Annotated in this window: 48 protein-coding genes (1 of these 48 cut by a window edge); 17 read left to right on the top strand and 31 right to left on the bottom strand. The window is 63.1% G+C overall.

All coding sequences use genetic code 11. The features are described from left to right. The 5 genes from ACLRDN_RS22150 to ACLRDN_RS22130 form a co-directional block, all read left to right on the top strand. Positions 1-161, top strand: the 3' end of a protein-coding gene (locus ACLRDN_RS22150) for a multifunctional CCA addition/repair protein (RefSeq protein ID WP_413458024.1). Its footprint begins 1,072 nt before the window's first position; only the last 161 of its 1,233 coding nucleotides appear in the window; its start codon lies beyond the left edge, outside the window; the stop codon is at positions 159-161. Between the two features lie 12 nt (positions 162-173). Next, positions 174-911 carry a GNAT family N-acetyltransferase gene (locus tag ACLRDN_RS22145; protein WP_413458023.1) on the top strand — a complete coding sequence of 246 codons (738 nt, stop codon included), beginning with the start codon at positions 174-176 and terminating at the stop codon, positions 909-911. An 80-nt stretch (positions 912-991) separates the two neighbouring features. Continuing rightward, positions 992-1,873 carry a phenylalanine 4-monooxygenase gene (phhA, locus tag ACLRDN_RS22140; protein ID WP_329802429.1) on the top strand — a complete coding sequence of 294 codons (882 nt, stop codon included), beginning with the start codon at positions 992-994 and terminating at the stop codon, positions 1,871-1,873. A 244-nt stretch (positions 1,874-2,117) separates the two neighbouring features. Then, the gene (locus tag ACLRDN_RS22135) at positions 2,118-3,122 is read left to right on the top strand and encodes a cytochrome-c peroxidase (protein ID WP_413458022.1); all 1,005 of its coding nucleotides are present in this window, start codon (positions 2,118-2,120) and stop codon (positions 3,120-3,122) included. A 528-nt stretch (positions 3,123-3,650) separates the two neighbouring features. After that, positions 3,651-7,247 (top strand): indolepyruvate ferredoxin oxidoreductase family protein, encoded by a 3,597-nt coding sequence (locus ACLRDN_RS22130; protein WP_413458021.1) that lies wholly within the window; start codon positions 3,651-3,653, stop codon positions 7,245-7,247. A gap of 34 nt (positions 7,248-7,281) precedes the next feature. On the opposite strand, the gene prmC is transcribed toward ACLRDN_RS22130, so the two are convergent. From prmC to ACLRDN_RS22055, 15 genes are all read right to left on the bottom strand, one after another. After that, positions 7,282-8,115: a peptide chain release factor N(5)-glutamine methyltransferase gene (gene prmC, locus ACLRDN_RS22125; RefSeq protein WP_413458020.1), complete on the bottom strand. Its 834-nt coding sequence runs from the start codon at positions 8,113-8,115 to the stop codon at positions 7,282-7,284. Continuing rightward, on the bottom strand, positions 8,115-8,609 hold the full coding sequence (locus ACLRDN_RS22120; protein ID WP_413458019.1) for a disulfide bond formation protein B: 495 nt from the start codon (positions 8,607-8,609) through the stop codon (positions 8,115-8,117). The genes prmC and ACLRDN_RS22120 overlap by 1 nt, the downstream gene beginning before the upstream one ends. Positions 8,610-8,793: 184 nt before the next feature. After that, the gene (gene prfA / locus ACLRDN_RS22115) at positions 8,794-9,873 is read right to left on the bottom strand and encodes a peptide chain release factor 1 (protein ID WP_413458018.1); all 1,080 of its coding nucleotides are present in this window, start codon (positions 9,871-9,873) and stop codon (positions 8,794-8,796) included. Positions 9,874-9,977: 104 nt separating this feature from the next. Next, complete coding sequence (gene hemA, locus ACLRDN_RS22110; protein WP_413458017.1) at positions 9,978-11,270, bottom strand: glutamyl-tRNA reductase; 1,293 nt, start codon at positions 11,268-11,270, stop codon at positions 9,978-9,980. 251 nt (positions 11,271-11,521) lie between these two features. Then, complete coding sequence (locus ACLRDN_RS22105; RefSeq protein ID WP_413458016.1) at positions 11,522-12,223, bottom strand: winged helix-turn-helix domain-containing protein; 702 nt, start codon at positions 12,221-12,223, stop codon at positions 11,522-11,524. A gap of 123 nt (positions 12,224-12,346) precedes the next feature. Then, positions 12,347-12,616 (bottom strand): cell division topological specificity factor MinE, encoded by a 270-nt coding sequence (gene minE, locus ACLRDN_RS22100; protein WP_006465131.1) that lies wholly within the window; start codon positions 12,614-12,616, stop codon positions 12,347-12,349. A 1-nt stretch (position 12,617) separates the two neighbouring features. Continuing rightward, the gene (gene minD, locus ACLRDN_RS22095; protein ID WP_413458015.1) at positions 12,618-13,433 is read right to left on the bottom strand and encodes a septum site-determining protein MinD; all 816 of its coding nucleotides are present in this window, start codon (positions 13,431-13,433) and stop codon (positions 12,618-12,620) included. Positions 13,434-13,505: 72 nt separating this feature from the next. Beyond that, a complete protein-coding gene (gene minC / locus ACLRDN_RS22090; RefSeq protein WP_413458014.1) occupies positions 13,506-14,294 on the bottom strand; it encodes a septum site-determining protein MinC in 789 nt (262 codons plus the stop codon). Between the two features lie 312 nt (positions 14,295-14,606). Continuing rightward, complete coding sequence (locus ACLRDN_RS22085; protein WP_413458013.1) at positions 14,607-15,746, bottom strand: BMP family ABC transporter substrate-binding protein; 1,140 nt, start codon at positions 15,744-15,746, stop codon at positions 14,607-14,609. Positions 15,747-15,844: 98 nt separating this feature from the next. Next, positions 15,845-16,765 (bottom strand): ABC transporter permease, encoded by a 921-nt coding sequence (locus ACLRDN_RS22080; protein ID WP_034332726.1) that lies wholly within the window; start codon positions 16,763-16,765, stop codon positions 15,845-15,847. A 16-nt stretch (positions 16,766-16,781) separates the two neighbouring features. After that, the gene (locus tag ACLRDN_RS22075; protein WP_413458012.1) at positions 16,782-17,876 is read right to left on the bottom strand and encodes an ABC transporter permease; all 1,095 of its coding nucleotides are present in this window, start codon (positions 17,874-17,876) and stop codon (positions 16,782-16,784) included. Further along, entirely contained in the window at positions 17,869-19,419 is a 1,551-nt protein-coding gene (locus ACLRDN_RS22070; RefSeq protein ID WP_039783683.1) for an ABC transporter ATP-binding protein, read from the bottom strand. The genes ACLRDN_RS22075 and ACLRDN_RS22070 overlap by 8 nt, the downstream gene beginning before the upstream one ends. A 179-nt stretch (positions 19,420-19,598) precedes the next feature. Next, entirely contained in the window at positions 19,599-20,378 is a 780-nt protein-coding gene (locus tag ACLRDN_RS22065; protein ID WP_134223561.1) for an ABC transporter permease, read from the bottom strand. Between the two features lie 28 nt (positions 20,379-20,406). Continuing rightward, on the bottom strand, positions 20,407-21,192 hold the full coding sequence (locus ACLRDN_RS22060; protein ID WP_088755050.1) for an ABC transporter ATP-binding protein: 786 nt from the start codon (positions 21,190-21,192) through the stop codon (positions 20,407-20,409). 44 nt (positions 21,193-21,236) lie between these two features. Continuing rightward, positions 21,237-22,277, bottom strand: a complete 1,041-nt coding sequence (locus ACLRDN_RS22055; protein ID WP_413458011.1) for an ABC transporter substrate-binding protein — start codon at positions 22,275-22,277, stop codon at positions 21,237-21,239. A gap of 716 nt (positions 22,278-22,993) precedes the next feature. Here ACLRDN_RS22055 and ACLRDN_RS22050 point away from each other — a divergent pair. Together ACLRDN_RS22050 and ACLRDN_RS22045 are read left to right on the top strand one after the other, a co-directional pair. Then, positions 22,994-23,818, top strand: coding sequence for an outer envelope protein (locus ACLRDN_RS22050; RefSeq protein ID WP_413458010.1), 825 nt, complete (start codon positions 22,994-22,996; stop codon positions 23,816-23,818). Positions 23,819-24,086: 268 nt separating this feature from the next. Continuing rightward, positions 24,087-25,340, top strand: a complete 1,254-nt coding sequence (locus ACLRDN_RS22045) for a urate hydroxylase PuuD (RefSeq protein ID WP_413458009.1) — start codon at positions 24,087-24,089, stop codon at positions 25,338-25,340. A 959-nt stretch (positions 25,341-26,299) separates the two neighbouring features. On the opposite strand, the gene puuE is transcribed toward ACLRDN_RS22045, so the two are convergent. The 5 genes from puuE to ACLRDN_RS22020 all read right to left on the bottom strand — a co-directional run bounded on the left by puuE (position 26,300) and on the right by ACLRDN_RS22020 (position 31,987). Then, complete coding sequence (puuE, locus tag ACLRDN_RS22040) at positions 26,300-27,232, bottom strand: allantoinase PuuE (RefSeq protein WP_413458008.1); 933 nt, start codon at positions 27,230-27,232, stop codon at positions 26,300-26,302. A gap of 64 nt (positions 27,233-27,296) precedes the next feature. Beyond that, complete coding sequence (locus tag ACLRDN_RS22035; RefSeq protein WP_413458007.1) at positions 27,297-28,031, bottom strand: aspartate/glutamate racemase family protein; 735 nt, start codon at positions 28,029-28,031, stop codon at positions 27,297-27,299. Positions 28,032-28,070: 39 nt separating this feature from the next. Continuing rightward, positions 28,071-29,522 carry an NCS1 family nucleobase:cation symporter-1 gene (locus ACLRDN_RS22030; protein ID WP_413458006.1) on the bottom strand — a complete coding sequence of 484 codons (1,452 nt, stop codon included), beginning with the start codon at positions 29,520-29,522 and terminating at the stop codon, positions 28,071-28,073. A gap of 223 nt (positions 29,523-29,745) precedes the next feature. Continuing rightward, positions 29,746-30,486 carry a GntR family transcriptional regulator gene (locus ACLRDN_RS22025; RefSeq protein WP_034334381.1) on the bottom strand — a complete coding sequence of 247 codons (741 nt, stop codon included), beginning with the start codon at positions 30,484-30,486 and terminating at the stop codon, positions 29,746-29,748. 442 nt (positions 30,487-30,928) lie between these two features. Beyond that, positions 30,929-31,987 carry an adenosine deaminase gene (locus ACLRDN_RS22020; protein WP_413458005.1) on the bottom strand — a complete coding sequence of 353 codons (1,059 nt, stop codon included), beginning with the start codon at positions 31,985-31,987 and terminating at the stop codon, positions 30,929-30,931. A 301-nt stretch (positions 31,988-32,288) separates the two neighbouring features. Here ACLRDN_RS22020 and ACLRDN_RS22015 point away from each other — a divergent pair, with 301 nt between their 5' ends. After that, complete coding sequence (locus tag ACLRDN_RS22015) at positions 32,289-32,834, top strand: hypothetical protein (RefSeq protein ID WP_413458004.1); 546 nt, start codon at positions 32,289-32,291, stop codon at positions 32,832-32,834. A gap of 68 nt (positions 32,835-32,902) precedes the next feature. Here the strand turns inward: ACLRDN_RS22015 and ACLRDN_RS22010 are convergent, their stop codons facing one another. From ACLRDN_RS22010 to ACLRDN_RS21980, 7 genes are all read right to left on the bottom strand, one after another. Next, positions 32,903-33,274: a helix-turn-helix domain-containing protein gene (locus ACLRDN_RS22010; protein WP_413458003.1), complete on the bottom strand. Its 372-nt coding sequence runs from the start codon at positions 33,272-33,274 to the stop codon at positions 32,903-32,905. An 11-nt stretch (positions 33,275-33,285) separates the two neighbouring features. Continuing rightward, on the bottom strand, positions 33,286-33,585 hold the full coding sequence (locus ACLRDN_RS22005; RefSeq protein ID WP_288065706.1) for a type II toxin-antitoxin system HigB family toxin: 300 nt from the start codon (positions 33,583-33,585) through the stop codon (positions 33,286-33,288). Positions 33,586-33,838: 253 nt separating this feature from the next. Continuing rightward, a complete protein-coding gene (locus tag ACLRDN_RS22000) occupies positions 33,839-34,573 on the bottom strand; it encodes an amino acid ABC transporter ATP-binding protein (protein ID WP_088755038.1) in 735 nt (244 codons plus the stop codon). Then, on the bottom strand, positions 34,554-35,210 hold the full coding sequence (locus ACLRDN_RS21995; RefSeq protein WP_413458002.1) for an amino acid ABC transporter permease: 657 nt from the start codon (positions 35,208-35,210) through the stop codon (positions 34,554-34,556). The genes ACLRDN_RS22000 and ACLRDN_RS21995 overlap by 20 nt, the downstream gene beginning before the upstream one ends. Beyond that, positions 35,207-35,878, bottom strand: a complete 672-nt coding sequence (locus ACLRDN_RS21990; RefSeq protein WP_034334375.1) for an amino acid ABC transporter permease — start codon at positions 35,876-35,878, stop codon at positions 35,207-35,209. The genes ACLRDN_RS21995 and ACLRDN_RS21990 overlap by 4 nt, the downstream gene beginning before the upstream one ends. 226 nt (positions 35,879-36,104) lie before the next feature. Then, on the bottom strand, positions 36,105-36,887 hold the full coding sequence (locus ACLRDN_RS21985; RefSeq protein ID WP_413458001.1) for a transporter substrate-binding domain-containing protein: 783 nt from the start codon (positions 36,885-36,887) through the stop codon (positions 36,105-36,107). A 60-nt stretch (positions 36,888-36,947) separates the two neighbouring features. Then, a complete protein-coding gene (locus ACLRDN_RS21980; RefSeq protein ID WP_413458000.1) occupies positions 36,948-37,694 on the bottom strand; it encodes a GntR family transcriptional regulator in 747 nt (248 codons plus the stop codon). A 543-nt stretch (positions 37,695-38,237) separates the two neighbouring features. On the opposite strand from ACLRDN_RS21980, the gene ACLRDN_RS21975 reads away from it, so the two are divergent. The 7 genes from ACLRDN_RS21975 (at position 38,238) to pelG (ending at position 51,585) form a co-directional block, all read left to right on the top strand. Continuing rightward, positions 38,238-41,222 carry a bifunctional glycoside hydrolase 114/ polysaccharide deacetylase family protein gene (locus tag ACLRDN_RS21975; RefSeq protein ID WP_413457999.1) on the top strand — a complete coding sequence of 995 codons (2,985 nt, stop codon included), beginning with the start codon at positions 38,238-38,240 and terminating at the stop codon, positions 41,220-41,222. Further along, complete coding sequence (locus ACLRDN_RS21970) at positions 41,152-45,246, top strand: tetratricopeptide repeat protein (protein ID WP_413457998.1); 4,095 nt, start codon at positions 41,152-41,154, stop codon at positions 45,244-45,246. The genes ACLRDN_RS21975 and ACLRDN_RS21970 overlap by 71 nt, the downstream gene beginning before the upstream one ends. Positions 45,247-45,386: 140 nt before the next feature. Then, positions 45,387-46,025, top strand: a complete 639-nt coding sequence (locus tag ACLRDN_RS21965) for a penicillin-binding protein activator LpoB (protein ID WP_413457997.1) — start codon at positions 45,387-45,389, stop codon at positions 46,023-46,025. A gap of 11 nt (positions 46,026-46,036) precedes the next feature. Then, complete coding sequence (locus ACLRDN_RS21960) at positions 46,037-47,527, top strand: PelD GGDEF domain-containing protein (protein ID WP_413457996.1); 1,491 nt, start codon at positions 46,037-46,039, stop codon at positions 47,525-47,527. Beyond that, positions 47,517-48,581: a tetratricopeptide repeat protein gene (locus tag ACLRDN_RS21955; protein ID WP_413457995.1), complete on the top strand. Its 1,065-nt coding sequence runs from the start codon at positions 47,517-47,519 to the stop codon at positions 48,579-48,581. Before ACLRDN_RS21960 ends, ACLRDN_RS21955 begins: the two co-directional genes overlap by 11 nt. Then, on the top strand, positions 48,578-50,203 hold the full coding sequence (gene pelF, locus ACLRDN_RS21950; RefSeq protein ID WP_413457994.1) for a GT4 family glycosyltransferase PelF: 1,626 nt from the start codon (positions 48,578-48,580) through the stop codon (positions 50,201-50,203). Before ACLRDN_RS21955 ends, pelF begins: the two co-directional genes overlap by 4 nt. An 11-nt stretch (positions 50,204-50,214) precedes the next feature. Further along, complete coding sequence (gene pelG / locus ACLRDN_RS21945) at positions 50,215-51,585, top strand: exopolysaccharide Pel transporter PelG (RefSeq protein ID WP_413457993.1); 1,371 nt, start codon at positions 50,215-50,217, stop codon at positions 51,583-51,585. 28 nt (positions 51,586-51,613) lie between these two features. On the opposite strand, the gene ACLRDN_RS21940 is transcribed toward pelG, so the two are convergent. Continuing rightward, entirely contained in the window at positions 51,614-53,170 is a 1,557-nt protein-coding gene (locus tag ACLRDN_RS21940; RefSeq protein ID WP_413457992.1) for a CHAD domain-containing protein, read from the bottom strand. Beyond that, positions 53,155-54,036 carry an AraC family transcriptional regulator gene (locus ACLRDN_RS21935; protein ID WP_413457991.1) on the bottom strand — a complete coding sequence of 294 codons (882 nt, stop codon included), beginning with the start codon at positions 54,034-54,036 and terminating at the stop codon, positions 53,155-53,157. The genes ACLRDN_RS21940 and ACLRDN_RS21935 overlap by 16 nt, the downstream gene beginning before the upstream one ends. Positions 54,037-54,159: 123 nt before the next feature. Between ACLRDN_RS21935 and ACLRDN_RS21930 the strand changes: the two genes are divergently transcribed. Together ACLRDN_RS21930 and ACLRDN_RS21925 are read left to right on the top strand one after the other, a co-directional pair. Beyond that, the gene (locus tag ACLRDN_RS21930) at positions 54,160-55,359 is read left to right on the top strand and encodes an MFS transporter (RefSeq protein WP_413460434.1); all 1,200 of its coding nucleotides are present in this window, start codon (positions 54,160-54,162) and stop codon (positions 55,357-55,359) included. A 120-nt stretch (positions 55,360-55,479) separates the two neighbouring features. Beyond that, positions 55,480-56,142, top strand: coding sequence for a ceramidase domain-containing protein (locus ACLRDN_RS21925; RefSeq protein ID WP_413457990.1), 663 nt, complete (start codon positions 55,480-55,482; stop codon positions 56,140-56,142). A gap of 16 nt (positions 56,143-56,158) precedes the next feature. On the opposite strand, the gene ACLRDN_RS21920 is transcribed toward ACLRDN_RS21925, so the two are convergent. Continuing rightward, the gene (locus tag ACLRDN_RS21920; protein ID WP_413457989.1) at positions 56,159-56,644 is read right to left on the bottom strand and encodes a type II CAAX prenyl endopeptidase Rce1 family protein; all 486 of its coding nucleotides are present in this window, start codon (positions 56,642-56,644) and stop codon (positions 56,159-56,161) included. A gap of 33 nt (positions 56,645-56,677) precedes the next feature. Then, positions 56,678-57,619: a 5'-nucleotidase gene (locus tag ACLRDN_RS21915; RefSeq protein ID WP_413457988.1), complete on the bottom strand. Its 942-nt coding sequence runs from the start codon at positions 57,617-57,619 to the stop codon at positions 56,678-56,680. Between the last annotated feature and the right edge of the window lie 52 nt (positions 57,620-57,671).

Genomic DNA, 57,671 nt, shown 5'->3' with positions numbered 1-57,671 from the left:
CGGCTTATCTGGAAGGCGCACTGCAGGCTGCACAAGCCATCGATGCCGGTGCCATCGCGCAGCAGCAGGCACAGCCGCAACGCATTCCCGAGGCCATCCTGGCGGCACGCACGGCGCAAGTGGCGGCTTATGTCGAGCAGCATCGTCCGGCGCAGTCCTGAGGGAAGGTCACGATGAGCCATCCCCTGTCCCGTCTCCAGCAGCGCTTGCGTGGCAAGCAATCCGGCCTGCCGCCTGCACAGCCGGAGAAGCAGGACAAGCCCAACGTCTTCGTCAAGGAGCTCTCGCCGCGGGCGCGCCGCCACCTGCTGCGCCACTTCCTCGCGCTGGAAGAAAAGGATCGCCTGCTGCGCTTCGGTTCCAAGCTCTCCGATGAGATGGTGACGCGCTACGTGGAGGGCATCAACTTCGAGCGCGATACCGTCTTCGGCGTCTATGACCGCCGCTTGCGATTGCTTGGTGTGGGCCACCTGGCCTTCGCGCCCAAGGAGAGCACGCGCATCAGCGGTGCCACCATCAAGCCGGTGGTGGCCGAGTTCGGGGTGTCGGTGACGGCCGCCGCGCGCGGGCTCGGGGTGGGCACGCGCCTGTTCATGCGCGCTTCCGTGCACTGTCGCAATGCCGATGTCGATACGCTGTACATGCACTGCCTTTCGTCCAACAAGGTCATGATGCACATCGCCAAGAAGGCCGGCATGGAAATCCACCGCGACTATGGCGAAGCCGATGCCTACCTCAAGATCAAGCCTGCCAACTCGGCCACGGTGTTCCAGGAAGCGCTGGAAGAGCAAGTTGCAATGTTGGACTATATCGTCAAGGCCAACTTCAAGGCACTGCTGAAATGGGGCGCGCGCGTGACCGGCATCGGTGCCAAAAAGAAGGACGACGGCACGCCGCCGCCTGCTGCCTGACGCGCTGCTTGCGCGAACGCACATGACCATCCCGTGCCGGGAGCGCATAATATGCGCCTCACTTTGATAACGGGTATGCCATGAGCACCAATCCCAACACCGATGATTTCTTCGCCACAGTCGCCACCAAGTCCGATAGCGGAGCCTTGCGCGGCGACTACAGCCAGGCCGACGCCAACTACGTCGTGGCCCAGAACTGGGAGGGCTACACGCCCGCCCAGCACGCGCTGTGGCGTCGTCTCTATGAGCGCCAGGCGAAGTTGATTCCCGGCCGCGCCTGTGATGTCTTCATCGACAGCCTCAAGGCGCTCGATGTCTCGCAAGGCATCCCGCGCTTTGACCGTACCACCGAAGCGCTCTTCAAGGCCACCGGCTGGCAGCTGGTGGCCGTGCCGGGCCTGGTGCCGGACCACACCTTCTTCGAGCACCTGGCCAATCGCCGCTTCCCGGTCACGGTGTGGCTACGTGAAGAGCACGAGTTCGATTACATCGTCGAGCCTGATCTGTTCCATGACTTCTTCGGCCATGTGCCGCTGCTGTTCAATCCGATCTTTGCCAACCACCTGCAGGAATACGGAAAGGGTGGCCTGAAGGCGCTCAAGCTCGACGGGCTGGCTTATCTGGCGCGCCTGTACTGGTACACCATCGAGTTCGGGCTGATCCAGAGCAAGGAGGGTTTGCGCATCTATGGTGCCGGCATCCTCTCCTCGGGCGGCGAGGTCGAGTACTGCCTCTCCAGCGACCAGCCGCGTCGCGTACCGTTTGAGGTGGAGCGCATCATGCGCACGCTCTACAAGATCGATACCTATCAGGAGACCTATTTCGTGATCAAGGATTTCGAACAGCTCTTCAACGATACGGCGCCGGACTTCACGCCGCTCTACGAGCGGCTCAAGCAGCAGGAGGCCTTGCCGGCCAATACGCTGCTGGCGGGCGAGTCCAATCTTCCTCCCAACCGCTGATGCCGCCCGGCCGCTTCGGGCCGGCGACATGAGAAACCAGGCTGGCCGTCCGTGTTGTCACGGACGGCTTTTTTGTATTGGCGGATCGGGCGGGCTTTTATCCTCGAACGCGGGCGGGATTGAAGTAATGCGAAAAATCCGGTCAGCTTGCTGACCGCAGACCTTCCCGGTGATACAGGTCAAAGGGCCGCCGAGGTGCACAAGGACAATGCAGGCATCCCCACCCTTGAGGAAGGAGCACGCCATGCATCACCGATTCACCCTGTCCGTCTTGCTTGCTGCCGGCATCTCGCTGGCCGCGCCCGTCCTTGCCACAGGCAAGGAACCTATCACTCCCATCCAGCCCGCCCGGGTCGGCAACCCGGCCATGGTCGCACTGGGCAAAAAGCTGTTCTTCGATCCGCGCTTGTCCAGGTCCGGGTTCATTTCCTGTAACGCATGCCATAACCTGTCCATGGGAGGGACCGACAACCTCAAGACCTCCATCGGCCACAACTGGCATGAGGGACCGATCAATGCACCCACGGTGCTCAACGCCAGGCTCAACATTGCGCAATTCTGGGACGGCCGCGCGGCCGACCTGAAGGCGCAGGCCGGCGGGCCCATCGCCAATCCCGGGGAGATGGCCTTCTCGCACGCCCTGGCGGTGGATGTTCTGCAATCGATACCGGCTTATGTGGCCGCTTTCAAGCAGGTCTTCGGCAACGACAAGCTGGGCATCGATGAAATCACGCAAGCCATTGCCGCCTTCGAAGAGACCCTGGTCACGCCCAATTCGCGCTTCGACAAATGGCTCAAGGGCGACCGCAAGGCGCTCACGCGCAGCGAGCGGGAGGGCTACCAGCTCTTCAAGTCGGCCGGTTGCGTGGCCTGTCACAACGGCGCGGCCGTCGGTGGCAGTTCATTCCAGAAGATGGGCCTGGTCGAGCCCTATGTCACCACCAATGCAGCGCAGGGCAGGGCGGGCGTCACGGGCAAGGATGCCGATCGTTTCACCTTCAAGGTGCCGACCTTGCGCAATGTCGAACTGACCTATCCCTATTTCCACGATGGCGCGGCGGCTTCCTTGTCAGAAGCGGTCGATACCATGGCCCGCATCCAGCTTGGCCGGCAATTCAGTGCCGAGGACAATGCCAAGGTAGTGGCTTTCCTGAAGACGCTCACCGGTGACCAGCCCCGCATCGTGCTCCCGATATTGCCGCCCTCCTCGGAGCGTACCCCCCAGCCACGTCCCTTCGGGACGAACTGAGCGCACATAAAAAAAGCGGATCCGACAGGGGAGGCCGGATCCGCGAGCTAGTGGTGCTTTCAACACTAGAGGGGAGGAACCTTGCACAGTAACGGATACCAATCAATCGCTGTTCAAGTGGAGTCTATTAAACGTCAGCGGCCGAGCTGGTCCAACGGCTTTTACGGGCTGTTACATTCACGTCTTGCTTGTAACACTTGGGGCATCCACAGCCCTTTTTTTTCAGCCGGAAATGTTGTTGTTTTTCGCTTTCCGGCATTTTCTTCTCTGCATGGCCACTAACGCCGCAGGACCTGCGGAAACAGTTTCCTGCAAGGCAAAAAAGCCCGGAAACCCTGCTGCGGCGCGCGTAGCGGGCCGGTCACCCTTGTGCTAACTTGACACTACAACTTGAAGACACCCGGTTCACAAGACTGAGGTGTTCCCGATTCCCGACAGATCGGCGTAGCCGCACAGCGACACCTGTGCAGGGCGTCGCTGACGGGAGCATGTGCAAGGCAAAAACAAGATTTTTGGCACGGAGACCACATGAACGCACCCCTACCCGCCGGGCAACGCCTGCTGCTGGACGATGTATCCCTGGACGACAAATTTGCACTGGAGCGCGGCCGCGTCTTCATGACCGGCATCCAGGCGCTGATCCGCCTGCCGATGCTGCAGCGGCAATACGATGAACGCGCAGGCCTGAACACCGCCGGCTTCATCACCGGCTATCGCGGGTCCCCCCTGGGCTCGGTCGACCAGACCGCCGAGAAGGCACGCAAATACCTGGAAGCCAAACAGGTCAAATTCCATCCTGGAATGAATGAAGACCTGGCCGCCACCAGTGTGTGGGGCACGCAGCAGGTCAATCTCTTCAAGGGTGCGCAATACGATGGCGTTTTCTCGCTATGGTATGGCAAAGGCCCGGGGGTGGACCGCTGTGGCGACGTCTTCAAGCACGCCAACATGGCCGGCACCTCCAAGCACGGCGGCGTGCTGGTCATCGCGGGCGATGACCATGCCGCCAAGTCCTCTACCGCCGCACACCAGAGCGAGCACATCCTCAAGGCCTGCGGCATACCGGTGCTCTATCCGTCGTCGGTGCAGGAGTATCTCGACTACGGCCTGCATGGCTGGGCCATGAGCCGCTACACCGGCTTGTGGGTGGCGATGAAATGCGTGACCGACCTGGTCGAATCGGGCATGTCGGTGATGATTGATCCGGAGCGCGTGAAGATAGAATTACCGGACTTCGAACTGCCGCCCGATGGCCTCAACATCCGCATGCCCGACACGGTGCTGGGGCAGGAAGCGCGCATGATCAATTACAAGTGGTACGCCGCCCTGGCCTACGCACGCGCGAACAAGTTGAACCGCATCATCTGGGACAGCCCGCGTGCGCGCATCGGCATCATCACTGCCGGCAAGTCCTATCTCGATACGCGCCAGGCGCTGGAAGACCTGGGCATCGATGAACAGGTCGCCAACGACATCGGCATCCGTCTCTACAAGGTCGGCATGACCTGGCCGCTGGAAGCCGAGGGCGTGCGTGAATTCGCGCAGGGTCTGGACGAGATCCTGGTGGTCGAAGAGAAGCGGCAGATTCTTGAATACCAGTTAAAGGAAGAACTCTACAACTGGCGCGACGATGTTCGACCCCGCGTGGTCGGCAAATTCGATGACACCGGAGAATGGAGCGGTTCGCAGCGCGAAGGCCATGGCAACTGGCTGCTGCCGGCCACCTATGAACTCAATCCGGCGCAGATCGCACGCGCGATTGCCACGCGCATCTCGCGCTACTTCGCCGGCCATCCGGTGGAGCAGCGCGTGCGCACCCGCGTGGCCTATCTCGAAGCCAAGGAAGCGGCCCTCAACATCAGCAGCAAGCCCGATCCCGACAAGGACCGCGTGCCGCATTTCTGCTCCGGCTGTCCGCACAATACCTCGACCAAACTGCCCGATGGCAGCCGTGGTCTGGCCGGTATCGGCTGCCACTACATGGTCACCTGGATGGACCGCGAGACCAGCCTCTTCACCCACATGGGCGGCGAGGGCGTGACCTGGGTCGGCCAGGCACCGTTCACGACGGAGAAACACGTTTTCGCCAACCTCGGTGACGGCACCTACTTCCATTCCGGCCTGCTGGCGGTGCGCGCCTCGGTCGCGGCGAAGGTCAATATCACGTACAAGATCCTGTACAACGATGCGGTGGCCATGACCGGTGGCCAGGAGTTCGATGGCCCGCTCGATCCGGCCATGATCTCGCGCCAGCTGGCCGCTGAGAACGTGCGGCCCATCATCGTGGTCACCGATGAGCCGGACAAGTATCCGGTCGGCACCCCATGGGCCGAGGGCGTGACCATCCGCCATCGCAGCGAACTCGATGCCGTGCAGCGCGAACTGCGTGAACAGCCGGGCGTGTCGGCCATGATCTATGACCAGACCTGCGCGTCGGAGAAACGTCGTCGCCGGAAACGCAATGCCTATCCCGACCCGGCCAAGCGCGCCGTCATCAACGAGGCGGTGTGCGAAGGCTGCGGCGATTGCAGCGTGCAGTCCAATTGCCTGTCGGTGGAGCCGCTGGAAACCGAGTTCGGCCGCAAGCGCCAGATCAACCAGTCGTCCTGCAACAAGGATTATTCCTGCGTGAACGGTTTCTGCCCCAGCTTCGTGACGGTCGAAGGCGGCCAGCTGAAGAAGCCCGTGCGCGCCAAGACGCAATCGGGTCCGGCCTTGCCGACCCTGCCCGAGCCGGTGCTGCCGGGGCTGGCCCAGCCCTACGGCATCGTGGTCACCGGCGTAGGCGGCACGGGCGTGATTACCATCGGCCAGATCATCGCCATGGCGGCGCACGTTGAAGGCCGCGCCTGCTCGGTGCTGGACATGAGCGGACTGGCCCAGAAGGGCGGACCGGTGATGTCGCACGTACGCGTGGCCGAGGACCCGGCGCACATCCAGTCCACCCGCGTGGGCACCGGCATGGCTGACCTGGTCATCGGCTGCGACGTCATCGTCACTGCGGGCCGCGATGCTCTCTCTCGCATGGGCGAGGGGCGAACCCATGCAGCGGTCAATTCGACGCAGATGCCTACTGCCGCGTTCGTCCGCAATCCGGACTGGCAATTCCCCACTGCCTCCAGCGAAGGCGAGATTGCCAAGGCCTGCGGCCGGGACAATCTTTCACTGATCGATGCCGGCCGCATCGCCACCGCGCTCATGGGCGACGCGATCGCGACCAACATGTTCATGCTCGGCTATGCCTGGCAAAAGGGATGGGTGCCGTTGTCGGAAGCGGCCCTGTTGCGCGCCATCGAACTCAACGCGCTGCAGGTGGAGTTCAACAAGCAGGCCTTCGCCTGGGGCCGCATGGCCGCACATGATGTGGACTTCGTGCTGGCTGCCGCAGGCCGCAACGGCATGACGGCCCAGGTGATCGAATTCAAGCGCACGCCGACCCTGGATGAACTGGTGGAGCGCCGCGTGGCCTTCCTCACCGATTACCAGAACGCCGCCTATGCGCGCAGCTATCGCGATGCCGTGGAAGAAGTGCGGGCGCGTGAGAGCACGCTGGGTGAGGCGGGACGCGGCCTCAAACTGAGCCGTGCGGTGGCCACCTATCTCTTCAAGCTCATGGCCTACAAGGATGAGTACGAAGTCGCGCGCCTCTACACCGAGCCGGCCTTCCGCGCCAAGATCGCCGGCATGTTCGAGGGGGATTACAAGCTGCGCTTCCACCTCGCACCGCCGCTGCTGGCCAAGCGCGACGACAAGGGACACCTGCGCAAGCAGGCCTTCGGCAGCTGGATGATGCCGGCCTTCGGCGTGCTGGCCAGGCTGCGCTTCCTGCGGGGTACGGCCTTCGATCCTTTCGGCTACACCGAGGAACGCAAACAGGAGCGGGCGCTCATCAGCGAGTACCGTGCCACCCTGTCACGCCTGCTGGCAAAGCTCACGCCCGAGAACCTGGAACAGGTCGTCGCCGTGGCGCGCATTCCGGAAGAGATTCGCGGCTATGGCCACGTGAAGGAGCGCCATCTGAAAGCGGCCATGCAAAAGCAGGCCGCCTTGCTGGCGCAACTGGAGCAGGGCGTCTCAACCGGTCAGCCGCACTCGCCGCAAGGAGGCGGCAAGCGGGCGGCCTGAGAACGCAGGAAGAAAATCAGGAGCGGTCAGCGGATCAGGCCAGGCGGCCGCCGCTGACCCGTTCGATACCGGCCAGGTCGCGCCAGCTCTGGACTTCCTTGAAGCCGGTGCCGGAGAGCAGCCCGCGCACCGCAGCAGCCTGGTCATAGCCATGTTCCATCAGCAGCCAGCCACCCGGCAGCAGATGGGCGGGTGCGCCGTCGATGATGCTGCGCAGGTCGGTCAGGCCATCACCGTGATCGGTGAGCGCATCGACCGGTTCGAAACGCAGGTCGCCTTGGGAGAGATGCACATCCCCTGCGACGATATAAGGCGGGTTGGAGGCGATCACCGCAAAGCGCTGATCCTGGGGCAGGGCGGCGTACCAGTCGCTTTCCAGCAGCGTCACGCGGACCTGGTTGACTGTGGCGTTTTCGCGTGCGATGGCCAGGGCGGCTGCGCTGGCGTCCAGTGCCGTCACCACCGCATCGGGCCGCGTATGGGCGATGGCGATGGCAATCGCCCCCGAACCGGTCCCCATGTCCAGCAGTGCCGCGTCTTGCGGCAATCTTTCCATGGCCAGTTCCACCAGCAGCTCGGTATCGGGCCGGGGGATCAATACATCGGGCGTGACGCGCAAATCCAGTCCATAGAATTCGCGCCGGCCGATGATGTAGGCAATCGGCTCGCCGCGCAGGCGACGGGCATAGAGGGCTGTAAGCGCCTCCGATTCGGCGGCATCGAGCCGCCGTTCGGATTGCGTGATCAGTTGTACGCGCGTCATGCGCAGCGCGTGGCACAGCAGGATGCGGTTCTCCAGCGGGTCCAGCGGCGCCGTCTTCAATACGGTGGCCAGCGTGCAGCCGGCATAGCTGGAGAGCGGCTCCATCACTTCCAGATGGTGGTGCGCGGTGCGCGCTTGAACAGTTGCACGGCCAGCACCAGGGCCAGCACGCCGAACCAGATCAGCGACCAGGTCGGGATCTGCAGGCCGAACACCGGCGGCCAGGGAGCCGAGCAAAAGCCGTCGGCAGTAAACACCTGCGGCCACAGCTTGGCCGTGGGCAGCTGGTTGAGCGCCGTTTCCAGCGGATCGGTGGTGCAGGAGACGCCCGGATGCGCCTTCACGTACAGATGCCAGATGGCGGTACCCGCGCCACCGAGCGCAGCCAGGAGGCCCAGGCCGGCACTGCCGCGGCGGGCCGCTTCGGGCATCATTGCGCCGATCAGGGCGAAGGCGCCGACCAGCACGAACATGTAGCGCTGGATGACGCACAGCGGGCAGGGCTGCATTTCTTCGACGATCTGCAGGTACATGGCAACGCCCAGCAGGGCAGCGCAGACCAGCGCCACCAGCAGGAAAACCGCTTTGGATGATTTCATGGTTGAGGGTTCAGTGATTCATTAATGGGGGACAGCGTCGGGGCAGTTCGATGGGCAGGAGCGCCCGAATGACCGGGCGGCTTTTTTGCCATGACGCGATTGTAGAGAAGTCCGGGCTTGCGTGCATGCTGACCACGCAGGCAAAGGCACGCGGAACCCATGCTCCGGCCAGGTTGCGGCGGCCTCAGTCGTCGCCCAGCTGGGCCAGCAGTTCGGCCTGGTGCTCGGTGATGAGGGCGCTGGTCAGTTCGTCCAGGTCGCCATCCATGATGAAATCGAGCTTGTAGAGCGTCAGGTTGATGCGGTGGTCGGTCATGCGCCCCTGCGGGAAGTTGTAGGTGCGGATGCGCTCGCTGCGGTCGCCCGAGCCGATGAGCGACTTGCGGGTGGCGGCTTCCTTGGATTGCTGCTCGCGCAATTGCACGTCCTTGATCCGGGCGGCCAGTACTTTCATGGCCTGCGCCTTGTTCTTGTGCTGGCTGCGGTCGTCCTGGCATTCCACCACGATGCCGGTCGGCAAATGGGTGATGCGCACGGCCGAATCGGTCTTGTTGATGTGCTGGCCACCGGCCCCGGAGGCGCGGTAGGTATCAATGCGCAGGTCGGCCGGGTTGATGTCCACATCCTCGACCTCATCGGCTTCGGGCATCACGGCCACCGTGCAGGCGGAGGTGTGGATGCGGCCCTGCGTCTCGGTGGCCGGCACGCGCTGCACGCGGTGGCCGCCGGATTCGAACTTCAGGCGCGAATAGGCCCCGAAGCCGGCGATGCGGGCAATCACTTCCTTGTAGCCGCCCAGTTCCGATTCCGAGGCCGAAACGATCTCCACCTGCCAGCGCTGGCGTTCGGCATAACGGGTGTACATGCGCAGCAGGTCGCCGGCGAACAGGGCCGATTCGTCACCTCCGGTGCCGGCGCGGATTTCCAGGAAGATGTTTCGTTCATCATTGGGGTCCTTGGGCAGCAGCATCTTCTGCAGATCCAGCTCCAGCGCCTCCATGCGGGCCTTGGCGCCCTCGATTTCTTCCTGGGCGAAAGCCTTCATATCGGGGTCCGACAGCAGCTCGCCGGCGGTGCGGATATCTTCACTGGCCTGCACATAGTCGTGGTACAGCGCCACCAGCGGACCCAGTTCGGCGTGTTCGCGGGTCATCTTGCGGAAGTTGTCCATGCTGGCGGTGGCATCTTCCTGGGCCAGCAGGCTGTTGAGCTCTTCCAGCCGTTCGGCGAGCTGGTCGAGTTTGGCGAGCATTGAGGGTTTCATGAGGTCGGGAAGTCAGTATCGGTCAGCAATGAGGGGGCGGCGGCAGCCGTCGGCGACGGCGCGAGGATGCCAGCCGCAGGCAGCGGCCAGCGGGGCGGGAGGCGCTAACGCTTGGCGCGGAACAGTTGCGGCAGCAGCGAAGCCAGCTGGCTGCGCTGTTCGCCCTGGGCGTGATGCAGGGCCTGTTGCGGGCCGTGCAGGAACTTGGCGGTCAGGCCCTTGGAGAGGGCGTCCAGCACCGCTTCCACATCCTCGCCCTTGGCCAGCATGCGGCGTGCGCGTTCCAGTTCGGCCAGGCGCAGGGCCTCGCCGGTTTCATGCAGGTCCTGGATCAGCGGCACCATGGCGCGGCTGTCGATCCAGTGCATGAAGGATTGCACCCGGGTTTCGATGATGGCTTCGGCCTGGGCGACCGCCGCCTGGCGGTTTTCGACGCCGCTTTGCACCACCGAGGCCAGGTCGTCCACGGTGTAGAGGAAAACGTCATCCAGCCGCCCGACTTCAGCCTCGATATCACGCGGTACGGCCAGGTCGACCATGAAGATGGGCTTGTGGCGGCGTGCCTTGACGGCCCGTTCCACCAGCCCCAGGCCGATGATGGGCAGCTGCGAGGCGGTACAGGAGACCACGATGTCGAAGCTGGCCAGTTGCGCCGGCAGGTCGGCCAGGCGGATGGCACGGCCGCTGAAGCGATGGGCCAGGGCTTCACCGCGCTCCATGGTGCGGTTGGCCACCGTCAGGGTCTTGGGATTCTGGGCCGCGAAGTGCGTGGCGCACAGTTCGATCATCTCGCCGGCGCCGATGAAGAGCACATTCTGGCCGGAGATCGAATCGAAGATGCGCTGCGACAGGCGCACGGCGGCGGCGGCCATCGAGACGCTGTGCGCGCCGATTTCGGTGGTGCTGCGCACTTCCTTGGCCACCGCAAAGGTGCGCTGGAACAGCTGGTGCAGATAGGTGCCCAGGCCGCCGGCCGCATCAGCCTGGCGGACCGCATCCTTCATCTGGCCCAGGATCTGCGGTTCGCCCAGGACCATCGAGTCCAGCCCGGAGGCCACGCGGAAGGCATGGCGCACGGCATTGTCCTGCGGCAGCGAATACAGGTAGGGACGCAGGTCGGCGTAGGGAATGTGGTGATACTCGGCCAGGAACTGCGCGGTACGGTCGATGGCGAACTCCACCCCGTCTTGCCCGGCGGCCGCAGCGGCATACAGCTCGGTGCGGTTGCAGGTGGAGAGGATGGCGGCTTCGCCTGAGGCCACGATCTTGTCATTGCCGCCAAACCACGTACGCGCGGACGCCACTGCCTGACCGATCTGGTCAGCAGGGAAAGCCACTTTCTCGCGCAGCGAGACCGGCGCGGTAGTGTGGTTGAGTCCGACGGCGAGCAAATGCATGGAAGAATCGACTTTAAGGCAGCAGTGCCGATGAGCTGGGAAATTGCACTTCTATGGCTGTGAACCTGAATGAAAAGCGTACGAAACAATGCAATTCATACAAAATCAGACAGATTCGGCCCCGGTTTTGGGAATAATTATACTCTTTGCCCACTGTCGGGTTGGGACGCCCCCTGATAATCGGTATATGTCCCTGACATGGATCAGGCTTGGCGCAGATGGCCGGGGCGCCGCTGCAACACTGCCCGGCGCTATTCCAGCCGTTCCAGCTGGTAGCCATAGCCGTAGACGGTGGCCAGCTGGTAGCCATTGCCCGGATGCAGCTTGAGCTTGGTGCGGATGCGCGAGACGTGGGTATCGATGGTGCGGGTCGGCGTGTCCGGTTCGGCCCCCCAGATGCGTTCCTGCAGGAAGGCGCGCGACAGCGGGCGTCCCAGGTGCTGCATGAACAGCAGCGCCAGTTCGACTTCCTTGCGGGTGAGCGTGGCATCGAGGCCCGGCCGCTCGGGATGGGTGATGCGCAGGCGCGCCAGGTCGACCATGAAGCCGCCGGCTTCCACCACGCTGGGCGGGGCTTCATAGGGCTGTGCGGCCAGCAGCAGCAGGTCCAGCCGCAGGGCCAGTTCCTGGCGGTCCACCGGCTTGACCAGGAAGTCATCGGCGCCGGCCATGCGCAGGTTGCGCAGCCAGTGCTGGTGGGTGGGGGTGCACAGCAGCAGGACCACCGGCCGCGCCTTGGAGGCCGCCGGCGGACGGTGCTGCTGGACCAGCATGGTGACCGCATGCTGATGCCGCTGCAGGTCGTCCAGATCCAGCACGACCAGGTTGGCGCGGTCGGCACAGGCCGCAGCAAAGCCCTCCACACCGCTGTAGACCTGGCATTCATGGCGATCAGCCAGTTGCGTGACCAGGGTCACGGTATCGGCGTCTTTGGAAAGGATCCCGATTTTCATTGCATCAGTTCAGGGCAGCAGTAAAAGGCAGTCAACGCGCGGCTCCCCGGGCTGGTGGACCGTATTGGCAAAAAGGGCAGCCTCGGCTGCCCTTTTTCTTCATGCCGGGTGTGGCCTGCGCGCTCAGGCCGCCGGTACGTCGCTGTCAGGCAGCACCACGTTCACATCCAGCACTTCCAGGTTGCCCTGGCGGTCCAGCGAGATCTTGATGTCGTCGGCATTGACCTTGGTGTACTTGGAAATGACCTCGATGAGTTCCTTGTGCAGGGCCGGCAGGAAGTCCGGGCCCTGGCGGCCGTTGGAACGCTCGCGGGCGATGATGATCTGCAGCCGCTCCTTCGCCGCCACCGCACTTTTGGGCTTGCTGGGGAACAGGAAAGAAAGCAGGGACATGTCACTTACCTCCGAAGATGCGCTGCAGGAAGCCCGGCTTTTCGTAGGTAGTGAAACGCAGCTCGACGGTCTCGCCGAGGAAGCGCGATACCACGTCCTGGTAGGCCTGGGCCACGTCGCTGTCCCTCATGTGGATGGCGGGGGAGCCCTGGTTGGAGGCCTGCAGCACGGTTTCCGATTCGGGGATGATGCCGATCAGGGGAATGCGCAGGATTTCCTGCACATCGGTATAGGACAGCATCTCGCCGTCTTCCACGCGCTTGGGCGAGTAGCGGGTGATGAGCAGGTGTTCCTTGACCGGCTCGCCGCCCGAGGAGGCACGGCGCGACTTGGCCTGGATGATGCCGAGGATGCGGTCCGAGTCACGCACCGACGACACTTCCGGGTTGGAGACCACGATGGCTTCGTCGGCGAAGGTCAGCGCCATCACCGCGCCGTGCTCGATGCCGGCCGGGGAGTCGCAGATGATGTACTCGAAGTCCATCTTGGAGAGGTCGTTCAAGACCCGCTCCACGCCTTCTTCGGAGAGGGCGTCCTTGTCGCGGGTTTGCGAGGCCGGCAGGATGAACAGGTTGTCGCAGTGCTTGTCCTTGATCAGGGCCTGGTTCAGGGTGGCTTCCTTGTTGATCACGTTGATCAGGTCGTAGACCACGCGGCGTTCGCAGCCCATGATCAGGTCCAGGTTGCGCAGACCGACGTCGAAGTCGATCACGGCCGTCTTGTGGCCGCGCATGGCCAGGCCCGATGCGAAACTGGCGCTGGACGTCGTTTTGCCGACGCCGCCCTTACCCGAAGTCACAACGATGATTTTTGCCACGAAAAACTCCTTAAGAAGAACAGTACGCCGGCGGTTCCGGCTGGATTCGTTTAAATGATTTACGCCGCAGCCTTACGATGCCGCCATCGGCAGCACGTCGATGCGTTCGCCCTGCAGGCGCACTTGCACCTGCTTGCCGGCGAGCTCGGGCGCATGACCGTTCTCGAAGGTCCGATAGACCCCCGCAATGGAAACCAGTTCCGCTTCCAGTGAAGCGGCGAAGATGCGCGCGCTCGTATTGCCCGAGGCACCGGCCAGGGCACGGCCGCGCAGCGGTGCGTAGACGTGGATGCAGCCATCGGCAATGAGCTCGGCGCCGTTGTTGACTACGGCCAGCACCACCAGGTCGGCGCCGCGCGCATAGATGCGCTGGCCGGCGCGCACCGGGGTGTCGATGACCACGGTGTTGGCCACCGGAGCCGGGGCGGGCTGGGGCGCGGGCGCGGCCGCAGCTGCGGGGGCGGCTGCCGGTGCCGGGGCCGGCTCGGCTTCCTGGGCGGCCGCCTCTTGCGCACGTGCATTGGCGGTGCCGGCGCCGGCCACGGCCGAGTTGTCGATGGCCAGGCCCTGGGCAACGATGCCGCTGTGCAACTCTTCGGGCGCATTGCGCACGGCCACCGTATTCAAGCGGAAGCGCTTGAACAGGGCCACCACGGCGCTCCAGTCGATGGCCGCAGCGGCGGCTGCATCCAGGGTGCCGATGTCCAGCACCGCGAATTCGTCTTCGAAGAAATCGGCGACGCCGCCAGTCATTTCCTTCAGGGCTTTTTCCAGCGAAGTCGGATCGGTTTCATGCAGGATTGCCGAAATGGCAACTACAGTGGAAATTTTGATTTCGATCGGTTTGCGCGCTTTTTGCATAAATCCTGTAGTTCAATGCGGCGGAAAGTGAAGGAAAATGCAGGCTTTCCACCCGGTTTGGCTGTGCATTATACAGGCTGGATGCGGCTGCGAAAGCGGTGGAGCGGGGGTTTTCGGCGAGCCGATAGTAAGGCGGCCAAGACTGTTCGGAGATTCGGCAAAAGTTGCAGCCGTGAAGATTTCTGAGAGAAAAGTGACCCGGCGAAAGCGCACTTTGCCAAAAAAAACCGCCAGCACCTCGCGATGCCAGCGGTCTTCATCAAGTCCGCCCCGGCCGCCTGACAGCAGCGCCGGGGGGGGCAAGCCGAAAAATCAGCCCGGTACCTTGCCGTCCACGCCCTCGACGTAGAACTTGATGCCGTGCAGGAAGCCGTCATCAGCCACGGCGTCCTTGCCCAGCACTTCCTTGCCGGCGTTGTCCTTGATCGGACCCTTCCAGATCGGGGCCGTGCCGTCGACGATGCCCTTCTTGCGCTCTTCCACCAGCGTCTTCACGTCGGCCGGCAGTTCAGGATTGAAGGCGGCCAGGTCGATGCCGGTTTCCTTCAGGCCGATCCAGCTGGTGCTGCTCTTCCAGGAGCCATCCAGCACGGCTTGCACGCGTGCGGTGTAATACACGCCCCAGTTGATCATCGAGGCAGCCAGGTGGGCCTTGGGGCCGAAGCTGGTCATGTCGCTGTCCCAGCCGAAGGCATACACGCCCTTTTCCTGCGCGGTCTGCACCACGGCTGCGGAGTCGGTGTTTTGCATCAGCACGTCCACGCCCTGGCCGATCAGGGTGGTGGCGGCTTCACGTTCCTTGCCCGGATCGAACCACTTGTTGACCCACACCACGGCGGTGGTGGCCTTCGGATTGACCGAGCGCGCACCCAGGGTGAAGGAGTCGATGTTGCGGATCACTTCGGGAATTGGCACCGAGGCCACCACGCCCAGCTTGCCGGACTTGCTCATCTTGCCCGCGACCACGCCAGCCAGGTAAGCGCCTTCATAGGTGCGCACGTCGTATTGCGCCAGGTTGTCGGCAGTCTTGAAGCCGGTGGCGTGTTCGAACTTCACCTCCGGGAATTCCTTGGCGACCTTGAGCATGGCTTCCATGTAGCCGAAGGTGGTGCCGAAGATCAGCTTGTTGCCGTCGGTAGCCAGCTGGCGGAAGACGCGCTCGGCATCCGCTGCGGATTCAGGAATGTTTTCCACGAAGGTGGTCTTGACCTTGTCGCCGAATTTTTCTTCGACAGCCTTGCGGCCCTTGTCATGCGCGAAGGTCCAGCCGGCGTCGCCCACCGGGCCGATGTAGACGAAGGCGACCTTCAGCGGATCAGCCGCCGGTGCAGCAGCAGCCGGCGCAGCAGCGGGCGCGGCGGCAGCGGGTTCTTCCTTCTTGCCGCAACCGATCAGGGTTGCTGCCGCCAGGGTGGCGAGCATCGTCAAGGATGCCCTGCGCGAAATCTTCATTGTGTTCTCCCTCAAGGTCAGTGGATAAATGCAAGTGCTGCTACAAAAACGGAATAAATGAGCTAAATGATTTAAACGATATAAACGATATAAATAGTTCAGGAGGCGCCCGGGCGGAACGGCTTGCCCAGCGAGGCCGGCATGTTCAGGCGGATCCAGTCGGGGTTGCGCGAGATCAGCGCCAGCACCACGATGGTGGCCAGGTACGGGGCCATCGACAGGATCTGCGAGGGCACCGTCACGCCCATGCCCTGCAGGTAGAACTGGGCGATGGTGACGCCGCCGAACAGCAGCGAACCCAGCAAGACCCGTGCCGGACGCCAGGTGGCGAACGCGGTCAGGGCCAGTGCGATCCAGCCGCGTCCGGCCACCAGGCCTTCGACCCACATCGGGGTATAGACCAGCGACATGTAGGCCCCCGCCAGGCCGCAGCAGGCGCCGCCGAACAGCAGCGCCAGGTAGCGGATGCCACGCACCGAATAGCCCAGCGCATGCGCCGATTCCGGCGACTCGCCCACGGCACGCAAGACCAGCCCGGCCCGCGTGCGATACAAGAACCAGATGCTGGCCAGGCACAGCGCGAAAGCCACATAGCTCATCCAGTGCTGGTGGAACAGCGCCTTGCCCAGGAAGGGGATATCGCCCAGCAGCGGGATCGAATTCGGTTGCGCCGGCAACGCCAGTCCGACGAAGCGCTGGCCGACAAAGGCCGACAGGCCCGCGCCGAAGATCGACAGCGCCAGGCCGGTGGCGACCTGGTTGGTGGCCAGGCGCAGCGCCAGCCAGGCGAAGAGCGTGGCCATGAGCATGCCGCAGACGGCGCCGGCAACAAAGCCGAGCAGCGGGCTCTTGGTGGCATAGCCGACCGCAAAGCCGGCGATGGCCGCCACCAGCATCATGCCTTCGGCGCCCAGGTTGAGCACGCCGGAGCGTTCATTGATCAACAGCCCGATGGCTGCCAGCAGCAGGGGCGTGCCGGCATTGATGGAGGCTGCGATGAGAGGGGCGAGTTGTTCCATGTCCTGTCCTGATTCCTTAGACTTTCTTTTTCCACGCCAGGCGGTAATCGATGAGCGTATCGCAGGCCAGCAGCAGGAACAGCAGCATGCCCTGGAACACGCCCGTGATGGCCGAGGGCAGGCCCAGGCGCGACTGCGCCAGCTCGCCGCCCAGGTACAGCAGCGACATGATCAGTCCGCCCAGGATCGCGCCCACCGGATGCAGGCGGCCGATGAAGGCCACGATGATGGCGGCGAAACCATAGCCCGGCGACACCGACGGCAACAGCTGACCGATCGGACCGGCGATCTCGAAGGCCCCTGCCAGTCCCGCAAAGGCCCCCGAGATCAGCAGCGACACCCACAAGGCCGAGCGTGCCGAGAAGCCCGCATAGCGCGCCGCATGCGGCGCCACGCCACCAACCATGAGCGAGAAGCCGCGCAGGCTGCGCATCATGAAGATCGCCATCAGGATGGCCGCCACGATGGCCACCGCAAAGCCGATATGCAGGCGCGTGCCCGACATCAGCATGGGCAGCATGAATTCGCCGGAGAACACCTTCGATTGCGGGAAGTTCATGCCATTGGGATCCTTCAGCGGACCATTGACGGCCCACATCAGCAGCAGCTGCGCCACATAGGTCAGCATCAGCGAGACCAGGATTTCATTGGCATTGAACTGGTCGCGCAGGTAAGCCGTGATGGCCGCCCACAAGGCCCCGCCGATGACCCCGGCCACGATCATGAGCACCAGCCCCATGCCGCCGGAAATGCCGTGCCCCGGCACATCCAGCCACACCAGCATGGCCCCCGAGCAGAGCGCACCGACCGTGAACTGGCCTTCGGCACCGATGTTCCAGATGCTGGCGCGGAAGCACACCGCCAGCCCCAGCGCGCACAGGATCAGCGGTACGGACTTGAGCAGCAGCTCGCTGATGGCGCGCTTGCCATTGAAGGGATCGATCAGGAACACCTTCAGTCCGGCCAGCGGATCCTTGCCCAGTGCCAGGAACAGCAGCGCACCGAGGAACAAGGTGGCGACGATGGCGATCACCGGCGACAGATAGGTCATGGTTTTGGATGGCGCACCGCGCAGTTCCAGACGCAGCGGGAAGCTCATGCGTTCAGCCATGGTTCACCTCCGCAGCAGCGGCGGCCGGTTCGTCCCACAGGCCGCTCATCCACACGCCCACCTGTTCGCGCGTGGCCTGTTCGATGGGGATGGAGGGCGACAGGCGCCCCTTGGCGATGACATGCAGGCGATCACATAATGCGAATAATTCGTCAAGTTCTTCCGAGATCACCAGCACTGCACAACCTTCCTGTTTCAGTTTCAAGATTTCGCCGTGGATCTGGGCGGCGGCACCGACGTCCACCCCCCAGGTCGGCTGGGCCACCACGAAGACGGCGGGTTTGCGTTCCATTTCGCGGCCGACGATGAATTTCTGCAGGTTGCCGCCCGAGAGGCTCTTGGCCGGCGCATCCGGTCCTGCTGCCTTGACCTTGAAGCGTTCAATGATGGAGGCCGCAGCACGGCGCGTAAAACCGAAGTCGATCATGCCGCGCTTCACGTAGGGCGCTTTCTGATGCGACAGCAGCATGTTGGCCGTGAGCGACAGCGTAGGCACGGCACCGCGTCCCAGGCGTTCTTCCGGCACCAGGCCCAGGCCGGCCGCGCGGCGCGGATTGGGCGAGAGGTCGCCCACGGCCTTGCCGGCCAGCATGATCATGTTGGGCGCAGCGCGCTGGTCTTCGCCCGAGAGCGCCGCCAGCAGCTCCTGTTGGCCGTTGCCCGAGACCCCGGCGATGCCGACGATTTCACCGGCGCGCACTTCGCATTCGATGTCCTTCAGTTCGGTGGCAAACAGATGCGCCTTGGGCAGCGAGAGACGATTGACGTGCAGCTTGCGTTCATTGCGCAGCGAATCGGGATTGCGTTCGCGCTGCAGGCGCACCAGTTCGTCGCCGATCATCATGCGTGAAAGGCTGGCGCTGCTCTCATTGCGCGGATCGCAATTGCCGGTCACGCGGCCACCGCGCATGACGGTAGCGCTGTGGCACAGCGCGCGGATTTCGTCGAGCTTGTGGCTGATGTAGAGGATGCTGCAACCCTCGTCGGCCAGGCGGCGCAGGGTGACGAAGAGTTTTTCCACGGCCTGGGGCGTGAGCACCGAGGTCGGCTCGTCCAGGATCAGCAGTTGCGGTTCGGTCAGCAGCGCGCGCACGATTTCCACGCGCTGGCGTTCACCGACCGACAAGGTATGCACATGGCGCTGCGGTTCCAGCTCCAGGCCGTATTTTTCGCCGGTGCGGGTGATGCGTTCGGCCAGTTCCTTGAGGTCGGTCTTGGCATCCAGGCCCAGGGCGATGTTCTCGGTCACGGTCAGCGTATCGAACAGTGAGAAATGCTGGAACACCATCGCAATGCCCAGCTTGCGCGCCACCTGTGGATTGGCGATCTGCACGGTCTCACCGTTCCAGCGCAGTTCGCCGGCATCCGGCTTGACGGCGCCGAAAATGATTTTCATCAGCGTGGACTTGCCCGCGCCGTTCTCCCCGAGCACGGCGTGGATCTCGCCGGGCGCCACCGCCAGGCTGACATCGTCATTGGCCAGCACGCCCGGGTAGGCCTTGCGCACATGGCTGATTTCAAGACGGAGTGGAACTGCGCTCACGTGATTTCCCTGTGGTGATGAATGTGGTCATGTCGAAATGCAACGCGGTCCGCGTGCCTGCGGCCGCCGCGAGCGCCCCTGCGGCTCGCACGCGCGACATCATAGACAAATTGCGCCGCGCCGCATACCGCTTTTGCCGGGTTTTGCGCCCCTGTTGCGGCGTTACGGCCCGATTTACCTCATTTTCCCCGATGCGCCCAGCCGGTGGTGCGTTTCTCGATGATGGCAAACAGCTCGTACATGGCCATGGCCATGGCCCCGATCACCACCAGCCCGGCAAAGGCCAGCGGCATCTTCATCGACGATCCGGCCGAGACCAGCAGGTAGCCGATGCCCTGGTTGGAGGCATTCATTTCCGACACGGTCGAGCCCACGAAAGCCAGCGTGATGGCCACCTTCAGGGAGGCAAAGAAATACGGCATCGAACGCGGCAGGCCGACCTTGAGCAGGATGTCCATGCGGCGCGCGCCCAGCACGCGCAGGACGTCTTCCAGCTCCGGTTCCAGCGTGGCCAGGCCGGTGGCGATGTTGACCATGATGGGGAAGAAGGAGATCAGGAAAGCCGTCAGGATGGCCGGCCCTGCGCCGATGCCGAACCAGACCACCAGCACCGGCACGAAGGCCGCCTTGGGCAAGGCATTGAAGGCCGTCATGAGCGGGTAGGCGGCGGCATAGAGCATGGGTGAAGATCCGATCACGAAGCCCAGCGTCACACCGACCGCCACGGCGATGGCGAAGCCCACCATGGTGACCCAAAAGGTCGAGAGGGCATGTTCGGTGATCGGGCCGGCGTAATCCACCATGGCCTGCAGGATGGAAGCGGGGCTGGGGAAAATGAAGTCGGAGACCTGCCACACGCTGCAGATGAATTGCCACACGCCCAGGATGGCGAGCAGCAGGATCCAGGGCGCCAGCGTGGTGGCGGCGCGGTTGAGTTTGCCGTTGAACGGAGTTTTCATGAGTTTCCTTGGCCGGGCCTGGTCGTGGTCAGGTATTGCGCACGTGGCCGATGTGCTCGCGCAGTTCATGCACCAGCGCGTTGAAGCCGTCGGTATAAGTGGTTTCCAGCGGGCAGGGACGCGGCAGCGGGTTTTCCCGCCGCACCACGATACGGCCCGGGCGCTTGCTCATCACGTAAATGGTGTCGGCCAGGAAGGCCGCCTCGCGCAGGTCGTGCGTGACCAGGATGACGTTGAAGCGGCGCTCGGCCCACAGGTCGCGCAGCACGCACCACAGTTCTTCGCGGGTGAAGGCATCGAGTGCGCCGAAGGGTTCGTCCAGCAACAGCATCTTGGGTTCGTGGATCAGCGCGCGGCAGATCGAGGCGCGTTGCTGCATGCCACCCGAGAGTTGCCACGGGAATTTGTCGGCATAGCCATCCAGCCCCACAGTCTTGAGCAGCTTGAGCGCACGTTCGGTGTACTCGGCCTTCTTCTGCTTGAAGTCGCGCCGGTAGGGTTCGACGATCTCCAGCGGCAGCAGCACGTTTTCCAGCGTGGTGCGCCAGGGCAACAGGGTCGGGGCCTGGAAGGCCATGCCCACGAACTTGAGCGGGCCCGTGACCGTCTGGCCGTTGATGACGACGCTGCCGCGATTGGGCTGTTTCAAGCCCGTGGCCAGCTTCATGAAGGTGGACTTGCCGCAGCCGGACGGCCCGACGATGGCGATGAACTCGCCTGCACGGGTCTGCAGGTCGATGTCTTCCACCGCAAATTCGGCGGCGCCATCATAGGCCAGGTAGACGTGGCGGAAATCGACGAAGGGTTCGCTCATGAATGCTTCAGTCAAGGAGTAATTTAGTAAACGATATAAATGATTTACTTGGGGAACACGTCCAGCTCGGCCTTGCCCGGCAGGAAGCTGCCATTCCAGATCTTGTCGGCGTTGACGCGGGTCTTGGTGCCATAGGCGTCCGAGACTTGCGAGGCCATGAGCGTGAGGCGCGGACCGAAGACCTGGCCATAGCCTTCCGACTTGGCGTGGGGTGTGGCGATGGCGCTGGCGATGGCCAGTTTCAGGCGGCGCAGTTCCAGCTTTTCATCGATGAGGCCATCGCGTTCCTTCAGGACCTTGATGGCGGCTTCCGGGTTGGCCATCACGTCGCGGCTGGCCTTGGCGAAGGCGCGCAGGAAGCCCTTGATGGCTTCCGGCTTCTGCTTGACCATGGTCTCGGAGGCGATGATGGTATTGCCGTACAGGCGCACGCCGTAGTCCGGATACATCATGACGTTGATGTCTTCATCCTTGATGCCGCGCGCATTCAGGTTCAGGAGCGAGGTGAAATAGAAGCCGGTGATGGCATCCACATCGCCGCGCGCCAGCATGGTTTCGCGCAGCGGCGGGTCCATGCTGGTCCATTGCGCCTTGGTGGCATCGAGGCCATTGGCCTTGGCGAAGATGGGATAAGCGCGGCGGCCGGCGTCGAACACCGGTGCGCCCAGCTTCTTGCCGGCCAGGTCCGCCGGTTTCTTGATGCCGGATTTCTTGAGCGAGAACACTGCGGCCGGCGTGTCGTTGTAGACCATCATCACGGCCACCGGCTTGCCCGGGGCATCGGGATTGTTGGCGGTGAATTCCATGAGGGCGGCCATGTCGGCAAAGCCCATGTCATAGGTGCCGGAGGCCACGCGGTTGACCGCATTGCCGGAGCCGTTGCCGGCGTCGATGGTGACATCCAGTTTTTCCTGCGCGAAGTAGCCCTTGGACTTGGCCACCAGGAACAGGGCGGCCGGTCCTTCGAAGCGCCAGTCCAGCTGGAACTTGACCTTGGTTTCCTGCGCCAGCGCCAGCGAGGAGCTGGCCGCCAGTACCAGGCCGAGAACGGTGGTGCCGAGTTTGAAGAGCTTGCTGGAATGCACGATGGACTTCCTTCCTTGTTCGTTTCAATGTCAGATCCCGGAGCTTCAATAGCATTTAATGTGCCAAGCCCGCCTGCGGTTCGCGTCTGCCCGGCTTTCGCGGGCGCGGCAGAGGGCAGGCCGTCGGCAAGGGCGCCGCAGATGATCGACAGCCGCTTTTCTTTTTGTCGACAATCAAAAAATTCATTTGCGACAATTTGGTGCTTGTCTGCACCTAAGTAGAAAAAAATGCACTAAAAAAATTTGGCTTACAGGGCTGTAAGGCAGATGGCATGCGCCTCCCGGGCGATTTTGTCGGATCGCGCATCGTTGCCACGATTGTCGACAATGCGAGTCGCCATGCAACTAACTCCCTGCTGAGGGCTTGGGAAAGTGCGCGGACTCGGCTAGGATTGCGCCCCGGCGCGCGGGGCGCAGCGCTCGATGCAGCGATGTGCGGCTCGCTTTGGGGATCATCGATCAGCTACTTCAGGTGGACGCGATCGCGTGTGCAAAGGGCCGGCTTGGGGGCTGGCACGGGCTTTGCGTAAACGCTGCCGTCGGTGCGGGTGTCGGCAATGCTGTCAGCAATTTGCCAGACCTTATTTGACGAGGGCAAGCACACGAGGAGTACCGGTGTCGATGCTGTGGCGGGGAGAGTGCAGGGCGCCGCAGGATGCGAACCGGTCTCCGGTTCAACAGCCATTTTTTTAGACAAGCAATACAGGGAGAAACTTATGAAGAAGGGTATCAAGGGGAAGTACTGGATGATGGCAGCCGTGGTGGCTTCGGCGGCATGTAGCCTGTCGGCGCAGGCGGCTGACTGGGCCGACAACTCGATCGGCTACCGTTACGGCACGAAGTTTGCCGAGCCCTTCAACACGCAGGACATTACCAAGAACATCGTCAACTTCCAGCACGCCAGCGGCTACAAGTACGGTACCAACTTCCTGAACGTGGACCTGCTGATGTCGGACCGCAAGGATGACAATGCCCAGGAAGCCTATATCACCTATCGCCACACCCTGGACATCGGCAAGATCAGCGGCAAGGACCTGTCCTTCGGCCCGGCGCGCGGCGTGGGCTTTACGCTGGGCTTTGACTGGAACACCAAGAACGACAACAGCTACGCTTCCAAGAAGCGCATGCTGGTGGTCGGTCCGACCCTGATGATGGATGTGCCCGGTTTCCTGAACGTGAGCGTGCTGGCGCTGTTTGAAAGCAATCAGCCCAAGGGCATCACCAGCCGTTACACCTACGATACGCACCCGATGCTGAACCTGGCCTGGGGTATCCCGCTGGGTTCGACCGGCCTGGCTTTCGAAGGCTACATGAACTACATCGCTGCCAAGGGCAAGAACGAGTTCGGCGGTTCGACCGGTCCCGAAGTCAACTTCGACGGCCAGGTCATGTATGACGTGGGCACGGCGCTGGGCCTGGGCAAGAACACCTTCCGCGTGGGTCTGGAATACCAATACTGGCGCAACAAGTTCGGCAACCCGCACACCGTGCCGGGCTCGCTGGCCAAGACCCCGATGGTGCGCGCCGAGTATCACTTCTAAGTCCGGTTGATCCGGCTGCTTGCAGCATCATGGCGATGCCGGGTCTTCGGATCCGGCATTTTTATTGGGCGCACGCCCCAGGCCGGGAATTGGCTACACTGTGGCTGGCCGGTGGCGCTCAGGGTGCTATGTTGTTTGCCATATGTGGGCTATAGGTTTTCAGGCATGAGGTATCGGCCAGGCTGATATCTAATTGCTGGGTTTTGAACAGGATGGGGCTTGCGCTGTGCGGCCTTCGTCATCAACAGGGATTTGAGAGCGGAGCATCATGGAAGCATACCTACTTGACTGGCTGAACCTGCTGCTGCGCTGGCTGCACGTGATCACGGCGATTGCCTGGATCGGTTCTTCCTTCTATTTCGTCTGGCTGGACAACAGCCTGGTGGCGCCGACCGATCCCGAGCTCAAGGAGAAGGGCGTCGGGGGCGAGCTGTGGGCGGTGCATGGCGGCGGTTTCTACAATCCGCAAAAGTATCTTCTTGCACCCAAGGTGTTGCCGGAGCATCTGCACTGGTTTTATTGGGAGTCTTACAGTACCTGGCTGTCGGGCTTTGCCTTGTTTTCGCTGCTGTATCTCTTCAATGCGAACGTCTTTTTGGTGGATCGCAATGTGTTCGACATGTCGGCGTCGATGGCGGGCGGAACGGCCATCGCCTTCCTGGTCTTCAACTGGCTGATCTATGACGCCATCTGCAGCACCATCGGGGATCGGCCGGGGGCGGATCGGCTGGTCAATATTCTGGTCGGGTTGCAGGTGATCGTTTCGGTTTGGGCAGCCTGCCATTTGTTCTCGGGGCGGGCGGCGTTCCTCATCAGCGGGGCATCCCTTGCCACCATCATGAGCGCGAACGTGCTGGTGTGGATCATTCCGGGGCAGCGCAAGATGGTCGCTTCCATGCGCGCCGGCCAGGCGCCCGATCCGATTCATGGCAAGCGCGGCAAGCAGCGCAGCGTTCACAATACCTACTTCACCTTGCCGGTGCTCTTTGCCATGCTGTCCAATCACTACAGCATGACTTACAGCGCGCCGCATAACTGGATTGTCTTGTTGTGCATCATGGCTGCCGGTGCCTTGATCCGGCAGTTCTTCGTGTTACGGCACAAGGGGGTTTATAACTGGTGGTATCCGGGGATTGCTGTTGCACTGCTGCTGGCGGTGATCTTGTGGATGAGTCCTGCCATGCAGTCCAAGCCGGTGGCTGCTGTTGCTCCTTCTTCCTCTGCTGAGGCTGCTTCTGCTGCTCCTGCTGGCGAAGCTGTGGCTGCAGGGTCGTTTGCCCAAGTCCAGCAAGTCATCCAGGCACGATGCATCCAGTGCCATGCCGCCAAACCTACCCTCATGCCTGTACCCGGCAAAGGCGTGCTGCTCGATTCGCCTGAACATATCTCCCAGCACGCTCAGCAGATCTATCAACAGGCTGTCGTGCAGAAGGCCATGCCTTTAGGGAACATGACCCAGATCACCGACGATGAACGCGCCATCATCGGGAAGTGGTTCGAAAGCGGCGCTCCCGTTAAATGATGATTTGATTGCTTGGTGGCTTGGTAGACTGCTTTTCTGGGTTTGTGGTTTGGGGCAGTCTGCACGGAATTTCTTCCTGCGCTCTAGCTTAATTGTGTTCTCTCTCCGGTCGGGAGAACGCGCCGGGGGCGGCCCGGCAGCCGCTCACTTTTCTTGTCTCGCCAAGAAAAGTAAGCAAAAGAAGGCGACCCCAAAGAGCCAGCCCTCCTTCGGAGGGTCCCCGTCGCAGCGAAGCGAAAAGTGGGAAGGATAGAGTCGCTTCGCTCCCACTATCCTTCTGATCCACTTTTCGCTCCGCTGCGACGGCTGGCTCTATGGGGACGGCAACCCCCACGGGCTCGCCTCCGGCCTCGCGGGGTCTCCGACTCGCCTTCGGCTTTGCGTTGGCTCGCCTGCGGCATCGACCGGTCGATCGTTTTCACTCCCGCTCTGGGTTTTGGTTTTTTCCTTTTTGTTTTTTTCTAAATAATTTCCGTCCGTTCGTCCTGAGTAGTCGCGCAGCGACGAATAAGGCTAGAGAACGCCAAGGCAAAGCCGAAGGCGAGTCGGAGATGTTGCGAGGCCGAAGGCGAGCCGTTTCGGCCGTCCGCATCTGCGCCGCCGCTTCAGCACCCAATAAAACGGATCAGAAAAATAACCGGAGCGAAGCGACTTTATTTTTCCCGTTTTATTGGGTGCTGAAGCGGGGACCCTCCGAAGGAGGGCGGCGCAGTTGCGGTCGCCTTCTTTTGCTTACTTTTCTTGGCGAGACAAGAAAAGTGAGCGGCTGCCGGCAGAAGCAGTGCTTCTGCCCCCCGGCGCGTTCTCCCGACCGGAGAGAGATAAGAATTAAGCTAGAGCGCGGGAAGAAATTCCGTGCAGACTACCCCAAACCGCAAAACCAACACCGAAAAAAATACCGCCCGAAGACCTCAAAGCCTCCGAGCGGCATTCAACAATTCATTCCAAAACAGAATAAATCAACGCTCCGAAAATGGATGCGTCTTCTTCCAGTGTTCAGCGATATCGATGCGCCGGCAGATCCAGACCTTGTCGTGTGACTGCACGTAATCCAGGAAGCGCTGCAGGGCGCGGAATCGTCCAGGCCGTCCAAGCAAGCGGCAATGCATCCCGATGGACAGCATCTTCGGCGCCTCTTCCCCTTCTTCGTAGAGCACGTCGAAACTATCCTTGAGGTACTGGTAGAAGTGCTCGCTGGTATTGAACCCTTGAGGCGTAGCAAACCGCATGTCATTGGAATCGAGCGTATAAGGCACCACCAGATGCGGTGCCTTTACTCCACCGCTGGTCTCGACTTCAGTCCAGAACGGCAGATCATCCCCGTAGTAATCGGAGTCATAGGCAAAGCCCCCATGCTCCACGACCAGCTGCCGCGTGTTGGGCGAATCCCGTCCCGTGTACCAGCCCAGCGGCGCGCTCCCGGTGAGCTCACGGAAGATCTGCACCGCCTCCTGCATATGCGAGCGCTCGGTCTCGATATCCATGTTCTGATAATGAATCCACTTCAAGCCATGGCAAGCGATCTCATGCCCCAGCTCCTGGAACGCCTGCGTGACCTCCGGCGAACGCTGCAAGGCCGTAGCCACGCCGAAGATGGTCATCGGCAGACCACGCTTCTCGAACTCGCGCAGGATGCGCCACACCCCCACCCGCGACCCATATTCGTAAATCGATTCCATCGACATGTGCCGCGCCGGATAAGCCGCCGCCCCCACGATCTCGGAGAGGAATTGCTCCGATGCAGGATCGCCATGCAAGACGCAATTCTCGCCGCCTTCTTCATAATTCAGCACGAATTGCAAAGCCACCCGCGCCTGGCCGGGCCAGCGCGCGTGCGGCGGGTTGCGGCCGTAACCGGCCAGGTCGCGAGGGTAAGTTTGTTGCTGTGACATAAGTTCTTCGTTTGGCTGTCAAGAAAGGAAATCGCAGCGCCCGACCACAGCGCCGCAGGGAAAATCACACACGTGCAAAACCGCTGAGCAATCCATGATAAGCCTTGGGCAAGGGCCGCGCCCACTCACCACCCTTGGCCGTGCCCAGCCCCAGCGCCACCAGCGACTCCGCCAGCTTGACCGCTGCGGTCACGCCGTCGATCACCGGTGCACCAATGTCACGGCCAATGGCCGCACACAGGTCGGCCATGCCGGCACACCCCAGCACGATGGCCTCGGCCCCGTCTTCAGCCAGCGCACGCCGGCACTCGTCGGTAATGCGCGCCCGCGCATCGGAAGCCGGATTCTCCAGCTCCAGCACCGCAATCTCGCAAGCACGCACGTTACGGCAAAAACGCTGCATGCCGTAACGCTCGGCCAGATGCCAGGCCATGCCGCTGGTGCGCGCCAGCGTGGTCACCACCGAGAAGGAGGGGGCGACCAGGCTGGCCATGTGCATCGCCGCTTCGGCAATCCCGATCACCGGTCCCCGCGCCAGCTCGCGCGCGGCCGACAAACCAGGATCACCAAAACAGGCAATCACGTAGGCGTCCACACCTTCGCGCTCGCCCTGCTCGATTTCCTGCAGCAGGCCCGGCACGGCCAGCGCCTCGTCATAGTGGCTCTCGATGGAGGCCGGCCCCATCTGCGGACTCACGCCCGTGATCTCGGTGCCGGGCGCCGCGACCTGACGCGCGCAGGAGGTCATGGCCTCGGTCATGCTCAGGGTGGTGTTGGGATTGATCAGCTTGATGCGCATGCTTGTTCCTTGATGCAATGAAGTCCAGGTCGGCGACGCTCAACGCTTGCGCGCAAACATCAGGTAGAACCCCGCGCCCAGCGCCGCACCGATGAACCACGAGAAGTCCGCTGCTTTGCGCAGCTGCGGCAGCATCACGCAGGCCACACAGATGGCAGCCGCCAAGACCAGCGCCTTGACCGCATCACGATTGACGCCATTGGTGTACCAGTAGCGGCCTTCAGGACGCATGGTGTAGAGATCCTCGACCTTCACCTGGCGTTGCTTGACCAGGTAGTAGTCCGACAGCAGGATGCCGTACAGCGGGCCGATGAAGCCGCCCAGTACATCCAGCGTGTAGTGGATCACTTCCGGATTGCCAAACAGGTTCCAGGGCGTGATGAAGATCGAGGCAGTGGCCGCGATCATGCCGCCGGCGCGCCAGCTGATGCGGCTGGGCGAGAGGTTGGAAAAGTCGAAGGCGGCCGAGACGAAATTGGCCACGATGTTGATGCCGATGGTGGCCGTCAGGAAGGTCAGCGCACCGATCACGGCAGCAGTCGTGCTGTCGATGCGCGAGACGGTTTCCACCGGGTCGGTGATCAGCTCGCCAAAGACGGCGATGGTGGCCGAAGTCGTCACCACCGTTACGATCGAGAAGGCCAGGAAGTTGACCGGCAGGCCCCAGAAGTTGCCGCGCTTCACATCGGCGAAGGTATGGCAGTAGCGGGAGAAGTCGCCGAAGTTGAGCATCGGCCCCGAGAAGTAGGAGACCACCAGCGAGATCGCCGTGATCATCACCGAGACCGCCGCCCAGCCGCTGTACTTGATCTCGCCCAGGTTCAGGCCGACATTCTGCCAGCCGGCCTTGTAGATCATCCAGCCCGCCAGGATGAACATGACCACATAGACCGCCGGACCGGCAAAGTCGATGAACTTCTTGATGGTCTCCATGCCGTTCCAGAACACCAGCGCCTGCAACACCCACAGCAGCAGGAAGCCGCCCCAGCCCAGCGTGGAGAGGCCGGCGAAGGAGTGCACATGGACATCGGCATAGGGCTTCAATTCCGGGAAGAACTTCAGCACCACCACCACGAAGGCGGCCGAGGCCAGGTAGGTCTGGATGCCATACCAGGCCACCGCGATCAGGCCGCGGATCATGGCCGGGACGTTGGCACCCAAGACGCCAAAGGACAGGCGGCTCATCACCGGATAAGGCACGCCATGCGCCTGGCTGGGACGCGCCACCAGGTTGCAGAGCAGATAGACGATGCTGATGCCGATCAACAGCGAGATCAGCACCTGCCAGCTGGTCAGACCCAGGGCGAACAGGCTGCCGGCAAACACGTAGCCGCCCACGCTGTGCACGTCGGACATCCAGAAGGCAAAGATGTTGTAGGAACCCCAGGTCTGTTTCTTCAGCGGGGCAAGGTCTTCATTGGTCAGGCGCGCATCGTCGGCGCCGGCGAGATAGGCGCCGGGTGCAGCGGAGGGGGAAGCGTCGGTAGTCATGGCCGGTCTCCATCAGAGAGAAAGGTTGGGTGAAACGAATCACGCCCGGCCGCAGCCGGGCTGTTCAACGGACTTCCTGCATGCTCTTGTCGGCATGGTGGTGGTCACACGGTCGGTATTGCCTTCGGCCGCGCGACGTGGCCCTGTTTGTTTCTCACTTCCTTCTTCCATCTTCCTGACCCTCCCTGGCGGGAAAATCAGGGTGTGCGCGCCGGCCCGTGGGTCACAGTCCCTTGCCGAGCACGGCACGCAGATCGAACTGATCATCCGCATCCGGCCGTACCCGGTCCTCGCACAAATGCAAGTGATGTGCCATATGCGACTGGGCAGCGGCAACGTCGCCTTTTTCCAGCGCTTCCAGCACGGTCTCGTGTTCATCGAAGGAGCAGGCGTTGTGGCCCGGCGCCTCCGTCTTGGCAATCATCAGCGTGGTGCGCGAGACCAGCTTGCGCAGCGTCTCCACCAGCAGCGCATTGCCGGTCAGCTCCGCCAGCGCCAGGTGGAACTGGGCAGAAAGCCGGATCCAGCGCGGCCGGTCACCGTTCAGATAGCAATCCCGCTCTTCCTCCACCATGCGCCGCAAGCCGGCGATCTGGCGTGTCCCCGCCTCGCGCCCCACCTTCTCCAGCACCGCATGTTCGAGGATGTTGCGCAACTCGAACATGTCGCGCACCTCGGCATGCGAAGGGCTGGCGATGAAGGCGCCCCGGTTGGCTTCCAGATCCACCATGCCCTCCGAAGCCAGGCGCGAAAGCACCTTGCGCACCGTGTGGCGGGCCGTGTCGTAGATCTGGCACAGGGTCTGCTCGGTCAGCTTGGTACGCGGCGGCAGGCGGTGTTCCATGATCGCGTCATAGATGTCCTGGTACATCCTCTCCTCGACCGCTCCCGTGCTTTCGCGCTCGCGCGCACTGGCGCGGGCCGGGGCGGCAGGGGGGCGGGCGGTTTTGCTGGCTTTGTTCATGATGCTCATGCTCTGGCTGGAATGACTGTCTGGAAGGTCTTGCCGGTCAACAACGAGGCGCATGGATCGTCAACAATCTGAAAATCGATTTGCAACAAAACGGGGCTCATTCTGCACCAAAAAGAATGCCCTGTGACCCTCTTTGGGTCACTGTCTGTGCGACTTTCGATGCTGCGATGCAGCGCCGATGGGGCAAACTTCCCTTGTGAACAATGGCGTACCGCATGCTGCATGGCGTAATCTTGGTTTCAGAAATTGTTGTCAATCCTTGTGATCGATTGCGGCAAAAACGGGTGGTCAATGGTGTCGGTGGCGCGCTGCAAAAGACGGGCCGGACCGTCGCCAATTCCCTCTCACGCCCATGCAAGAAGCGTGCTTGACCGCAAGGGATATGAAAACGCCCGGCACATGGCCGGGCGCGGTGTTGCAAGCTGCGGCAGGTTCAGTGGCTGGCGGCGTACTGTTCCAGCTCCTGGTGCAGGGTGGCCTTGTCTTCGTCGGACAGGAAGCAGGCGTCGATGCCATTGCGTGCCAGCTGCAGCACCTGCTCGCGCGAGAGGTTCAGCGAGCGGGCCACGGCGTGGTAGTTGGCGTTCATGTAGCCGCCGAAGTAGGCCGGGTCGTCGGAGTTGACGGTCACGGCCAGGCCGGCATCGAGCAGGCGCGCCAGGTTGTGCTCGGCCATATCCTTGACCACGCACAGCTTCAGGTTCGACAGCGGGCACACCGTCAGCGGCGTGCGCTGTTGCGCCAGGCGCTGCATCAGGGCCGGGTCTTCTTCGCTGCGCACGCCGTGGTCAATGCGTTCGACGTGCAGCACGTCCAGTGCGCCGATCACGTAGGCGGCCGGGCCTTCTTCGCCAGCGTGCGCCACCAAGCGGAAACCCAGCTCACGGCAGCGCGCGTAGACGCGTTCGAACTTCTCCGGCGGATTGCCGCGTTCGGAGGAATCCAGGCCGATGCCCAGCCACAGGTCGGCGTACTGCTCGCGCAGCGGCAGGGCCGCTTCCAGGGTGGCAAAGGCGTCCTCTTCGGAGAGATGGCGCAGGAAGGACATGATCATCACGCTGCCGAAGCCATCGCGGCGGCGCGCATCGCGCAGGGCGGCGGCGATGCCGGCGAACACGGTAGCGATCGCGATGCCACGCTCGGTGTGGGTTTGCGGATCGAAGAAGATCTCCGCATGGCGCACGTTGTCGGCTTGCGCGCGGGCAATGTAGGCCGCGGTCATGTCGTAGAAGTCCTGCTCGGTGCGCAGCACGTTGGCGCCGGCGTAGTAGAGATCGAGGAAGGACTGCAGGTCGCTGAAGTTGTAGGCCGCGCGCAGGTCTTCGACCGAAGCGTAGGGCAGGGCGACATTGTTGCGCTGGGCCAGGGCGAACATCAGCTCGGGTTCCAGCGTGCCTTCGATGTGCAGGTGCAGTTCGGTTTTGGGCAGGCCGGCGATGAAACCGTCCAGCGCGGCGCCGGTAGCGGAGGAAGAAATGACAGCTGAGCTCATGGAAACGACCCTTCAAAAATGGCAGAAACAGGGAAGGCAGGCGCGGGAAAACACCCGTGGGAGCCGCGCGACACCTCGCCGCGCCAGCTTATCCGCCTTCCGGACCCCGCATTATCACGCAAATCGCATACCTGGCTCCACAAAGGTAAAGGCCGGTATGCCGCTGAACCAAAGCGGCCGCCCGGGTTCTGAGCAGCAGCGTGGCTGGCTCCCGCTGGGCGGGACTTTGACGGAGATGCAAGGAATTCTCGCCAGCATCGGGCAAGACATGTTTAAATGCTAAGCTTCTTGGGGGAAACGAATGCGCAAGTCGATCAGGGAAAGCATGCAGTGGATCGTGGGTGGCACCGTACTGGCGGCCATTTCGGGTTGTTCGGTGATGCCATGGACGGAAGCCGAGGATCCGACGATAGTCCCCTACAAGACCATACTCAGCGGTTCCTATCAAGGTTTCCTGAAGAACTGGGATGAGCAGCGCCAACCGGTTTTTTGTGCGCTCATCCGCAGCCGCGCCGAGTGGGACCGCTGGATGCAGCCGGCCCCGGTGATGAATGACAACCGCCCTTTCGGTCCTTCGGCCGATCATTTTGAACGCAAGCAATACCTGGTGGTGGCCCGCAGCATGAGCGCCCCGGATGCGGCCGAGCGTCCCCATGTCTTCACGCCCTTGTCGCTGCGTCTGCGTGACGGCACCCTGCGCCTGAATTACCTCTACCGCGCACCGGCTTCCGGTGCCTCGTATCGCATCAAGGATTACCTGATGGTGGCCATTCCCAAGGAACGGTTCACGACGGGGCCGGTGGTGTTTTATGAGAATGACCGGAAGGTGTGTGAAGTCGACCGATGATTCGCGATTGCCTGATCGCATCATGCAAAAGCCCCGGTTTCAGCCGGGGCTTTTTAACGAAAAAATGATCAAACTGGCGCGAGCTTGACTGGCTTGATCAGACTTTCTGCCGGAATGCCCAAGCCCTGATTGAGCCGCCAGATCATGGCCAGCGTCAGGGGCCGCTTGCGATTAAGGATTTCGTATACGCGGTTGGATCGGCCAATGTACGGTTCAAGATCTTTTGCGGTCAGGCCTGCTTGCTCCATCCGGAACTTGATGGCTTCGACTGGATCGGGAAGATCGACAGGGAAGTGCTTTGACTCGTACGCTTCCACCAAGGTCACCAATACGTCCAATCTATCCCCTTCCGGGGTGTTGAGTTTGGCTGACATCAAGCCGTCGATCTCCGCCAGCGTGGCGCGATAATCAGCATTGGTCTTGATTGGCTTGATATGCATGATCTGTTTCCTTAAATCGTCTGTGCATCAATGCGGTCATATTGAGCGTGCGTTCCGACAAAGCGAATATAGACAACACGGTAGTCATAGTTGATCCAGACTACCAACCTGTATTTGTTGCCTCCCAGGTTGAAAACTACCCGGCCATCCTTAAGGATGCTGGCGTTCCCAAAACTGGCTTTCACATCGCTGGGTTTGGTCCATTGGGATTGGATCGTATCTCGATACCAAGCATATCCGGGCTCTCGGGCGTCGATGTGTTCAGGGCGGTTCCAGAATGCCTGCAAGGTGGACAGAGCAATGATGCGCATGACAGGATTCATCCCCAGGAAATTGATTTTAGTCCCAATATGGGACTCTCTCAAGTAATGATTCATTCGTATTGAACCAATGCCTGGATATCCACCCGAGAGTTGCTCCAAACAGGCGCCGAGGCAGGGCGCGAGCAACATAGCATTTTGAGCAGGAGCATCCTGTTCGCCGGGCGATAAAAAAACCCAGACCCGGAAATTCTTCCGGACCTGGGGTTGTGATCCCGCTACAGCAACTTGTGCAGAGTCCGCTTCAAGCCCCTTGCGTCATCCCGATGAACTGCTGCAATTCCGGCGTCTTGGGATTGCCGAACAATTCCTCCGGCGGGCCGATCTCATGCACCTTGCCCTGGTGCATGAACACCAGCCGGTTGCACACCTCACGCGCAAAGCGCATCTCGTGCGTCACCATCAGCAGGGTCATGCCTTCCTTGGCCAGGCCGCGCATGACGGTCAGCACTTCGTTGACCAGTTCAGGATCCAGCGCCGAGGTGATCTCGTCGCACAGCAGCGCCTGCGGATTCATCGACAGCGCGCGCGCAATGGCCACGCGCTGCTGCTGGCCACCGGAGAGTTGGTCCGGAAATGCATCAAACTTGTGGCCCAGCCCGACCTTCTCCAGATTGGCCTTGGCGGTGGCCATCGCTTCGGCTTCGCTGGTGCCCTTGACGATCATCGGCGCAATCATCACGTTGCGGCCCACCGAGAGATGCGGGAACAGGTTGAACTGCTGGAAGATCATGCCGACCTTCAGCCGCAGGTTGCGCAGCTCCAGTTCGCTGGCCCCCAGCTTGGCACCGGCCACGCTGATGTTGCCTTCGTCGATGCTCTCCAGGCCGTTGATACAGCGCAGCAGCGTGGACTTGCCCGAGCCGCTCTTGCCGATGATGGCGATCACTTCACCCGGTTCGACGTCTAGGCTGATGCCCTTGAGGACTTCGTTGTCGCCGAAGCGTTTCTTGACGTTGTCAATGGCGATGAGCGGCATTGTATTTCCTTTCTAAAGACTGGCTGTACTTGGACAGCGGCCAGCAAAGCACGAAGTAGAAGGCGCCCACGATGGCAAACACCGTGAAGGGGCGGAAGGTGGCATTGGTGATGACGGTGCCGGCCTTGGACAATTCGATGAAACCGATGATGGAGGTCACCGCAGTGGACTTGATGATCTGCACGCCGAAGCCCACCGTCGGTGCAATCGCAATCCGGAAAGCCTGCGGCAGCACGATGTAGCGCATCTGCTGGAAGTAGCCCATGGCCAGCACCGATGAGGCTTCCCACTGCCCCTTGGGAATGGCTTCCACGCAGCCGCGCCAGATCTCGGCCAGATACGATGCACTCCAGCACATCAGCGCCAGCCCCGCCGCCAGCCAGGCCGGCACTTCGATGCCGAACAGCGCAATGCCGAAGAAGACCAGGAACAACTGCATCAGCAGCGGCGTGCCCTGGAACAGTTCGATATAAAGCCGTGCGACCTGCCGCAGCCAGTTCTGGCGCGAGGTGCGCATGAAGAGGATGACCAGGCCCAGCGCGCCGCCGAGCACGAAGGTGACCAGCGACAGGACGATGGTCCAGCGCCACGCCAGCATCAGGTTGCGGACGATGTCCCAGGTAGTGAACGTGATCATGCAGTCCTCCGGGCAGTGATGAAGTGGTTGCCGATCAGGCGCAGCAACTGGCGCAGCAGGATCGCCAGCACCAGGTAGATGGCGGTGGCGACGATATAGGCTTCGAAGGCGCGGAAGTTGCGGCCCTGGATGTAGTTGGCTGCAAAGGACAATTCTTCCACCGCGATCTGCGAACACACCGCCGAGCCCAGCATGACGATGACCACCTGCGAAGACAGTGCCGGCCAGATCTTCTGCAGCGCCGGACGCAGGATGATGTGGCGGAAGATCTGCCCGCGCGACATCGACAGCGATTGCGCCGCCTCGATCTGCCCGCGTGGAATCGCCTGCACGCCGGCGCGGATGATCTCGGTGCTGTACGCCCCCAGGTTGATCACCATGGCCAGGATGGCGGCGGTGATTTCACTGATGTGGATGTTCAGCGAAGGCAGACCGAAGAAGATGAAGAACAACTGCACCAGGAAGGGCGTATTGCGGATGATCTCCACATAGCCGCTGACGATGGGTTTGAGCCAGCCTGGCCCCTGCGTACGTGCCCAGGCACCGAAGATGCCCACGGCCACGCCCAGCACGCCGCCAATGGCGATGAGCTCGGCGGTGGTCGCCACACCCTTGACGATGACGTCGGTGTAGTCGAGCGTGGAAAGAAAATCGAATTGATAAGCCATGATGTCGTGTCTGCCCTGCCTCGAAAATGCTGCGTTTGCCGGGTTGTCCGCCTGCCTGCTGCCGGGGTGAAACTGGTTTGCTGCTGTACTGCTGCTGTATTGGTGCTGTATTGGTGCTGTATTGGTGCTCTCTGGCGACCGTACTGCCGTCGCCCTGCTGCTGTACTGGTGGATTCCCGCAACTGTCATGCCGCACACCACGAAGGTGTGCGGTCACTCCAGCAAATTACAGGCCAGCTGGCAGCGGCAGGCCCAGCCACTTCTGGGAGATGGCGTTGAGGCTGCCGTCCTTCTTGGCATCGGCCAGGATGGCGTCGACCTTGTCCTGCAGCTTCTTCTCACCCTTGTTCAGGCCGATGAAGCAAGGCGAATCCTTGATCAGGAACTTGGTCTCGGGCTTTTTGGGCGGGTTCTTGGCGATGATGGCGGCGGCCACCACGTTGCCGGTCGCGACCAGCTGCACCTGCCCGGAGAGGAAGGAGCTGATGGTGCTGTTGTTGTCTTCGTAGCGCTTGACCGTGGCCGAGGCCGGCACGATCTTGGTCAGTTCCAGGTCTTCCACCGAACCACGGGTGACGGCAATGCTCTTGCCGGCCAGGTCGGCGGCACTCTTGACGGGCAGGTCGGCCGGGCCGAACACGCCATTGAAGAAGGGCGCATAGGCGGCGCTGAAGTCGATCACCTTCTCACGTTCGGCGTTCTTGCCCATGCTGGAGATGACCAGGTCGACCTTCTTGGTGGTCAGGTAGGGAATGCGGTTGGCGCTGGAGACGGGGATCAGTTCGACCTTCACGCCGATCTTCTTGGCGATCAGGTTGGCCACGTCGATGTCGAAGCCCAGCGGCTTCAGGTCGCTGTCGACCGAGCCGAAGGGCGGGAAGTCGGCCGGTACGGCCACGCGCAGCGTGCCGCTCTTCTGGATATCGTCCAGGGCGTCGGCGCGGGCAGCCGAAGCGGAGAACATCATGGCGCCGGCCATCAGGCCGAGCAGGAGTTTGGTCAGTTTCATAGCAGTTTCCCTTGGGTTGACGTCGTTGACTACGTTGATGAGTGGCCTGTGCTGCGGTGTTCAAGGCCCTTTGCTTTGCTGGCGTGGCGGCCCGGTCTCGCTCGCGGCCCCCGGCCGCGATACCGATGCCAGCGCCTGTCGCAGCGGTTCCAGCGGATCGCTGCTGCGCACCTGGGTGAGCCCTGATTCCACATGTTGCAGGTGGTCCTGCATCAGTTGCTCAGCCTGTTCCAGATCGCCGCGTTCCAGCGCCTCGACGATCAATACGTGTTCCGAGCACGAATCCTCGGCCTGCTCCGACGACTGGTGCAGCATGGCCGTCAAGGTGGTGCGCGCTGTCAGGTCGCGCAGCGTTTCCGACAGCAGCGAGTTGCCCAGGCATTCGCACAGGCAGACGTGGAAATCGCCCAGCAAATAGCTGCGTGCGCCCACATCGGCTCCGGCGATGGCCGCCTCTTCGCGTGCGATGTGGTCGCGCAGCTGGACGATGGCCTGCGTGCTGATCGGCCGCACCCGCGCCTGGCGCAACAGCCCCAGCTCGATCACGCGGCGCGCCTCGAAGGCCTCACGCGCCTGTTCGGCCGTCGGCTCGATGACGAACCAGCCGCGCCGGGCACTGACGGTGACGATGCCGCGCGCCATCAAGCGGGTCAGCGCTTCGCGCACCTGGGTGCGCGAGACGCTGAACAGGTCGGCCAGCTGCTGTTCGCCCAACCGGGTCCCCGGCGCCAGTTGCTTGGCGAGGATGGCCTCGGTGATGCGGACCGCAATTTGCGACGACGACTTGGCGGAAGGATCGATGCTCATGTCCTCTCCTCAGCAAGTTGTGTGCCACGCTGATATACAAGATTGGCATACAACAACCCGCGACGATTATTGGCGGCCAGACGCCGGTGTGGCAAGGGTTTGCGACGGGTGTCGCAGGACTGTCACGCCCGCGGGAGGGTGGGTGATGCGGCGCAAAACGGGTGAAATGAAGGATCAAGGGCAGCCGCTGCCTGCTTTTGGTGCGGCTGAGCCCGTCACAAGCGGGATTGGGCTGCCCCGCTTTTGTGCGGCGCATGGTCGGAGATGAAGGAATTGCTTGTTCCGGGCAGCAAAATTTCTCGGTTGGACGGCAATATATTCACTTCAAGAAGCAGCGAAATTCCCTCGCGGTAATAAACTTGCAGTTGAATCTAGTTAGAATCTGATACAAATTGCTAACCATCACATCAGAGAAATCTGAAGAATTCGAACAAGAACGGGGATGGCAGCTCATCCGTATCAGGATTTTCCGGATGTCCGCGACGCCGCAGCCATGATTTCATGTGGCCTGCCAAATTCATAACAAAACATCAGGGAGAGCCCGTGCCGCGCTCTGCAGCAAGCCAAGCCTTACAACAATCAGCCGGCCGGACCTGGCGCGCCTTGCGGGCGCTGGCCTGGACCCTGGCCGCCGGCGCGGCAGCGCTGGTGACCGGTGCGGCGCCGGCCCAGAACCCGGCGGCGGCCACGGCGGCCGCGCCCACCTCCATCGCCTTCTATTACGGCCCCAATCCGCCGCTGGCCGACCTGCAGGCCTTTGACGTGGCGGTAGTGGAACCGGCCTTCGTGCGCGATCCGGCCGCGCGCACGCGCAGTGCGGCCAATGGGGCGCATCAGCTGTTTGCCTATGTCTCGCTGGGCGAGGTCCAACCTTCCCGGCCTTACTACAAGCAGATGCCGCCCGGCCTGCTCAAGGGCGACAATGCCGCCTGGGGCAGCCGCGTGATCGACCAGACCGCCCCCGGCTGGCGCGACTTCTTCCTCGACAAGATCGTGGCCCCCTTGTGGGCGCAGGGCTGGCGCGGTTTCTTCCTCGATACCCTGGATTCCTACCAGCTCTTTGCCAGGACCGATGCCGAGCGCGCCGCCCAGACCCAGGCCATGATCGCCACGCTGCGCGAATTCAAGCGCCGCTATCCGGAGGCCAAGCTGATTCTCAATCGCGGCTTCGAGCTGTTCCCCGAGGTGGCACCGCTCACTTATGCGGTGGCCGCCGAATCGCTCTATCGCGGTTATGACGCCGGTCGCCGCAGCTATGGCGCCGTCACCGACAATGACCGCGCTTGGCTCTCCGGCCAGCTGCGCACCATCCGCGACCGCTATCGCCTGCCGGCCATCGCCATCGATTACGTCGATCCGTTCCAGCCCGATGCCCGTGCCCTGGCGCGCGAGACGGCCAAAAAGATCAGCGCCGACGGCTTCCTGCCCTGGGTGGCCGATGGCACGCTGATGTCCATGGGCGTGTCCAGTGTCGAACTGGTGCCGCGCAATGTGCTGGTGCTGCTCGATGTGGCCAAGGGCGATGACCTGCATACCACCGAGGCCCAGCGCTTCCTCGGCATCCAGTTGAATCACCTCGGCTTGCGCTATGAATTCCGTGAAGTCGGCCGCGAGGGCCTGCCCACCGAGCCGCTGGCCGGGCGCTATGCAGGCGTGGTGACGTGGTTCCGTAGCGGTACCGATCACCAGCGCCTGGGTCCGTGGATCGGGCAGCGCATCAAGGAAGGCGTGCCGGTGGCCATCTTCAATGCCTTTGGTTTCCAGATGACCAAACTGAGCGCCGGCATGCTGGGGCTGACCAGTTTTTCCGCCCCTGCGCCGGAACAGCTGGAGGTCACGCAAGCCGATCCCGAACTGATGGGTTTCGAGACCAAGCCGCGCGTGGACCGCACGCAGCTGGAACTGGTGCGCCTGACCGATCCTGCCGCCAAGCCGCTGCTGCGCATGAAGGATGGCCGCAACAACACCTACGATGCTGCCGCCATCATGCCCTGGGGCGGTTTCGCCCTGGCCCCGTTCGCCACCACCACGCTGCAGGTGATGGACCCGCCGCGCTGGGTGCTGCAGCCCATGCTGTTCCTCAAGCGCGCGCTGCGCCTGCCCGATATCCCGGTGCCGGATGTGACCACCGAGGGTGGCCGCCGCATCCAGACCAGCCACCTCGATGGGGATGGTTTTCCTTCCAAGGCCGAGTATCCGGGCTCGCCCTTTGCGGTCGAAGTGCTGCAGCGGGAGATCTGGGACCGTTACCGCTTTCCCGTGACGGTCTCGGTGGTGGAGGGCGAGCTGAGCCCGCAGGGCGTCTATCCGCAGCTCTCCGCACAGACCACGGCGCTGGCGCGCAAGATGTTCACACTGCCGTATGTGGAGCCGGCCAGCCATTCCTTCTCGCATCCCTTCAACTGGGCCGATGCGATGTATGACACCCGCACCGCCGACATCAACCAGATGGATGGCGATGCCTCGCGCACGCTGGACATCCCCAACTACAAATTCGACCTCCAGCGCGAGATCAAGGGGTCGATGGACTACATCAACAAGACCCTGCTGCCGCCCGGCAAGAAGGCCGAAGTCTTCCTCTGGACCGGCAACTGCGTGCCGCCGCCCGAGGCCATCGCCCAGACCTATCTGGATGGTTTTCTCAACATGAACGGCGGCGACACCATGATCACCAGGAGCCGCAACACCTGGACCGACATCGCCGCGCAGGGCGTGCGCAAGCAGGGCTGGTACCAGGTCTTCGCGCCCAACCAGGATGAGAACGTCTATACCGGCAACTGGACCGGCCCCTTCTACGGCTTCGAGCGCGCCATCGAAAGTTATGAACTGACCGGCGAGCCGGTCCGCTTCAAGGCCGTGGACATCTACTACCATTTCTATGCCGGCACCAAGCCCGCCTCGGTGGCGGCCCTGCACAAGATCCACCGCTGGGCCGAGGCACAGCCGTTCACGCGGCTGTACGTTTCTCAGTACATCCGCAAGGTCATCGATTTCGAAAACACCAGCATCGCCCGCACCGCCGATGGCACGCTGGTCTATCGCACCGGCGAGTATTTGCGCACGCTGCGCATCCCGGCCGGTGCGCCTGACGTTGACTTGTCCCAGCCCGGCATCGCCGGAATCGCACCAGGCCCGAGTGGCCGCTACCTGATCACGTCGGCGGGCGAAGTACGCATCCGCCAGCGCAGCACCGGCGAACAAGCTGATGCGTCACCGGCTTTGCCCATGCTGTTGGAAGCGGCCGGCCAGGTCGGTGATTTCCAGCGCAGCATCAACGGCAACAAGGCCGAGCTGCGTTTTTCGCTCACCGCCAATGGCGTGACCACCTTCAGCATCAGCGGTGCGCGCGCCTGTACCGCCACCGCCAATGGTGTGGCGCTGGCCAAGGGCAAGTCGGTCAGCATCACCGGCCAGGCGTGGTACCGCAATTTCACCGGCAAGACTGCAGTTCACCAATATGACATCGGCTCCGCAACCGCCCCGCTCGCGACAACACGGCACCTGGTACTCGTTCAATGCACCTTATGAACGGGCCAGGCTGTTCTCGCCATGGACGATCGCCGGCTTCGCGCTGGCGGTCGGGACGGTGCTCGCCCTGGTCTATCCCAAGGTCTCGCTGCAGCAGCGGCTGGAAGTGGCCAATGCCAGCGGCAAAGCCGACCTGCTGACGGTCGAGTACATCAAGGTCTTCCTCAAGGCCCAGCCGGGCAATGCGGCGCTGCGCGCCGAGCTGGTCAAGCAGATGATCGACCTCGGCCAGTTCGGCGAGGCGCGCGCGCAACTGGCCCTGTTGCAAATGGACAGCAGCGCCGCCGCACGCCTGTCGGCAGCCTGGCTGGAATACCGCATCCGCCAGCAGGAAGTCTTCGCCCTGCCCAAGGATGCGCCCGAGCGCACGCCCTTGCTGGCGCAGCTGCGCGAGCAGCTCAATGTGCTGATGACCTATCCGCTCACCGCGCAGCAATGGCTGACGCTGTCGCAGGACGCGCTGGCGCTCGGTGACGGCGAGTCCGCGCGCGCCGCATTTGCGCGCCTGCTGGCTGATCGCAGCACGGCCGACATCTCCTACGCCGAAGCGGTGCGCCTGGGCCAGCAAAGCCTGGGCGTGGGCGATTACCACAGCAGCGCGGCCTTCTACCTGCTGGCCATGCAGCATGCCGGTTCGCTGGCAGCACGCCGCGAGAATTTCCTCGATGCGATGCGGACCTTGCAGGCCGGCGGCTTCTACCAGGAAGCCCTGGCCGCGGCCGAAGCCAACCTCGGCCCGCTGGCCAATGACAAGGCCGTGCTGCTGTACCTGACGCGGCTGGCCCAGGCGGCCAATCGTCCGGATGCGGCCGAGCGTTACGTGAAGCAGTTGCTGCAATTGTCGATGGCGCGTGCCCTGTCGCCGCTGGCGGCGGCGCGGGCCGGGCAGGGCGCCGTGGTGGCGGTGTCCATGCAGGACTGGCGGCAATCGCTGCAGCAGATGCAGTCGCTATTGCACCATCCCCGGCGCCTGCACAATGAACTGCAGCGCGCGATGCGGCAGGGGCAGCTGCTGCGCGTGGCCGGGGAGAGCCAGCCCTCGGCGGCCGATGCGGCTTCCAGTCGCGCGCTGGCCAGGTTGCCCTTCGATGAGGAAATCTACACCCTGGCCTACAACGTCTTCCTGGCCAATCGCAACCTGGTCGATGCGCGCCTGCTGGCGCAATCGGCGGTGCGCCAGCGTCCCGATGACGCGGCCTGGCGCAAGCGCCTGGCCGAGGTCTCCGAATGGAGCGGCGTGCCGGAACAGGCCACGCCGCAATGGCTGGCCTATGCGCGCCTGTCCGGTGACGAGGCGGCGTGGGACAACGTCCTGCGTGCCGCCGCCGGGACCTTTGAACAAGACATGCTGGTGGAGGCCCTGCAACACAAGATGCAGGTCGAGCCCGGCAATGCGCAGTGGGTCAACCTGCTGGTGGCGCAATACGAAAACATCGGCCAGCCCGAACGCGCTGCAGCCTTGCTGGAAGAGCGTCTGCGCGGCAAGCCGGCCGGCACCGCCGATGCCGCCACCGAGCGCAACGGCACGATGGAAGCGCTGGCCAAGCTGTATCTGCGCATGGGCCGCGATGATGCTGCGCTGGCCACCTTGCGGCGCCAGCGCGAGGAGTTCGGCCCTTCTGCTGCGAACGCCCTGATGACCGCCAATCCCTTGGATCTGCGTGGCCGCCTGGACGATGCGCTGGAAGTGCTGCGCGGTGCCGCCAAGGTGGCACCGGACGGCAATGCCGACTTCTGGCGCACCTATGCGGAAGTGTCGCGCTACATGGGGCTCAATGAAGAGGCGCGCATCGGCTATGACCGTCTGCTGGCCGCAGACCAGGCCGCCGAAGGCGACATGAGCAACATGATGGTGGTCATCCAGGACCGCGAACCACGCGCCGCCGCCGAGCTGGCCGAGTTCGGTTTCCACCGCACCGGCGTGCCCAACTTTGCGGTACAGGCACTGACCTATCGCCTGCGTCTCAATGACCTGGAGGGCGCCCGCAGCTTCCTCGCCAGCCTGACCCCGCAACAGAATGCGGCCTTGGAAAAATACGTTCCTTTCCTCAGCGTGCGGTCCTCGGTCAAGCAATTGCAGCGCGATCTCGAGGGGGCGCGCGCCGACATGCGCCTGGCACTGTCGCTGGCGCCGCGCTCGGCCGATGTGCGCGCCGAGACCCTCTGGGTCCTCATCGCCACGCGCGATGCGGCACTGCTCAATCGCGCCCTGACGATGTGGGCCCATGAGGCCGAGACCACGCCGCAACTGTGGGGACCGTATGCCGCCGCCAACATGTCGCTGAACCGGCAGGACCAGGCGCTGCACTGGTTCCGCAAATCCGGTTTCCCGCATGACGATTACCTGTGGCTGATGAGTTATGCCGAGGCGCTCGATGCCACCGGCCAGCCCGACCTGGCCTGGCGCATCCGCCGCCATGCCTGGCTGCAGGTGCGCAATCCGCAATTGCTGCGCAATGTCCCGCCCGGACAACTGCACGAATGGCGCGACCGCCTGGCGGCGCTGGCACCGCTGTTCATGAGCGCCGATGACAGCGCTCGCGTCATGCAGGCGCTGTTGCGCAGCGATGTAACGCTGCCGCCGCGGCCGGACGGCCAGTCCATCCCCGCCAATGGTCCGGCCCTGCTCAAGGACATGCAGCAAGCCGCGCGCAGCGATGCCGTCCAGCGCAGCCAGGATGAGGTGCTGTCTGCTCGATTGGCCGAAGGTCCGGCAGCACTGTTTGCGCCCACCACCGACACCGGCCTGCGCCCGGAGGATGATGCGCGCTTGTCTTCGGGCGCCCGCGAACTGGCGCTGGCCTATGCGATGAACCAGAACCAGTCCGACCTGGCCCGCACCTGGCTGGCCACGCGCTTTGCCAGGCAGCTCGACAAGCCGCTGTGGGGCGAGCTGGCCATGGCCCTGGCCAGCGATGATCGCCAGCGACTCAACAGCATGCTCGACAACCTGGCCGACTGGCTGCCCATGTATGACCGCGTCGAAGCCGCGCGCGTGGCCGGGCGCGTCGGCCTGGCGCAGACGCTGGCCTTCGACCAGCTCGAACGCCTGCCCGCTGACGATGAACTGCACGCACGACTGACCGGCCTGGTCACCGACGAGCCGCCGCGCTTCTCGGCCGGCTTCACGTCCACCCGCGAATTCCCGCTGGCCACCAAGCTCTTCACGCTCAACACCGGCGTGGCGCTCACGCCGGGCACGCGCTTGTCCTTCGGCTACACCGAACGGCACCAGACGGTGGACGACACGACCCTGCTGGGGGCCGTGCCGGCCGTGGACCGCCTCTTCGAATTCACCCTGCGCCGTCGCATCGAGGATGGATTCGTCAGCGCCAGCCTGCAGCACCGCGATGCGATGACGTCCTTCAATGGCCTGCGCCTGGAGTTCTCGCAGCAGCTCACGCCCAAGATCACGCTCTCCGGCAATGGCGGGCTGAACCTGGCGGCCATCGATTCGGCCCTGATCCGCGTGGGTGGACGGCGCAGCGGCGGCGAGCTGAACCTGAACCTGCAATTGAGCCGCACTGAATACCTGCGCCTGGGCGGCGGCCTGCAGCGCTACCAGACGCAAGCCGGCACGGCACTGGGCAATGGCCGCACCCTCAATGCCGAAATCGGTACGCACCTGCGCGTGGAGTATCCCAACCTGACCCTGCGCGGTTTCGTCAACGATGCCAAGTTCAGCGATCGCGGTGCCAGCGACGACCAGATCGCGCGCCTGGTCCCGGCCGGCAACGATCCGACGGGTTTTCGCTACATGCCGCTGGATGCGCGCTCCTGGGGTGTTGCGCTGGGGGCGGGCACCGTCATCGAGAACGCCTATACCCGCGCCTGGCGTCCTTATGCCGAGTTCGGCCTGACCCGTACCTCCGACATCGGCTGGGGCCGCAACCTGCGCGCCGGTATCGCCGGCAGCGTGCTGGGGCAGGACGTGCTGTCGGTGGCCGCGCAGAGTACCAGCGCCACACCCAACACGCCGCAGCGCGGGTTTGAATTGAATGTGCTCTACAAATGGTTCTACTGAACATGAATCTGAAATTGAAACCGCAGGTGAAGGCCTCGCTGTCCGTACCGTGTCGACATTGATTGATCAATGAAATCGATGAATCAGCCCTCATTAATCTATGGCCGCGAAAGGCCGCGCATTGCTCCAAGGTGACCACCATGACCAACAATATTCGCTCCACGCTCTACAAAATCGGCAGCGCTGCCGTCCTGGCCTTGGGCCTGGCCGCCTGCTCCACCACCGACATCGGCCAGGCGCCGGTAGTGCCGGCCGATGCCCGCTGGGGCTTGCTGCCCTTCGCCAATCACACCGAAACGCCGCAGGCCGGACTGCGTGCCGAGTCGATCTCGGAGAGCATCCTGCGTGCCAACGGACTGGCCGAGCTGCGCCGCTATCCGGCGTCGCTCAACAATGAAACCCTGTTCGAACCGATGGACCGCAAGCAGCTCGATGCCGCCCTCGACTGGGCGCGCAGCGAGAACATCGCCTATGCGCTCTCCGGCAGCGTCGATGAGTGGCGCTACAAGGTTGGCATCGATGGCGAGCCGGCCGTGGGCCTGACGCTGCAACTGATCGAGGTGTCCAGCGGCAAGGTGGTGTGGGCGGCGGCCGGTGCCAAGAGTGGCTGGAGCCGCGAGGCACTGTCAGCCGTGGCCCAGAAGCTCATGCGCAACCTGCTCTCGCCCCTGCGCGCGCTGGCGCAGACTGCTGCGGCCGTCAATGCCGCCGCTGCCGAGTCCGCAACGCAGGCCGACGCACTCACCAACACCGCGGCGCCCGCAATGCAGCGCCCCTGATGGGAGAGAACGTGAACGACCGCCAACGGCCCGGCGCTCCCCCGGCCTCCCCGCCACCCGGCAGCGGCCGGCCGTGGGCTGCCTCGCCGCGCCCGGCCGCCACGGCAGCCCAGAAGCGCCAGAAGTTCTGGTCGCGCTTTTTTACGCGGTTCGATACCGACAGCGGCTCACCGCGCAAGGCGGCCCTGCGCATCGTCGAGACCATCGCCCTGGTGGCGGCGGCCCTGGCGGTGGCGTGGTGGCTGGCACCGGAAGATCCCTTCGGACTGCAGGCGCAGTTCCCCTGGCTGTGGCTGATGCCGGCCATCCTGGCCATGCGCTACGGCACCACCTTGGGCGTGGTGGCCGTGGCCACCACCATGGCTGGCTGGTACCTGCTCATGCATGGCCATCATGAAGATGAGGCGCAAGCCGTGGTGTCGGCAGCGCAGGCCTTCCCGCAAGCCTATTTCCTGGGCGGGCTGGTATTGACGCTGCTGTGCGGCCAGTTCGCTGAAGTGTGGAATGCGCGCAGCCGCCGCCTGCGCGGGGTGAACGCCTATCTGGAAGAGCGCCTGACCATGCTCACCAAGAATCACTTCCTGCTGCGCCTGTCGCATGAGCGGCTGGAACAGGATCTGCTGTCCAAGCCGCTGACCCTGCGTGAATCGCTGGACCGCATGCGTGCCCTCACGCTCACCCAATACCTGCTGGACCCGGCCCGCATGCCGGCGCCGGATGCCTTCCTGCAGATCCTGGTGCAGAGCTGCCAGGTGGAGTCGGCCTCGGTGTTTGCGTGCGATGTCCAAGGGCACGTCCTGCCGGAGGCAGTGGCCAGCGTGGGCAAGGTCACGCCGCTGGTGGCCGATGATCCGCTGGTGCGTTATTGCCTGGCCCAGCAGAAGCTGGGCCACATCCAGACCGAGAGCCTGAACCAGACCCTGCGCAACCAGAGCCGCTACCTGGTCTGTGCGCCCTTGCGCAATTACGAGGGCCGCCAGTTCGGCTTGCTGGTGGTGGAGCAGTTGCCCTTCCTGGCCCTGAACGAAGACACGCTGCAACTGATGTCGGTACTCATCGACTACTACGCCGACGGCATCGAGATGGGCGACAGCGCCCGCGCCATCCTGCAGCAGCTGCCGACCTGCCCGCCGGAACTGGCGGTGGACCTGGTGCGCCTGCATCGTCTCAAGCGCAGCACCGACATCGATTCCTCGCTGGTGGCGCTGGTCTTCGGCGACGACGAACTCTCGCGCGACATGTACGACCAGGTACGCCGCCTCAAGCGCGCCGCCGACGTGATCTGGACCTACAAGGCCGGTGGCCGCAACGTGCTGATGACGCTCCTGCCGCTGGCGGGGCCGGCTGCCGTGGATGGTTACCTCATGCGCATCGAGACCGCTTCGCACGCGCAGTTCGACAACAAGTCTCTGGCCAACTTCGCCGCTGCGCACACCGCTGCCCTGGGCAGCGATGAGCCCATGCGCCTCCTGATCAACCTGGTGGAACGCTGTGCTGCTTAAACTCTCCGCTGCCGGTCTGAGTTTCGAGACCGCCTCCGTTGCCCTGCTGCTGCAGGGAGGCAACGGGCTGGGCGTACTCTCCGGTTATCTGCTGTTGCACCTGGTGTCCTCGGCGCTGTTCGCGCTGGCCATCGCCCAGGTGGCGCCAGCGCAGTACCGGCGTCCGCGTACGGCCTTGCTGCTGTACCTGTTCTTCTTCAATTTCTTCATTCCCATCGGTGGCGTGCTGTGCGCCGTGGTGGCCTTGCTGGTGGCCGTGCTCTGGCCCAAGGACAAACCGGAAGACCATTTCGATACCAGCCAGGCGCCGGCCTTCGTCACTGCGCGCAGGCGCGAGGGCAGCGGCTTTTCCGGCAACCGCGTGCGGGCCCAGCTGGGCAACGTGGCCACGCCCGTGGACAAGCGGCTCAATGCGCTGGTGGCGATCCAGAGCACGCCCACGCGCGCCAGCGGCGCTTCGCTGCGCAGCCTGCTGGGCGATCCGGCCGACGATGTGCGACTGCTGGCCTACGGCATCCTGGATGGCAAGGAAAAGAAGATCACCCAGCGCATCGTCGACATGCGCAACCATCTCAAGACGGTCTCCGACCCCGAGACCCTGAGCGTGCTGCACCAGCAGGTGGCCGAGCTGTACCAGGAACTGATCTACCAGAACCTGGTGCAGGGCGACCTGCTCAACTACTCCTACACGCAGATGCGCGAGCACGCCCAGGCGGCGCTGCAGATCGATGCCGCCCAGCCGGGCCTGTGGTTCATGCTGGCGCGGCTGGAGCTGTCCAACGGTAATGTGCCCGAGGCGGCCGAGGCGATGCAGCGCGCGCATGAATATGGTTTTTCGCGTGTGCGCCTCCTGCCTTACCTGGCTGAACTCAGCTTCCTCGAACGCGACTACGAACAAGTGCGCAAGCTCTTCATCGAAATGCAATACGACCCCAGCGTGTCCTCGCAGCCGCAGCTGCACCGTTATTGGCGCCATGGCCGGCGTACCATCGCCAACCGGCCCGACTCCTTCAATCCCGCCAGCAGTGCTCGCCCCACCGGAGGCCGCCGATGAATGCGCCCGTCGTCAAGCCGGTCGCCGGCGATGCCTCCTACCAGCGCCGCGCCAAGGACTGCGACGTCATGCTGCTGCTGGAAGGGACTTTTCCCTATGTGAGTGGTGGCGTGTCAAGTTGGGTAAACCAGATCATCCGGGGTTTTCCCGAGATCCGTTTCGGCCTGTGCTTCATCGGCAGCCGGCCCGAGGATTACGGCACCCCCAAGTACGCGCTGCCGGACAACGTGGTCCATCTGGAGACGCACTTCATCCACGAACATCTCGCGGCCACGGAGGTGGTGCGCTCGCGCGGCGATGCCCGCGCCTTCGAGCGGATCGACGAACTGCACGCCATGTTCCGCGCCTACGATCGCACCGATGCCACCTCGCATTCGGCGCTGGTGGCGCAACTGGCTGAGCTCATCCCGATGATGGAGGATGGCGGCAAGATGGACCAGGACACCTTCCTCTTCAGCAAGCGTTCCTGGGATTACCTGGCCTCGCAATACCGCATCTTCTGCACCGACCCGTCCTTCGTCGATTACTTCTGGACCGTGCGCATCATGCACCAGCCGGTATGGACCCTGGCCCGCGTGGCACGCCAGCTGATCCCGGCGCGCTGCTATCACACCATCTCCACCGGTTACGCGGGCTTCCTCGGGGCGCTGATGAAGATGCAGACCGGCCGTCCGCTGATCCTTTCCGAACACGGCATCTATACCAAGGAACGCAAGATCGACCTGTTCCAGAGCGAGTGGATCCGCGACAACCGCAACGTCTTCGAGAAGGATGCCTCGCAGATTCCCTACTTCCGCGAGATGTGGATCCGCTTCTTCGAGGCGCTGGGCCGGCTGTGCTACCAGGCCTCCAATGAGATCGTCGCGCTCTACGAGACCAACCGCCTGCGCCAGGTCAACGATGGCGCACCGGCCGAGCGCACGCGCAATATCCCCAATGGCATCGACCTGCCGCGCCTGTCCAAGCTGCGTGCATTGCGCAGCGAAAAAATCCCGCCGGTGCTTTGTCTCTTGGGCCGGGTGGTGCCGATCAAGGATGTGAAGACTTTCATCCGCGCCATGCGCACCGTGGTCAACCAGTATCCGGAGGCCGAAGCCTGGATCGCCGGACCGGAAGATGAAGACCCGGCCTACGCCGGCGAATGCCATGCGATTGCCGATGGCCTGGGCCTGACCGACAAGGTCAAGTTCCTTGGTTTCCAGAAGATCGACGAGCTCATGCCCAAGATCGGACTGGTGGTGCTCTCCAGCATCAGCGAGGCCTTGCCGCTGGTGTTGCTGGAAGGGTTTGCGGCCGGTGTGCCGGCCGTTGCTACCGATGTGGGATCGTGCCGCCAGCTGTTGTACGGACTATCGGAAGAAGACCAGGCACTGGGCGCAGCGGGGGAGGTGGTCGGCATCGCCCAGCCCCAGGCGCTGGCCGATGCAGCCCTGAAACTGCTGACCGATCCGCAGCGCTGGCACGCGGCCCAGGCCGCAGGCATTGCGCGCGTGGAGCGTTATTACACCCAGGACATGATGTTCGGTGCCTACCGTGAGCTGTACCAGCGTTCGCTGGCGCAGGGTGGGCCGGACAGCGACACCGCCTCCGGCCAGCCGTTGCGCTGCCCGGTGCGGCACTGACGAGGACCGCCATGGCCGGTATCGGTTTTGAACTGCGCAAGATATTGAAGCGCGACAGCCTGCTCTCGCTGATGCAGGCGTATTCCTATGCGGCCCTGATCAGTTCGGGGCCGTGGATCATGTCCATCGTCGGCATCCTGGTCATCGGCCTGGTGAGCTATACGGTGAACATGCCCAAGCTGGCCATCGTGCAGTTCCAGGTCAGCATCACCTACGTGATTTCCTTGTCGCTGATCTTCACCGGCATCTTCCAGCTGGCCTTGACGCGCTTTGCGGCGGACCGCCTGTTTGAAAAGGACAATCACGCCATCCTGCCCAATTTCCATTCGGTCTCGCTGTCGGTGACGCTGGTGGGCGGCGTGCTGGGCCTGCTGGCGGTGGCCTTCCTGTTTCCGCAGCAGAGTGCGCTGTACCGGCTGCTGCTGCTGGCGGCCTTCATCATCATGTGCAACATCTGGATCGCCACCATCTTCCTGTCGGGGATGAAGCAGTACAAGGCCATCTTCTGGATTTATGCACTGGGCTACACCATCACGGTGGTGGCGGCGCTGCTGTTGCGTCCGCTGGGACTGGAGGGTTTGATGGGCGGCTTCGTGATCGGCCAGGCGGTGTTGCTGATGGCGATGATGGCGCTGATCCTGCGCAATTTCCCGTCGGACCGTTTCATCTCCTTCGAGTTTTACGAGCGCAAGAAACTCTATCCCTCGCTCATGGCCATCGGCCTGCTCTACAACACCGCGATCTGGATCGACAAGGCCATGTTCTGGTACACGCCCGAGACCAGCCAGGCCATCATCGGCCCGCTGCGCGCCTCGGTGATCTATGACCTGCCGGTGTTCCTGGCCTACCTCTCCATCATTCCCGGCATGGCCATTTTCCTGCTGCGCATGGAGACCGATTTCGTCGAGGACTACGATGCCTTCTATGAGGCCGTGCGCACCGGCGCCTCGCTGGAAACCATCGAGAAACACCGCAACGGCATGGTGGAAACGGTGCGCCTGGGCCTGCTGGAAATCATCAAGATCCAGGCCATCACCACCTTGCTGCTGATGGTGACGGGCGAATCCATCCTGAAGTGGCTGGGCATTTCCACGCTCTACCTGCCGCTGCTCTACATCGACGTCATTGCGGCCAGCCTGCAGGTGGTGCTGCTGGGCATCCTCAACGTCTTCTTCTATCTCGACAAGCGCCGCATCGTGCTGGGCCTGTGCGCGGGACTGGTGGTGCTCAACTTCGGCCTGACCGCGCTGTCGCTGCGCCTGGGGCCGACCTTCTACGGTTTCGGATTTGCGCTGGCGGTGTTCGTGGTGGTGCTGGCCGGTTTCGTGCTGCTCACCCGCAAGCTGGAACTGCTGGAGTACGAGACCTTCATGCTGCAATGAGCGCAGCGCTCATTGCGGCACTCATCACTCATTGCGGCAACTCCTGCGCCTTCCATTTTTTCCACAGGCGATGCATGCGCTCGTGGCCATCCTTGACCTGGCCGGCCAGGAAGCCTCGCGCATAGCCGATGCTCGGGGCCAGGCGTACCTGCTTCTGCTGCAGTTGCTGCAGCAGGGCATCGGCCACCACCAGGTCGTTCTGCAGGCCCAGCTGGTCCTGCAGGCGTGACAAGGCTTTCAGGTAGGGGCGGCTGCTCTTCTCGCCATACAGCGCCTGGAAGAACTCGATGTCATAGCGCATCTTCTTGGCGGCGATGCGGGTACGGTGGCGTGCCCGGTCGTTTTCTTCCAGATGCGCTCCGCGCTTGTTGAGGCGCTTTTCATCCCGTCGCAGCATTTGCCGCGCGTAGCGGTAAATCGCTTGCGAGAGGGCTTCCTGTCCCGCCTCGTCGAGGCCATCGCGCCAGCCCGCGGTCAGCAGCCAGCGGCTGAACTGCAGGACCAGCGCGGTATAGCGCGGCGAGGCCACGGCCTGCACCGCCAGTGCATGTTCCTTGCCGGATTCCACCAGCGCGGCATGGCGCACCCGTTCCAGGTCGATGGCGCCAATGGCCTGCGGTGGCAGCGTGGTCAGTGTTTGCGTGGCCAGCACATCCCAATCACGTGCATTGCCGATGGCTTGCGAGACCCAGTCGAATTCAGCGGCCAGGGAAGCGGGCAGGGCAATGACGGGCTCGAACAGCGTAAAGGCCGAGCGCAGGCGGCGCAGGCCCACGCGCATCTGGTGCAGGCGTTCGATGTCGTCGCTGTCCTGGTCGGCGATGTCATTGGCCTGGATCTGCTCCACGCAATTGTTGACCACCGCCAGGAAGGCCCGCTCCACCGGCATCTTGCGGCTTAGCTGCAGCGGCTTGGCGCGGCTGGCCGAGGAGGTGGCGGCAATGCCCTGCTGCGCACGGCCCGCCTGGTGGAACAGTCCATAGCCGCGCTGCGCCTTGCTCTGGATGCCGATGCGCAGCGGCAGGTCCTGCAGCAGTTGCAGTGCGAAATCGAAGAGGGCGCTGGCCTCGCCCTGCTTGAGTTCCAGTTCGATTTCGCACACCTCCGCCTTGAGCTCTCCGTGTTCTACCGTGCCCTGGTCGAGCACGCATTCGACCTCGCTGCCATCCTGCAATACCAGGTCCCACACCATGCGCTGGATGCGGGTGCTGAAGATGGGCGTCAACTGCGCGGCGGTCTTGTCGGAGAACACCTTCCTGGCCCAGGCCTCGTCGGAGGCCGCCAGCTCGCGCAGCACCGGCAGGTCAGGTTGTTCACCTTCCACCAGCGACTCCCATTCATTGCGCTGGTGCAGGCCGCCACTGACGCCGCCGCCTGCCTTGAGGGTCTGGATATATTCATTTCCGGTCCGGCGCACCCGCAGCCCGGCTTCGTTCTGGCGCAGCAGCAGCTCGGGCGTATCGAAGTAGGTGCCGGTCTGGTCCTTGATGCGCGGCGCGGCCTGCGCGTAACGCTTGATGAGCGGATGACGGATGAAGGCCTTGGTGTGCTCGGGGGCGAGCAGCAGTTTCAGTTCGGTTTCCATGAGGCGTTCCGTGTGGGTTGGAAGTAGCGGGCCGCCGGACTGGCCGGTGGGGAAGAAGCGGGACGGGCAAGCGGTGCCTGGCGCTGCGCCATGTAGCGCGCCGGCGGCTTGCCCAGGGAATTGCGGAACATGGTGATGAAGGCACTCACCGATTCATAGCCCAGGTCCTGCGAGACGCGCTGCACCGAGCTGCCCGAGGCCAGCCATTGCAGGGCCAGCATCAGGTGGATCTGCCGCCGCCAGCGGCCGAAGCTCATGCCGGTTTCGGCCTGCACGAAGCGCGCAAAACTGCGTTCGCTCATCGCATGGCGCTGGCCCCATTCGGCCACCGTGCTGCGGTCGGCCGGTTGTTCGGCCAGGTGGCGCGCAATCGCACGCAGCCGCGAATGTTGCGGCACGGGCAGGTGCAGGGGCAGGGCGTGGCGCTGGCTGTGTTCCAGTTCTTCCACCAGTACCGACGCCAGACGTGCGGTGCGTTCGTGCGGGGCGTAGTCCTGGCGCTGCTCGGCGAGGTGGCAGATCATCTGCACCAGCAGGGGCGACAGCGCCAGCGTGCAGCACTGGTCCGGCATGCTGGCTGCATGTGGCGCGATGAACAGGAAGCACAGCTGGCCGTCCAGCGTGACGCGGTTGCTGTGCGGCACGCCCGGCGGAATCCAGACCGCTGACTGGGGCGGCACGATCCACATGCCCTGGGCCGTCTCGCAGGTGACCGCACCGTGCAGGGCCACCACCAGCTGGCCCTTGCGATGGCTGTGGAAAGGTGTTTCTCGCTCGCTGTGGCTGGTATGCACGCGCAGGGCCGTGACCGCGGCATCGAGGCGGTCCGGATCGTGTTCGACCAGGCTGGCGTAGAGAGTGGCCATAGGGGGCAGGGTTGACCGTTTTTAGCAATATGCTGGCATTGTAGCCAAATACGTGCAGGCAGCGATTGGCTAAGCTGGGCGCTCGCTGCTTTCGATCAATCCTTGCCCATCTACACGTCCGCCATGCATGCCACGCATCCCCCTCACGTTCGTCCTGTTCATCGCAGTGTCTGGCTCATTGCAGGCATCCTGCTGATTGCCGCCAATTTGCGCGCACCCGTCACAGCCGTGGGGCCGGTGATGGGCTTGCTGCAACAGACCTTCGCCCTCTCGGCGGGTGCGGCCGGGCTGATGCTGACCTTGCCACTGCTGTGCTTTGCGCTGGTCTCGCCGCTGGCGGCCCGCGTGGCGCGCAGCCTGGGACTGGAGCGCACGCTCCTGCTGGCCTTGTTGTTGATTGCGGGCGGTATCGTGCTGCGCTCTTCGGGATCGGTGGCGGCCTTGCTGGCCGGGACCTGTGTCATCGGCTGCGGGATTGCCGGCGGCAATGTGCTCTTGCCCAGCTTGCTCAAGCGCGATTTTCCCGACGACCTCACGCGCATGACGGCCATCTATGCGCTCACCATGGGCGGTGCGTCGGCGCTGGGCTCGGTCTGTGCCGTTCCGCTGGCGGCGGGCCTGGGCTGGGCGTGGGCGCTGGCTTCGTTCATTGCATTGCCGGTGGTGACGGTACTGGTCTGGCTGCCGCAATTGCGGCGTGATACGCGCCCGGCCACGGCGCCTGCAAGTGCGGGGTCGATGTGGCGGCAGCCGTTGGCGTGGCAGGTGACTTTCTTCCTCGGGACCAATTCGCTGGTGTATTACGTGGTGACGGCATGGCTGCCGTCCATCCTCGCGGCCAATGGGCACAGTGCGGTGGAGGCGGGCAACCTGCATGGCCTGATGCAACTGGCCTCGGCCTTGCCGGGCTTGCTGCTGGTGCCGCTGGGTCCGCGCATGCGCGATCATCGCCCGGTGGCGGTGAGCATGTCGGCTGCGACTGTCCTGAGCCTCATCGGCTTGATTGCGTGGCCGCAGGCGTCCATCGTCTGGGTGCCGTTGTTTGGATTCGGCACAGGCGCAGTACTGATCCTGGGGCTGGCCTTTGTCGGTACGCGCGTATCGACACCGCCCCAGGCCGCCGCACTGTCGGCGATGGCGCAAAGCGTGGGCTATCTGCTGGCGGCCGCCGGGCCCATCCTCATGGGGCGGCTGCATGATGCCAGCGGAGGGTGGACGCTGGTGCTGGGCTTGTGTGCGGGCGGCGCGATGCTGATGGGGGCGCTGGGCTGGCTGGCGGGGCGGCCGGGCAGGGTGATCGGCGCGGTCACGCAAGGACAGTGAAGCGCGACTGGAAAAATTCGGCGGCTTCGCGGATCATGGCGGCTGCATCGTGAACGGGCGGCCATTTGATCGCCGGTATCGATTCCCCCTTGATCTGCGACGACCAGCGTGACACACACCATGACCGCATCGCTTCTTGCCCCGGTAGACCTGTATTGCGAACGGCTCAGTACGGCTTTCTGGGCCGAGCCCGTCAATGCGCTTTCCAATCTCGCTTTCCTGCTGGCCGCGTATTTCCTGTGGCGCTTGCCGTTGCCTCAGGGGCGCAGCGCCGTGGTGATGTCGCGGATCCTGGCGCTGATGGTGGCCGTGATCGGCGTGGGCAGTTTTCTTTTCCACACCGTTGCGCAGCGCTGGGCCCTGTTCGCCGATGTCATTCCGATTTCGGTGTATCAGGTGCTGTTCCTGGCGTTCTATGTGCGCAAGGTGGCGCGCTGCAATTGGCTCGTGACGATGTGCTGGGTAGTGTTCTTCTTTGTCGTGACCTACGGTGTGGGCCGCTTGCCGGACCAGTGGCTCAATGGTTCGGTGGCGTCCTATGGTTCGGCATGGCTCTTCATTGGCGGGCTGGGCGTGTATCACTGGCGCATGCGCAGGACCGAACCCATGGTGCTGCTGTTGGCTACCGGAGTATTTACGCTGTCGCTGGTGTTGCGCTCCATGGACATGGCGGTATGCCCGAGCATCAGCATCGGGACGCACATGTTCTGGCACCTGCTCAACGGGGTGGTGTTGTATCTCACCACGCGGGCTTTTGTTCGCAATGCAGGCTCGGGGCCATGAGATGTTGTCGTTGGGTTCAGGCTAAAATCGCCAGGACCATGGCGTTGAATAAGGCGTGTACTGAAACCGTGACTAACACCGGAAAACCCTTCGGTCTTCTGGTCTCGACCAGGAAGACCCAAGAGAACGCCAGGCCCGCGATGAACATGTCAACAGGCCAGCGCTCCTCAAATTCATGTGCCAATGCAAATAGAAATCCCGAGATGACCAGGATGACAGGGGCGTTCAAGCGAAGCATTTGCAGACACTTTATGCATGCCCATTGAAAGATCAGGGTTTCCACCAAAGGGGCGAAGATGATCCCCGTCAGCACGGCACGCGCCGGTGACCAGGTTCGGAAGGGATCTGGCTGCGCAGTGACTGAAAAGCCGAGGAAACTTGCGGTTTCGTTCACCAGAATCTGTCCCGCCAAAATCAATAGCGGTGTCACTACCACCAGATGCCACCGAGCCACGATATTGGGATCGAGGAGGCTGCTTGAGCCTTGGCAGCGTCTACGCATTTGCGCCGTTTTTCATGAGTATCGAGACTGCAGTCATTCCTTGACTGCCCGCGTTCGTGGCACCCTCGTTCTTTCCAGCGTCCCGCCTTTGTAAGGCACCCGCCCCGACGGCACCACCACGGCCGCCTTCTGCACATGTCCTTCCTGATCATCAAAGAACATGTGCGCGCCGAAGGCCTGCAGTACCTCCGCCTTGTTCAGCCCGCCCAGGAAGAAGGCTTCATCCACCGTCACATTCCAGGTCCGCAAGGTATGGATCACGCGCTGGTGCGCCGGACTGTTGCGCGCCGTGACGATGGCGATGCGCACCGGGCACTGCTTGGGCGGAAACTGTTTCTGGATCGCCGACAAGGCCAGCAGCAATTTGGCAAACGGTCCTTCCTTCATGGCCTTCTTGCGATGGCGCTGTTCATGCCTCGCAAAAGCCTCCAATCCCTTCTCCGCAAAGATGCGCTCGGACTCCGCCGAGAACAGCACGGCATCGCCATCAAAGGCAATGCGGATCTGCTTGTCCGGCGCACTGTAGTCCAGTGGCGCGGCATACAACTGGGCCGCCGCCACGCCGGCATCGATGGCTTCCTGCACGTCGCCGGTATCGCGCGAGAGGAACAGGTCGATCTTGAAGGCCTGCAGGTAAGGCGCAGTCGGTCCGCCACCGGTGAAGGCCGCGCGGCTGATGTCGAGCTTGTGGGCGGCAATGGCATTGAAGGCGCGCAGGCCGGTGTCGGGCGTGTTGCGCGAGATGACCACCACTTCCACCAGACGGCGTTCCGGGATCAGCTCATTCAACTGCAGCAGCGCCTTGACCAGCGGGAAGGCCGTGCCCGGCTGCAGCGGATCATTCTCGTGGTCGCGCTGGTACTGCGCATAAGCATCCACGCCCTGCTGGTCGTAGATGGCGTTCTCCACTTCGAGATCGAAAAGGGCGCGGGAAGAGATTCCAATGACGAGCTTGTCCGAGAGATCGTAGGGCATGCGGCACATCCATGGCAGGAAAGCCCTGATTGTAGAGCCCCGGGCCCGCTGG

This window comes from Herbaspirillum huttiense, from assembly GCF_047300815.1.
Lineage (GTDB): Bacteria > Pseudomonadota > Gammaproteobacteria > Burkholderiales > Burkholderiaceae_D > Herbaspirillum > Herbaspirillum huttiense_A.
This window is presented reverse-complemented; position numbering and strand designations above follow the sequence as displayed.

What these genes read in the sequence shown, in the direction of transcription:
- ACLRDN_RS21925 (WP_413457990.1), top strand. Translation starts at nt 55,480, where the DNA reads ATGACCGCATCGCTTCTTGCCCCGGTAGACCTGTATTGCGAACGGCTC.
- ACLRDN_RS21980 (WP_413458000.1), bottom strand. Translation starts at nt 37,694, where the DNA reads ATGAGCATCGATCCTTCCGCCAAGTCGTCGTCGCAAATTGCGGTCCGC.
- ACLRDN_RS22060 (WP_088755050.1), bottom strand. Translation starts at nt 21,192, where the DNA reads ATGAGCGAACCCTTCGTCGATTTCCGCCACGTCTACCTGGCCTATGAT.
- ACLRDN_RS22105 (WP_413458016.1), bottom strand. Translation starts at nt 12,223, where the DNA reads ATGAAAATCGGGATCCTTTCCAAAGACGCCGATACCGTGACCCTGGTC.
- ACLRDN_RS22085 (WP_413458013.1), bottom strand. Translation starts at nt 15,746, where the DNA reads ATGAAGATTTCGCGCAGGGCATCCTTGACGATGCTCGCCACCCTGGCG.
- ACLRDN_RS22045 (WP_413458009.1), top strand. Translation starts at nt 24,087, where the DNA reads ATGGAAGCATACCTACTTGACTGGCTGAACCTGCTGCTGCGCTGGCTG.
- prmC (WP_413458020.1), bottom strand. Translation starts at nt 8,115, where the DNA reads ATGGAGCCGCTCTCCAGCTATGCCGGCTGCACGCTGGCCACCGTATTG.
- ACLRDN_RS22020 (WP_413458005.1), bottom strand. Translation starts at nt 31,987, where the DNA reads ATGAGCTCAGCTGTCATTTCTTCCTCCGCTACCGGCGCCGCGCTGGAC.
- ACLRDN_RS22075 (WP_413458012.1), bottom strand. Translation starts at nt 17,876, where the DNA reads ATGGCTGAACGCATGAGCTTCCCGCTGCGTCTGGAACTGCGCGGTGCG.
- ACLRDN_RS22010 (WP_413458003.1), bottom strand. Translation starts at nt 33,274, where the DNA reads ATGCATATCAAGCCAATCAAGACCAATGCTGATTATCGCGCCACGCTG.
- ACLRDN_RS22000 (WP_088755038.1), bottom strand. Translation starts at nt 34,573, where the DNA reads ATGCCGCTCATCGCCATTGACAACGTCAAGAAACGCTTCGGCGACAAC.
- minC (WP_413458014.1), bottom strand. Translation starts at nt 14,294, where the DNA reads ATGCAAAAAGCGCGCAAACCGATCGAAATCAAAATTTCCACTGTAGTT.
- ACLRDN_RS22030 (WP_413458006.1), bottom strand. Translation starts at nt 29,522, where the DNA reads ATGACTACCGACGCTTCCCCCTCCGCTGCACCCGGCGCCTATCTCGCC.
- ACLRDN_RS21965 (WP_413457997.1), top strand. Translation starts at nt 45,387, where the DNA reads ATGACCAACAATATTCGCTCCACGCTCTACAAAATCGGCAGCGCTGCC.
- pelF (WP_413457994.1), top strand. Translation starts at nt 48,578, where the DNA reads ATGAATGCGCCCGTCGTCAAGCCGGTCGCCGGCGATGCCTCCTACCAG.
- minE (WP_006465131.1), bottom strand. Translation starts at nt 12,616, where the DNA reads ATGTCCCTGCTTTCTTTCCTGTTCCCCAGCAAGCCCAAAAGTGCGGTG.
- ACLRDN_RS22025 (WP_034334381.1), bottom strand. Translation starts at nt 30,486, where the DNA reads ATGAACAAAGCCAGCAAAACCGCCCGCCCCCCTGCCGCCCCGGCCCGC.
- ACLRDN_RS22050 (WP_413458010.1), top strand. Translation starts at nt 22,994, where the DNA reads ATGAAGAAGGGTATCAAGGGGAAGTACTGGATGATGGCAGCCGTGGTG.
- ACLRDN_RS22080 (WP_034332726.1), bottom strand. Translation starts at nt 16,765, where the DNA reads ATGGAACAACTCGCCCCTCTCATCGCAGCCTCCATCAATGCCGGCACG.
- ACLRDN_RS22145 (WP_413458023.1), top strand. Translation starts at nt 174, where the DNA reads ATGAGCCATCCCCTGTCCCGTCTCCAGCAGCGCTTGCGTGGCAAGCAA.
- pelG (WP_413457993.1), top strand. Translation starts at nt 50,215, where the DNA reads ATGGCCGGTATCGGTTTTGAACTGCGCAAGATATTGAAGCGCGACAGC.
- ACLRDN_RS22015 (WP_413458004.1), top strand. Translation starts at nt 32,289, where the DNA reads ATGCGCAAGTCGATCAGGGAAAGCATGCAGTGGATCGTGGGTGGCACC.
- hemA (WP_413458017.1), bottom strand. Translation starts at nt 11,270, where the DNA reads ATGCATTTGCTCGCCGTCGGACTCAACCACACTACCGCGCCGGTCTCG.
- ACLRDN_RS21935 (WP_413457991.1), bottom strand. Translation starts at nt 54,036, where the DNA reads ATGGCCACTCTCTACGCCAGCCTGGTCGAACACGATCCGGACCGCCTC.
- ACLRDN_RS21940 (WP_413457992.1), bottom strand. Translation starts at nt 53,170, where the DNA reads ATGGAAACCGAACTGAAACTGCTGCTCGCCCCCGAGCACACCAAGGCC.
- ACLRDN_RS22065 (WP_134223561.1), bottom strand. Translation starts at nt 20,378, where the DNA reads ATGAAAACTCCGTTCAACGGCAAACTCAACCGCGCCGCCACCACGCTG.
- ACLRDN_RS22035 (WP_413458007.1), bottom strand. Translation starts at nt 28,031, where the DNA reads ATGCGCATCAAGCTGATCAATCCCAACACCACCCTGAGCATGACCGAG.
- ACLRDN_RS21970 (WP_413457998.1), top strand. Translation starts at nt 41,152, where the DNA reads ATGACATCGGCTCCGCAACCGCCCCGCTCGCGACAACACGGCACCTGG.
- prfA (WP_413458018.1), bottom strand. Translation starts at nt 9,873, where the DNA reads ATGAAACCCTCAATGCTCGCCAAACTCGACCAGCTCGCCGAACGGCTG.
- puuE (WP_413458008.1), bottom strand. Translation starts at nt 27,232, where the DNA reads ATGTCACAGCAACAAACTTACCCTCGCGACCTGGCCGGTTACGGCCGC.
- ACLRDN_RS22005 (WP_288065706.1), bottom strand. Translation starts at nt 33,585, where the DNA reads ATGCGCATCATTGCTCTGTCCACCTTGCAGGCATTCTGGAACCGCCCT.
- ACLRDN_RS22130 (WP_413458021.1), top strand. Translation starts at nt 3,651, where the DNA reads ATGAACGCACCCCTACCCGCCGGGCAACGCCTGCTGCTGGACGATGTA.
- ACLRDN_RS21985 (WP_413458001.1), bottom strand. Translation starts at nt 36,887, where the DNA reads ATGAAACTGACCAAACTCCTGCTCGGCCTGATGGCCGGCGCCATGATG.
- ACLRDN_RS21990 (WP_034334375.1), bottom strand. Translation starts at nt 35,878, where the DNA reads ATGGCTTATCAATTCGATTTTCTTTCCACGCTCGACTACACCGACGTC.
- ACLRDN_RS22120 (WP_413458019.1), bottom strand. Translation starts at nt 8,609, where the DNA reads ATGAAATCATCCAAAGCGGTTTTCCTGCTGGTGGCGCTGGTCTGCGCT.
- ACLRDN_RS21920 (WP_413457989.1), bottom strand. Translation starts at nt 56,644, where the DNA reads ATGCGTAGACGCTGCCAAGGCTCAAGCAGCCTCCTCGATCCCAATATC.
- ACLRDN_RS22135 (WP_413458022.1), top strand. Translation starts at nt 2,118, where the DNA reads ATGCATCACCGATTCACCCTGTCCGTCTTGCTTGCTGCCGGCATCTCG.
- ACLRDN_RS21995 (WP_413458002.1), bottom strand. Translation starts at nt 35,210, where the DNA reads ATGATCACGTTCACTACCTGGGACATCGTCCGCAACCTGATGCTGGCG.
- ACLRDN_RS21930 (WP_413460434.1), top strand. Translation starts at nt 54,160, where the DNA reads ATGCATGCCACGCATCCCCCTCACGTTCGTCCTGTTCATCGCAGTGTC.
- ACLRDN_RS21915 (WP_413457988.1), bottom strand. Translation starts at nt 57,619, where the DNA reads ATGCCCTACGATCTCTCGGACAAGCTCGTCATTGGAATCTCTTCCCGC.
- phhA (WP_329802429.1), top strand. Translation starts at nt 992, where the DNA reads ATGAGCACCAATCCCAACACCGATGATTTCTTCGCCACAGTCGCCACC.